The following is a 56863-nucleotide window of genomic DNA, read 5'->3' as shown; positions in this document are numbered from 1 at the left end:
AAACATATGGGTTATATGCAGAGCCTCCAGTAGAAACAGGCCGGCAACCAGCTCCATTAATACGATCGTCACGCTGTACACCTGAGCTGCACTGTACGTACCGATGGTTCCACCGGCACTGGGCAGTTGCGATAACGGAGTGGATATCAGGTGATAATTCAGAAATGCCCCCGCGGCCAGGCAGGCAAGGATAACAACGGATTTAATCAGACCATTAAACGACGATACCTGCAGCATCCGCTCTGCCTTTTCTGAGCCGGATTGAATCTCGCGGTAACGGGTCATGGACTGGTCGATCTCGTTGGCCTTGATGGTCAGGTTTTTCAGCAGGCCACCAACCCGCTCTACGGTATTATTCAGCTTGCGCCAATGCGGCATCATGGCATGCAGCAATTTATGGCGGGTTGAAACACCACTGCGGTAGGTTTCGAGCGTTTTCTTTTGCTGCGCTTCCAGGCTGGTGCACAGCTCGGACAACACCTTGGCAATGTTGGCGTTACCCTTTTGCGCCTCTTTCAGGTTAACAATGGCATCGATCGCCTCTATCCAGTCCGGGGAAACGGGCGGTGTTTCCGCAGATTTATGATAGTCCTCTTCCAGCCCGGTAATCAGCTGCGAAATATTCTGCTGCAGCGCCGGGTAGCTGGATAAGTCATTTGCCACGATCTCGTTAACATGGTGGAAGTCGCGCTCAAGCTTACGCTCTATTTGTTGCTGGCCAAGCTCCAGCAGAGTCTCGCGGTTACGCTGCCTGACACTGCCGATCACCCGGCTGAGCGCCCTGGACTGCAGCCTCAATACAGAAATGAGCAGACGGGAAGCCTTGTACAGACTGGCGCGCATTGGATTGCGTGCAAAATACAGAAAGGCAATCAACAGCGCCGCCAGCAGCAACGCCGAAACTACAGGTCTTTCCGGTATGATTATCCAGGTCATTATTAGCCTCCCGAGCTATTACCAGCAACCGAGTCTGGTTCAGTACTTTGACGCATTCCAAGCAAAATTCTTAATATTTTCTGACACACAGATCAGGCGCAGCATTATGGCAACAGTTACGGCTGCAGACTGTTATGAAGTTCAAATATTGCCAAACCTTTGGTTGATTGTTAATCAGCCAGATCCGGAATTTGCTTCAGCAACGGAATAATATCGCTGGCCAGAACAATCCGCTGCCTTCTGGCCAGTTTCGCACCCAGGTGCGCGTGCCAGTTTACACCGGCAACGGCGGCCTGTTCGGGCAACAAACCCTGCGCGATCAGGGAACCAATAATCCCCGCCAGACAATCGCCCATCCCCGGGGTCGACATCTCCGGCGCACCGGCGTAACAGAACCGGATATCTTCCGTTGTGGCAACAATGGTTCCTGCTCCTTTAAGCACCACCGTTGTCTGATATTTAGAAGCCAGTTCCTGTGCACTGTCGAGCCGGTCTGCCTTGATATCTGCACTGGTGACACCCAGCAGTGCGGCAGCCTCGCTTTCATGCGGGGTCAAAACCCAGCCGGAGACCGGCACCGGTTGTGCCGCCAGCAATCTCAGCGCATCGGCATCCATGACCCCCTTTGCCTTTGGCAGCAGCACCTGCCAGAGCTGCATGGCCAGCGAACTCATGCCCATACCAGGGCCAATAACATAGGTTCCCTCGGGTGGCTCTTCCAGCAGTCGCTGTACATCGCGGGTCATCAGCTCCGGGGCTCTGGCCAAAGCCGCCGCATGACCCAACTCGTGACAATGCAGAAACACCCGGCCTGCTCCGGCATTCAGGGCACTGGTTGCAGTAATGATGGCGGCACCAGCCATGTTCTTAAGCCCGCCAACAACATGCAAGTTGCCGTGTTCCGCCTTATGGGTTGCGCCCTGGCGGGCCGGCAGGCAAGGCTCAAAGGCACGCGCGTAGCGCCAGCTGGAAGTACTCTGTATACCCAGTGAATCGAGTGTCAGCTCACCACACAGGGCAGGCCCGGCAGCCGTCAGCTGGCCCGGTTTATAGGCAATAAAGGTATGGGTTGCACAGGCATGAACCGCTACCGGCTGGCAAACACCGGTTTGAGCATGCAACCCGGAAGGAATATCCACCGCGTAGACCGGCAGGTTCAGTCGATTTATCCGCGTAACTGTAACCAGCGCCTTGCCGGACAATGGCCGGTTCAGGCCCACACCGAACAATGCATCCACCAGCAAGTCGGCTTCAGCTGACTCCAGGTGTTCATCCATCTGGCCACCGGCTGCCTGGTATTCCTGACAGGCCCGGAAGGCATCGATATTGTCGGGTGGCAAGCCCAATGGCGTGGCAACCGAAACCTTCACATCCTGCTCCAACAGCAGCTTGGCAATGTAGAAGCCATCGCCGCCATTGTTACCATTACCGGCGACGACGAGTACTCGCCGGCCAGCGAAATCTGCTTGGAAACGCGCCACAAAACTCTGTGATGCAGCGACCATTAACCCCCACGTGGAACCGTCATGGTCTGACGCCCATTCTCGTTCCAGTTGCTGTACATCCTGTACCGTACACACTATACCCATTGCCGATGTCCTTTTTTTGAGAGGGTTCAGTCAATATAGATCACCCCACAGGGGTCAACACGCCTTTAACTGACATGAGTTAAGTGATACTCAGAAATAATAGCTGCCAAACAAAAATGCCCTGCTTAGCAGGGCATTCATTGAACGGGGTAACGCTGTCAGCGAATCAGAAGTGGAAGGCAGCGCCCATGAAGAAACCACTCACGGTCACATCGGTTGCGTAATCTGAAACATCTTCACCAAACAGCTCGCCATCGATGGTCATGTTGAAAGAACGGTAGCCCGCTTCCAGGCCTAGCTGAGCCAGCATGTTGGTTGGCAGTGGTGCGTACCAGGTTGCCTTGATATTCCAGTCAGAAACACTGGAGTCACCAAATGGCAGCGCACTCAGTTCACCACTCAGCTTAATGTCAGTGGATGGAATCGTACCGGCGACACTGATGTAGCCCATTGGAATGATCAGCGGGATATCGCTGAACGGTGCATCGACGCTGGAATCTCCGCTGTCGCTTTCAAAATCGGCACTGAAGCCACCGATCATAGAACGGGCGTTGATACCCAGATCAATATCCACCATCGGTAATGGCAGGCCGTAGGTCAGTGCGATATCCAGGTGAGACAGATCCAGTTCCGAGGAAACGTCACCATTTACTTCGAAATCTTCGCCATATACCGTTTCTGAATAGGTGAAATTACTGTCCCCCTCCAGCACCATGCTTTCATACTTCACTTTCACATCCGGCAGGATCGGCCAGGAAACCTTCATCCAGCCATAAAAGCCGCTGTTGCCTTCCTGATTCAGGCCGTAGGGTTCGCTACTGCTGTTGTCACCCGTCAGATCAAATGTGCCATCCATCAGGGTGCTGTCATCGTTAATGCCATTTGTGCCCCAGCCAGCACCGGCATCAATGGAGATCATTGGTTTTGCACTTGCAAAAGGCACCGCCAATACCAGCGACGCGGCTAAAAGGTATTTATTCATCATTGTTTCCCAAATTGTGTTCTGGTCATTGTTTAATTTAATACTGAAAAATGAAAAGTCTAATTAAAATTCAACCTTTACCGGCGGGCCTGGGGTCAGAGGCCAGATAATACGGCTGGACCGGCGAGTGCAACGCCATTTAAATGACGGACTTAGCCGAGGCGAACTGAAGTCAAAATTCAGTCAACGTACTGCAGTCGAATCCAGTCACAGCCATCCTGCTGCGATAAAAAGACGACATTAAGGTCAAAATTTGTCAGTTCCGGCGCCAATATTTCGCGCACCAACTGCTCATCGTTGTTTTGCTCGCTGATATGGGAAATCAGCAGATGACGGAGTCTGGCGCGGTTCACGGTTTGCAGCATGGCAACGGCCTGGTGATTACTCAGGTGGCCGAAATTACCGCTGACCCGCCGCTTCAGGCTTGGCGGATAGGGGCCATTCTGCAGCATTTCGGGGTCGTAATTGAATTCCAGCAGCAATACATCACACTGATGGAACTCTTTGATGACATGATTGGTTATAGAGCCAATATCGGTGAGCAGCCCCACGCTGAAGCCGCCATGGCGCACCACAAATTGAGAGGGTTCAGCACAATCGTGAGGAACGGTCACCGCCTGAATATCCAGCGCCCCAATCGACAACCGTTGACCGGTATGAAACAGGTTTAACGTTGCCACAGGGCGCTTGATCGAGCGCGCCGTTCCATGAGTTAGCCATAGCGGAATACGATAGCGGTTAGCCAACATCGGCGCACCCTTCAGGTGATCACCATGTTCGTGGGTTACCAGTATGGCGCTCAGGCTCTCCGGTGCAATGCCCTTACTCTTAAGGCGCTGTTCAATGTCTTTCAGGCCGAAGCCGCAGTCGATCAGTATTCGGGTATCGGCGGCTTCAATGATTGTCGCATTTCCTTTGCTTCCACTGCCTAAAGAAGCAACTTTCATTAGCGGTCCGCAGGCCCTTTCTTGAAGTGAGCAAACAGATCCTGCAACAGATTTTCTGCGACCGGTGAAGATGGCACTTCATCGCCCTCGCCTTCAACAATCACCAGGGTGTCGTTTTCCTGAGGGATCAGAACCAGGCTCAGCTGTTCTTCGTAAATGCCCATAATCCGGTTGTATAGCCCCGGTTTACGGATTTTTTCCAGTTCAAAGCGATACTCGGAACGGTTCTTGTCGTCGAGTGCGACCTCGAGTTCCTGCAGGGCGGCATCGAGCAGCTCCCAGGTGGACGATGGTGTACGATTGAACCGCAGTGAGCTGTTGCCCAGGCTGTCTTTGAGCTCTGCAACGATTAACGCTGAACGCTCCCGGACTTCATTGGCCTCACCAACAAACGCCTCGTTCTGCGGTACTGTAAATTCCGTATACTCAACCGTCGACGGCGCATCTGCAGGAATCGGATACCAGTCAGTGGTTGAGGTTTGCGTTGGATCGTACTCAACGGAGATCGGCTTGGAGGAGCAGCCAAACAAAGGCAGGGCTGCGCATAAAACAACAGAAGTAACGAGTTTTAAATTCACTTAGATGATACCTGCTTCCGCCAGAGCGTTGGTGACTGCTTCATGATATTGAGCATCCAGTGGAACCAGAGGCAAGCGAATACCATCCGGAATCAACCCCATAAGGTTCAATGCCCACTTAACCGGAACCGGGTTAGACTCCAGGAACAGACTTTTATGCAGCGACTCCAGAGACATATTAATGCGCTCAGCGAGTTCGCGGTCACCGGCCAAAGCCGCCTTACACATACTGGCCATCGCTTTGGGGGAAACATTGGCTGTTACTGAAATATCGCCGTGACCACCGCAGAGCATAAACTCCAGCGCGGTAGCGTCATCGCCGGTATAAAGCGCGAAGCCTTCCGGTGCGTTTTCAACCAGGAATTTAGCGCGGTCAATGTCACCGGTCGCCTCTTTGATACCAATAATATTTGGCAGTTCGGCCAAACGCAGTACGGTTTCCGGCAGCATATCTACGGCCGTGCGGCCCGGTACATTATAAAGAATTTGAGGGATATCGACCGATTCCGCGATTTTCTTAAAGTGCTGATACAAGCCTTCCTGAGATGGCTTGTTGTAATAAGGGGTTACGATCAGTGCTGCATCTGCACCAACACGCTTGGCCGCGCTGGTCAGGTGAATCGCTTCGGAAGTTGAGTTACCACCGGTACCCGCAATCACCGGGATACGACCGGCACAGGTTTCTACAGTGAACTTAATGACCTTTTCGTGCTCATCCATATCCAGCGTTGCAGACTCGCCGGTTGTACCGACAATAACAATGGCTGCGGTATCGTTTACGATGTGGAATTCAATCAGGTTTTGCAGGCTCTCCCAGGCGATGGAGCCATCTGTATTCATGGGTGTAACAATAGCGACGATACTGCCGGTGATCATAATTATTCTCTCCTACACAATAGCGCAATGGTACTGAGCACCCATCTGCAGCACAAGCTGATTGACTGGCAAAAATCAAAATATGGACCATACTTCACTGTGCCTGACTAAAAATCATACAAACTACAGGGAGGGTTACATGGTTCACACCGGTGAGGCTGTACCTGACTTTATCGTACCCGCGACAAGTCATAAAAATGTTCAACTCAGAGCGTTGACAGGTTATCGGATCATTCTTTACTTCTACCCTAAAAACAACACGCCTGCCTGCACGATTGAAAACCAGAATTTTGCAGCCAATTACGAGCGGTTTCGCAAGGCCAACACCCTGGTGTTCGGTGTCAGCAGAGACTCGCTGGAAAGCCACGAGGCGTTTAAAAAATCTCAGGCTCTGCCATTTGAGCTGATTTCCGACAGCAACAGCAATCTATGCAAAATGTTCAACGTACTGCGTGAAAAAGAACTATTCGGTAAGCCTATCGTCAGCCTTAACCGCTGCACGTTTCTGATCAACGAGCAGGGCATTCTGTCGAAGGAATGGCGGGAAGTGGATGTTAAAAACCACGTTCAGGAAGTGATCAGCTATATTGAGCAGCGCTTAGAACTTGAAGACCAACAAACAGGCTGAAGACAATTCAGCCTGCTCGATCAAACGTGCAGTTAAGCACCTTCAGCGTTGATATGCTTAGGCCAGGCACCCACAACAGCCTTGACCAGCGTCGCCAGCGGTATGGCAAAAAAGATACCCCAAAAGCCCCAGACACCACCAAAAATAATGACAGCAACGATAATCGCCACCGGGTGTAAATTAACCGCTTCCGAGAACAGCAACGGCACCAGTACGTTGCCATCCAGTATCTGAATAATCAGGTAGGCCACCATGACCCCGTACATCTCCGAGGTAAAGCCCCACTGGAAGGCACCAATAGCAAACACCGGAATGGTCACCACCGTTGCACCAATGTAGGGGATCAACACCGAGAAGCCAACCAGAACCGCAAGCAGAGCAGCGTAGTTTAGGCCCAGCAACACAAAGGTGACAAAAGAGACACCACCGACGATCAGAATCTCGATGAACTTGCCGCGAATATAGTTGGCAATCTGCTGGTTCATTTCCAGTGCAATCCGGTTCATCAGCTGACGACGACTCGGCAGCATCGACTTGAAACTCTCCCAAAGGTATTCACGGTCTTTAAGAATAAAGAACACCATCAACGGAACCACCACAGCGTAAACCAGTACACCCAGCACACTCGGCAGCGTATTCAGCGAGAATGTCACTACATTCGGCACCCATCCGGTCAACTGATGACCGACCTGATTCAGGTCGAGACTGGAAACCCATTGCAGTACCAGCTCTTCTGAAACTATTTCGGGGTACTTTTCAGGCAGCTTGGCGATCTCCTGCTGAAAATGCCGCATCATCTGAGGAATATCACCCACCAGTGCAGTGATCTGTTTCACCAGAGCCGGAATAATAGTCACCAGCGCAATAAACAGAGTGCCAAAGAAGAACAGAAATACCAGAACGACCGCCAGGGTGTGCGGCACCTTAAATTTCTGCAGGCGATCAACAATGGGAGAAAGCAGATAAGAAAGAATAATTGCCGCAAAAAGAGGTGCTAAAACTGACCCGAACATGTAAAGCAGAATACATGTCAGCAGCGCCAGCAAAACAAGAATAATCGCTTCTTCGTCAGAAAAATATCTGGTGAAAAAGTCCTTAACGACCCCAAGGAATTTCAAACTGCGTCTCCTTTAATAACCCAAAAGCGGTATTCGCCTTCGCGCTCGCATTGCTGCTTTAGTTCATGATTGGTCATGGCTATAAAAGCCGGAATATCCCGCTGCGAACCGGCATCGGTCGACACCAGCTGAATACATTCACCGGCACGGATGGTATTCAGTGCCTGTTTCAGTTTTAGTAACGGCATTGGGCATCTCATGCCGGTTGTATCAATAGTAACTGAACCTGTTTCGTCAGAATTCATAATGGAGACACCCGTCTTTTCCTGCTGATCGTTGTTCATGAGTTGCAAAAATCAACAACGCGCCGGTAAGGCAACTTTCCACCGAACAAATCCAGAGCGGAACCGACCGTCACATCAATTTTACCGTTACCCGCCGCTTTCAGCTTCTGTAAATCTTCGAACGAGCGCACACCGCCGGCATAAACACAGGGAATGCTGACATTCTCGGCCAGCAAGGCAATGAGCGTTTCATCCATACCCTGCTGCAAGCCTTCAACATCGACCCCGTGGATCAGAAATTCCGAGCAGTAGTCGCTTAATTGCGCCAGCGAGTCGGCATCAACCGCAGTATCGGTAAAGGTTTGCCAGCGGTCAGTGACCACAAAGTACTGCCCCTGCTTTTGCCGGCAGCTGAGATCCAGAACCAGATTCTCTTTACCGACTTCAGAAACCAGTTTCTCCAGCCTGGAAAAGTCGACGCGGCCTTCACTGAACACATAAGAGGTGACAATGATCTTTGCGGCACCGGCTTGCATCCAACCGGATGCGTTTTCAGCAGTAATGCCACCACCTATCTGCAAACCACCGGGCCAGGCTGCCAGCGCTTCTTTCGCAGGCTGATCATTGTTGGCGCCCAGTTTAATGACATGCCCACCCAGCAGATTGTCTTCCCGGTACAGGTTGGCGTACCAGGATGAGGGCTTTGAAGAGACAAAATTAGTCGCGGGGTTCTGTCCGCTGTCGTTGAGCGAACCACCAACAATCTGCTTTACCTGACCATCGTGCAGGTCTATACAGGGTCTGAATTTCATAAGGTATGGTCTACTGCCTGTCTGTTGCACACAAAAATTAGCTGCGGCAATTAAATTGAGATGATTTAAACTAGCGCCAAGTTTAAGCAATCTGCTATCTACATGCGAAATATAATTAAGAATCTTTTTCTGGCAACACTGCTGATTCATGGCGCACCCGCCTTTGCCGACTTTGGCGACCGTCAGATCGACTGGACAGCGGTAGAAAGTGAAGACTTTCGCGATTACGCCGTTCGCGGCCTGAACGGAAAAAACGCCCTGTTAAACCAGTTCTGGCCGGAATATTGGGTAAAGCAGCGCTTTCTCGACCTGAACCTGCGAAGCCCGAAGCCGCTCGATACCGCCATCATCGTGAATATGAACAGCCTGAGTGTGAATGCCTTTGCCATGCCGGGTAATTTTATTGGCCTGCACCTGGGGCTTTGGGAATTCGCGGACACCGAAGATGAGTTTCTTTCCGTCCTTGCCCATGAAATGTCTCACCTGACACTCGACCATTTTCTGCGCCTGACTGACAACCAGTCTGACCAACGCTGGCTGGCCACGACCGGCATTATACTGGCCATTCTCTTTGCTCAGGAAAACGCAGACATTGCCAGTGCGGCCTGGCTCGGCTCCATGGCTGCTGCCAGTCAAAACAGCCGCAACTTCTCTCAGGCTATGGAGCTGGAGGCAGACCAGTACGGTCAGGAGCTGATGGAAGGAAGTGAATACGACCCTACCGCCGCAAGGTCATTCTTTCAGCGCCTGTCCAGCGCGTCTCTGGGCAGTCGATCTTATGAGTTCCTGCAAACCCACCCTTACGGCAGTACCCGGGCAGCACGTCTGGATAACCAGCAGCCGACAGAGCAATCCGGGCAAGCCAGTGAACCCACGGCCTTCGATGCTCTGCGGTATTTCATTCTGCAAAAGAAAGGCGTTCGCACAGCAAGCCCGTATGACGGATGGCAACCGGAAAGCCTGCAAACAGACCCTAACGTGCTGTTTGGCTGGTATGAGCATGAATACAGCCGCACCGAAGACACCACCGGGCACCTGAACAATCTGGACAACCTGATCACAGCGCATCGGGGCTTTTTACCGGCCTACCTCCGCAGGCTGGAACTGCTGGAAGAAACGGACGATACCGCACGGCTCTGCGACAGCTACTTTGAATTTCGCGACCTGATCAATTCAGACTATGTAACGCTGGATGTTATTTCGGTCATGAGAGAGGTTTCGCTGCACTGCCAACCGAATCAGCACCCGGAATGGTATGCGCAAGAACTCTGGCAATCCGGGCAGGAGCAAAGAGCGATTCAGTTTTTAAGAAGGGTTATTCAGGATGAAACGAGCAGCAATTTACTCGCCCGCAGGCGAGTAATGCTGACAGAAATGGAACGACGTTATCAGCGCTTCCGCTGACTGGTAAAGTCGAGCATACGGTTCAGCGGAACCACAGCCTTTTCAATAAGCTCCGGCGCAACCAAAACTTCGTTAGCCGGCGTAACCAATTCAGATTTAATACGCTCCAGATCATTCATTGCCATCCACGGGCAATGAGCACAACTCTTACACTGAGCACCCTGACCGCCGGTAGGCGCTTCAATGAACGATTTCTGAGGCGAACGCTGTTGCATCTTGTAGAAAATGCCACGATCGGTAGCAACGATAAACTGCGGGTTAGGCAGAGTTGCAGACGCTTCCAGCAGCTGCGTTGTAGAGCCAACGACATCGGCCAGTTCCACCACGGCATCCGGTGATTCCGGGTGCACAAGCACCGCAGCTTCCGGATACATCGCTTTCATATCCTTCAGACCCTTGGCACGGAATTCCTCATGCACTATACAGCTGCCGTTCCAGAGCAGCATATCGGCACCGGTTTGCTTCTGCACATAAGAACCTAAGTGTTGATCCGGAGCCCACAACAGCTTTTCGCCCTTGCGGTCCAGATACTCACACACATCTAAGGCAATACTTGAGGTCACAACCCAATCAGCACGGGCCTTCACGGCAGCCGATGTGTTGGCGTAGACAACAATGGTCCGGTCCGGGTGCTGATCACAGAAATCACTGAACTCTTTTGCCGGGCAGCCCAAATCCAGAGAACAGGTCGCTTCCAGCGTTGGCATCAGCACGCGCTTTTCCGGGCTGAGAATCTTTGCTGTTTCACCCATAAACTTCACACCGGCGACCAGAACAGTATCGGCCTCGGTATCACGGCCAAATCGCGCCATCTCTAAGGAATCACCAATAAAACCGCCAGACTTCTCTGCCAGCTCCTGCACCAGAGGGTCGCAATAGTAGTGAGCCACCAATACCGCATTCTGCTCTTTGAGCAGCGGAATAATCTCATCGTGATACTGAGCAACCTGCTCTCTGCTGAGCTCACTTGCTCGCTCTGCAATAGGGACTTCGAAATCGATCTTAAGGTCTGAAAGACTGGCTTTAGATATCATTTTGCGATGGAACCATTTTTAGCAATTAAACGGGGAATTTCGATACGACTGCAATTCTACAGTTATGTTGAACAAGCTTATAGGACAGATACAAAAAAGGAGAGCGAATGCTCTCCTTTTTTGCGTAAACTGGTGGGTTGTATAGGATTCGAACCTATGACCAATTGGTTAAAAGCCAACTGCTCTACCGACTGAGCTAACAACCCATATAGCCCTTAAAACAACTTAAGAAAGTTGGTGGGTCGTATAGGATTCGAACCTATGACCAATTGGTTAAAAGCCAACTGCTCTACCGACTGAGCTAACGACCCCCTAAGGAGGCGCATATAATAGGGAATTTTCTTTCAGTTGCAACCCCTATTTCAAAAAAAAACGCGCCAAGTTGTTGTTTTTCCAAAAGAAAACTCAGAAACCCGCCTGAATCACGCGATTGAACAGATTTCAGACAGCGTAACGGGTCGGGTCCTGAACGCCGAGTTGCTCAAAGCCCTTTTTACGCAGACGGCAAGAATCGCACTGACCACAGGCTTCACCGTTCTCATTCGCCTGGTAACAGGAGACCGTCAGTGAGTAATCCACACCCAGAGAAAGCCCCAGCTCTACCGTTTGGGCCTTAGTCAGGTTAATCAACGGCGTTTCAATTTTTACCGGACGCCCCTCAACACCGCGCTTGGTGGCCAGGTTAGCCATGGTTTCATAGGCCGCGATATACTCCGGCCGGCAATCCGGATAGCCGGAATAGTCAACCGCGCTGACACCAATAAAGATCGCATCCGCATCGACCACTTCGGCCCAGCCCAGCGCTATCGACAAAAACACTGTATTACGCGCAGGAACATAGGTTGCCGGAATGCCTTCACTCTCTTCTGTCGGCACGTCGATGGTGTCATCGGTTAAGGCTGAGCCACCTATGGTACGAAGGTTCATCGGCACAACTTTGTGTTCCGCAACATTCTCACGCCGTGCGATGTTTCGCGCAGCATCCAGCTCGGCATCGTGACGCTGGCCATAATCGAAGCTCAATGCATACACTTCATAGCCATCTTTTTTTGCTTTTGCCAGAACGGTAGACGAATCCAAACCGCCACTGAGCAATACAATCGCTTTCTTGGTCATAAATCACCACATAAAATTAGTGCCAAGCCGGAAGCGGCTCAGCGAGAGATTAGTTACTGTTGAGCCGCGCTTCTGAAAGCTTCGCACTCTGGGTGCTGGGGTAGTCTTTAATAACCCGCTCAAAATACGTCTTTGCCAGCTCTGGCTTAGAGCCCTGCTGCGCAATCACGCCGAGCTTATAAAGAGAATCCGACACTTTGGCATGATCAGGATAATCAGCCACCACCTTTTCAAAGGAGGTTCTGGCAGATTCAACCTGACGCTGTACCAGGTAAATTTCACCCGTCCAATACCAGGCATTGGGTGTTAAAGGGTGATCGGGGTGCTGTTGCGCAAACTCGGACAAGCGGGCAATCGATTCATCAAACTTACGTTCCTGCATCAGTGCAGTGGCCGCGTTGTATTGCGCCAGAATTTCTTCATCGGTCAGTGCAGTCTGAGCATCGTCAGTTACCGGCACCGCCTGAGTCGTTGCTGCGGTAGTTACCGCCTGCTGCTGAATAGACTGGATGCGATTGTCCAGATCGATATAACGCTCTTTCTGTTCCTGCTGTAAAACCTGAACCTGATAAGACAACTCTTCAATCAGACCACGCTGTTCAGCGACGGTCGATTCCAGCTGCTGCACCTGAAACATCAGCGTTTCAATCAGTTCGGTACTGGGACCATTGGTATTTTGGGTACGGTTAAGAGGCACCGCACTGCTCGAAGTGGCAACATGGTCGGCCTGAGACTGCACGACCGGCACTTCAGCTGAAGCAAATAAACTGCAAATCAAAAAAGTGCCGCCTAAACAGGCAGCACTTATGTTTACTCTTTTAGTCATAGACCCGTCTTATTAATAAACAAACTCTACGCGACGGTTCTGAGAGTATTCAGCTTCAGTTTTACCGATAGCCAGTGGCTTTTCTTCACCGTAGCTAACGACATCAATCTGAGAAGCGGAAACACCTTTCACCTGCAGGTATGCCGCAACTTGCTTAGCACGCAGTTCACCCAGAGCCAGGTTGTATTCGCGAGTACCACGCTCATCGGCATGACCTTCTAGAACAACTTTAGCGCCGGATTTAGCCAGGTATGCAGCGTGTGCATCTAACATATCGCGGTATTCAGCTTTAATGTCGAACTTATCGAACTCGAAGAAAACAAGAGTCATGTCCATCAGGTCACTCATCATGTCGTCCATCATGTCATCAGCATCAACTACATCTGCTTCAACCTGTTCAACTTCCAGTGCGATCGTTTCTTCAGTTTCCAGAACGGTCTCTAAAGAAGTATCAGTTTCAGTCATCGTTGTCGTTGCGGTAGCATCTTCGTCTTGAGTGTTACCACCACAAGCAACCAGAATTAAAGCAGAAGACAACGCAGCAGCTGTTAATAGTTTGGATTTAGCCATTTTCCGATCCCATATATCAGATATTTTTAGTTTAATTAGTTGGTTCGTTTCTTAACCCAGCTAGGGTTACCATCTTGAACTGCTTTTAGATTCAGTTCAAGTAGGGAGACCAAGCAGGCTCTATAACATCACCAAAATTCGAGGCCATCTGGTTAGTTACCTGACCATCAAGCGACACCCAGGCAAGAATTCCCTTATTACCCTGCTGAGTAGAATAGATCAGCATAGTGCCATTTGGAGCGATCGATGGCGATTCATCCAGATTTGTCTCTGTAAGAACCCTGATGTCTTTTGTTGCCATATCCATCGAGGCAACGTGGAACCGTCCTTCACGCAATTGGATAAACACCAGATATTTACCATCGGAGCTGTAACGCGCCCGTAAATTTTGCGAACCCTCAAAGGTTAGACGCTCTGAACGGCCCGTCGCAAGGCTATATTGGTAGATTTGTGGTCTACCTCCCTTTTCAGAAGTATAGACAATGTAATTTGAATCTGGCGAAAAACTAGGCTCCGTATCAATGTAGGTATTGCGTGTCAGACGCTTGGAACTGCCGGTCTGGAAATCGTATAAATAAATTTCCGGGCTGTTTTTTTCGCTGGAAACGTAAGCCAGATATCGACCATCTGCAGAGAACGATGGCGCGCTGGTGTAGCCCCTGGCATCAGAGATTGAACTGATCCGACCGGTACTGAGCTCCTGAATAAAGATCTTCCAGCGGTCACCCACCTTGTTCGCAAAGGCAACCTTTTTACCATCGTGAGACCAGGTCACTGAAATAATGGGTTCTGACGATTTATAAACCGTTCTTGCCCGTTGCCCGTCTGCATCGGCTACCTGCAGGCGATACTCAAAATTGTCTGCACCTTTCGCATCACGGGTAACAAAAGCGATCCGGGTTGAAAACACGCCGCGCACACCGGTAATGCGTTCATAGATCAGGTCTGACAGGGAGTGGCCAAAATCGCGAAGCTGAGATACACCAATCTCCTGACTGACCTTAAAGACCCGCTTACTTTTAACGACGTCAAACAGTGCCACTTCCGCCTTCACCCGATTTCCGGCTAACGGCTCCATATGGCCGATGACCACGTACTCCTGACTGAGCAGACGCCAGTCACGATAGTAAACGGCCTCTTCAGTGGAAGGCTGGCTGAGCATCTTCCCGGCATCCATAGGCTCAAAACGCCCGGTTCTGGTCAGGTTACTGACGATGATGTTATCAACACGCTCAGGCAGGGTTGAACTGCCGCCCCAGTAAAATGGCACAACAGCAATTTTTGTCTGGGAGTCATAACCCTTGGTGACCACAATATCCAAATCCGCCAATGCGAATGGCGAAATCAGGCTACAGGCAATTAAAAATACTTTTAATGTTGCGGTAATTCGCTTCATAAATTCATTAAATCCTCTGGTCTAAAGGTAATGTTCAAACGGCGAAAACCACCCTGTTCAAACGCCTCTGAATTCTCTGGCACACTAAACCTTCTTACCCGCTCTACGGCACGCAGAACGGAGTCATCAAACCGCTGATTGCCCGAAGTCCGGGTAATTGAAGCCTTCAGTAATTCACCTGTTGGCAGCAACTCCACCAGCACCACCGCCTCGATGCCCTGCAGGCTCATCAGCCTCAATTCTGGCGGACGCGACCACTGCTGCTCAATCTGTGCTCTGATCATAGACGCATGGCTGGAAACCGTTGCTTTTATCTGCGCCTGTCTGGCCTGGTTGGATTCGATAATCTCGATCTGCTCATTAATAGAGGCCTCTTCCGCCGCCAACCCTTCAAGCAGGTTACTGAACAGATCCTCCTCACTTTCCAGCGCTGGCTGCTTAACTTCCGGCTCTGGTTCTGCAACCTCCGGCTGTTTTACTTCCGGCACGGTTTCCGTAACAGGCTTTTGCACAGGCTTAGGCTGCTCTTTGACTACCGGCTCCGGTTTGGGTTCTTGCTTCACCACTGGCTTCGGTGTTTCCTTAACCACGGGCTTGGGCGTTTCCTTCACCACCGGTTTTGGCGCAGGGGTTGGCTGAGGCTTAACGACAGGTTTGGGAGCAACCTTGGGCTGCTCGATAGTGACAACACTGGCTACGATGTGGTCCGGAACCTCAAACTCTTTATGGCTACTCAGGGAAAAGTTCCAGGAGCCGAATATCAGTGTCACAACGACGGCATGAAGTGCCAGAGCACCCACTATCGGCCAGGAATACTGCTTGCCGAAAGTCGTTGTCGGTGCCGGCAACAGGCTATTCATCGGGCGCCTCGGTAATCAGCCCAACGGAATCCATACCCGCCGCCTGAAGGCTCGACATTACACCCATGACACGGCCATAAAGCACATTTTGATCGGCACGCAACAGCACCTGCAGGCCGGGATCGGAATCGAGAATACCGGTGACATAAGAGGTAATGCCGCTGTCTGCAACCTTGGCTGGCTCTTCATCACCACGTTCTATTAACGCCTGGCCATCCGCGGTCAGAGCAATAATCAAATGCTGGTTTTTCTCATCAATGGTCAACGGCGCAGAGTTCACTTTTGGAACATCAACCCTGACTCCCTGAACCAGCATAGGTGCCGTAACCATGAAAATAATAAGCAGCACCAGCATGACGTCGATATAGGGCACGACGTTCATATCTGATACCGGCTTTCGCCGAACCCGAACTTTCATTATTGAGCCTGCTTACGGTGTTGCGATTCCAGCAGGTGCGCCTGCCGGTGCAGAATGGCAGAAAACTCTTCGGTAAAGGTTTCCAGGCTGTTGAGCATTTTTTCTGAGCGCGCAGAAAAGCGGTTAAAGGCGACAACAGCAGGAATGGCAGCAAACAACCCCATTGCCGTTGCAATGAGTGCCTCGGCAATACCCGGCGCAACGGTAGCCAGCGAAACCTGAGTCACCGATGCCAGACCGAGGAAGGAATGCATAATCCCCCAAACGGTGCCGAACAAGCCGATGTACGGGCTGGTAGAACCCACAGTCGCCATAAAGGTTAAATGCGAATCCAGTCGTTCGGCCTCTTTGCTGACAGCAACACGCATGGCACGCTGACAACCGGCCATAATGCCCTCAGCATCGGTAATGTGCTGTTGCCGCAAGCGGGTAAATTCTTTAAAGCCCGCCCGGAACACAGCCTCACCAGCGCTGTTTTCTTCGGGGCTGGCATTGACCTGCCGATACAGCTGGGCCAGATCTATGCCGGACCAGAAGCGCTCCTCAAAGGCAGCGAATTTTCTAAAGGAGTCTCTCAAGACATTGCGACGCTCCCAGATAAATACCCATGTTGTGACAGATAAACCGACCAAAACCAGCATAACCAATTTCACCAGTATTGATGCATCTGCTATGAGTTGCCAATACGAAAGCTGCTCGCCCACTGAGTGTTTCCTTGTTTGAATAATTGAACGTAGGCTAAAGAAATAAACCGAATAATTCCAGTGACCTTTAATCGGGGCTCAGGAATTTTTCGCGGCATTTGCAGAAGGGCATGAAAGAAGCAGCGGAGCGGGTCCGCCGTTTTAACAGAATAGTGACCGAGGCCTCAGTTTCAGGCTTGCGGACGGTCAATGTCGAAATGCAGGTACGCCAGGTCTGTTGCTATTCGGCCACGCGGTGTACGAATGAGATAACCCTGCTGAATCAGGTAGGGCTCTACGACATCTTCCAGGGTATCGCGCACCTCGCTCAGTGCCGCGGCTATGTTCTCAATGCCGGCAGGGCCTCCGCTGAATTTTTCGATCAACGCAAGCAGTACCCGCCTATCGAGATGATCGAACCCGGCCTTATCAACATGCAGCATATTCAGTGCGCCATCAGCTACGGCCTGCGTGATACGGCCATCTGATTTTACCTCGGCGAAATCGCGCACCCGGCGCAACAGCCGGTTGGCAATCCGCGGAGTCCCGCGTGAACGCATGGCTATTTCATGTGCACCTTCTTTTTCTACCTCTATTTCGAGCTTACCGGCAGAGCGCAGCACAATGGTGGTTAAGTCCTGTACGGAATAGAACTCCAGCCGCTCAACAATACCGAAACGATCGCGCAGCGGAGAGGTCAGCTGGCCGGCACGGGTCGTCGCCCCAACCAGTGTAAAGGGAGGCAGATCGAGCTTAATACTGCGCGCGGCCGGGCCTTCGCCGATCATGATATCCAGCTGATAGTCTTCCATCGCCGGGTAGAGTATTTCTTCTATGTTTGGCGACAGACGATGAATTTCATCAATAAACAGTACATCACCCTGCTCCAGGTTTGTCAGCATAGCCGCCAGATCGCCGGCTTTTTCCAATACCGGGCCGGAGGTGGTCTTGATATTCACCCCCATTTCGTTGGCGATAATGTTAGCCAGGGTAGTTTTACCCAACCCCGGCGGGCCGAAGATCAGGGTATGATCCAGGGGCTCTTCACGCTTCTTGGCGGCACCGATGAAAATATCCATCTTTTCACGCACAGCCGGCTGGCCAATATAGTCCTGCAATAAGGCTGGCCGTATCGCCCGGTCATGCTGAGTTTCAACCGGAGATTGCGGTACAGGGCTGATGAAGCGGTCTGTTTCGATCATAGTGAGTCCTTACATTGCCTTCAGGGCAGCGCGGATAATTTCTTCAGAGCTCATACCATCGGTTGCAACCTTAGAGATCGATTTCGACGCTTGAGCCGGTTTATAGCCCAGTGCGATCAGGGCGCTTTCAGCATCCTGCAGATGATCAACCGAATCAGCTGCTGCGCTCAGCGCACCCAGAGGCTCCATCAACAGAGAGCCGGCACTGCCCAGGGCATTCAGCTTATCTTTCATTTCCACAATTAAACGCTCAGCAGTCTTCTTACCTACACCGGGAATCTTGGTCAACGATGCCGGATCCTGCTCCTGAATGGAATGAATAAAGCGTTCAGTTTCCATACCACTGAGGATAGCAAGTGCTAACTTAGGCCCCACACCACTGATTTTAATGAGCGTACGGAACAGGGTTCGCTCGTGGTCTGTGGCAAAGCCGTACAGAACATGGGCATCTTCACGCACGGCCAGATGCGTCTTTAAGGTAACTACGTCGCCAATTTTAGGCAGGGCAAAGGCGGTAGAGAGCGGAGCCTGAATTTCATAGCCAATGCCATGAACATCTATAAGCAGATCTGGCGCTTTATTTTCCAGCAGCACGCCCTGAATACGACCAATCATAATTTTTCATTCCTGTAAGAAGTACTGTGCATAAACACAGGTAAATGCAGCTGCCAGTGTATCGCGGCGAGACGAATGATCAATACAATTATGAAACCAAAGGCCACAGACAGTTCAGGAGCCAGGCCTGCCTGCTGAACAATATAGGTACTCAGCGAGCCAATCAGCGTGGCGGTCGCGTATATATCGCGCCGGAAAATCAAAGGTATTTCATTGGCCAGCAGGTCGCGGATAATGCCGCCAACGATGCCTGAGGACATGCCCATCATCACGACCACCAGGCAAGGTAAGTCCATATGAATGGCCGTTTGCGTGCCACTGACAGTAAAGGCCGCCAAACCGACAGCATCGGCATACAGCAACGCCTTAAAGGGAATATTAATAAATTTGGCCAGTACAAAGGTAATGACCGCCGAACCCAGCGCAACATAAGCCAGCGTAAGATCACGGATCCACGCCAGCGGTGCAATATCCAGCAACAGATCACGCAGAGTGCCGCCACCGAGTGCCGTGACGAAAGCCAGAACCAGCACACCGAACAGATCGAAACGCTTACGGCAGGCTTCAATCGCACCCGCCATGGCAAACACGGCGACACCAAACAGTTCAATCCAGTAAAGAATCAACATTACACCAACCGCCCTCTTCTGGAGTGGGACGCGCCGGTAATATTGACCAAGCCGGTGACGGTATAGGCGTGACAGGCCGCCACAGCCAGCGCATCGGCAGCATCTTCCTGAGGCACACCGGGCAATTTCAACAACGACTGCACCATGTAGCCCACCTGATCTTTATCGGCATTGCCGTTGCCGACAACCGCCTGCTTTACCTTTCTGGCGGCGTATTCAAAGACTTCCAGCTGCGCCTGAGTACCGGCCAGAATAGCAACCCCACGCGCCTGCCCCAGTTTAATGGCGGCATCCGGCCCACGGCCCATAAAGACTTCTTCAATTGCCATCTGTTGCGGGCAATACTGTTCAATAATTTCAGTCAGCGAGTCGTAGATCAGGTTGAGCCGAAGCGGCATGGAGGGCTCTTTATGCACACGGATCACGCCACTGGCAACGTACTCCAGCCGCGAGCCCACCTGATTGATGACTCCGAAACCGGTTTTTCGTGAGCCCGGGTCAATACCAAGAATCAGCGCCAATGCAGATTTCCTATTATTCGATAAAGTTTGCGTTGGTGTAGACGGCCTGAACGTCATCCAGATCTTCAAGCATATCGATCAAACGCTGAACTTTTTCGATAGATTCGCCTTCAATATCCACTTCGGTACTCGGCACCATAGTGACTTCACCTTCAGGCTCATAGCCGGCATCGAGCAGCGCCTGTTTAACGGTCATAAAATCTTCCGGTGCGGTGCGTACTTCAAAGCTGCCGTCGTCACTGGCGATGACATCCTCTGCTCCGGCTTCCAATGCAACCTCCATGAGCGCATCTTCATCGGCCTTTTCCAGCAACAACTGACCGACACTGGAGAACAGATAGGCCACCGAACCATCGGTACCCAGGTTACCACCAGTTTTAGTAAAGGCGTGGCGCACTTCACTGACGGTGCGGTTTTTATTGTCGGAAAGGCACTTCACATACACAGCAACCCCCTGAATGCCATAGCCTTCATAGGTCATGGCTTCAAAGTTTTCGCCATCTCCGGCTCCGGCCCCGCGGGCAATGGCCTTATCGATGGTGTCGCGTTTCATGTTGGCGCCGAGTGCCTTATCAATAACACTGCGCAGCGCCGGGTTGTCTTCCGGGTTGGGGCCACCAGATTTGGCTGCTACAACCAGCTCACGAATAATCTTGGTGAAAATTTTGCCGCGTTTGGCATCTTGCGCAGCCTTACGATGGCGGATATTCGCCCATTTACTATGACCAGCCATAGTCACCTCTTAACATGCTAAAAATTCAGATATTTCCGTTGATTGTAAAAAAACAAGGGAGCACTCAGCTCCCTTTATTCAATTACTTTAATGCTGACTCAGCTTTCAGACGAAGCCTTTCGGATGCGGATGTTCAGCTCTTTAAGCTGCTCTGCATCCACCTGGCCAGGTGCTTCGGTGAGCACACAGGCCGCTGTCTGAGTTTTCGGGAAGGCAATAACTTCACGAATAGACTCGGAGCCGGTCATCAGCATCACGATTCGGTCAAGGCCAAATGCCAAACCGCCGTGTGGAGGGCAACCGTACCGCAGCGCCGACAACAGGAAGCCAAACTTCTCTTCCTGTGACTCTTTATCGATCTTCAGTACATCGAAGACCGTATTCTGCATTTCTTCATCGTGGATACGGATGGAACCACCGCCCAGCTCGACACCGTTCAGAACCATATCGTAAGCTCGGGACAAGGCACCCAGCGGGTTCGCTTTCAGCTCTTCGATAGAGCATGAAGGCATAGTGAACGGGTGGTGCAACGCAGTGACGCGGGCATCGCCGGTATCTTCAAACATTGGGAAATCAACAACCCACAGTGGTGCCCACTCACAGGTGTAAAGATCCATGTCTTCACCGATCTTACAACGCAACGCACCCAGCGCATCGTTAACGATCTTGGCTTTATCGGCTCCAAAGAAGATAAGGTCGCCGTCTTCAGCTTCCAGTCGTTCAATCAACGCTTTGCGAACATCAACCGGCAGGAATTTAACGATTGGCGATTGCAGACCACAATCATCGCCATCTTCCAGCTTAGATTTATCATTTACCTTAATGTACGCCAGGCCTTTGGCGCCATAGATGCTGACAAACTTGGTGTAATCGTCGATCTGCTTACGGGTCAGGCTGTTGCCACCCGGTACTTTCAGAGCAGCAACACGACCGGCGGCATCTTTAGCCGGGCCAGAGAACACCTTGAATTCAACACCTTCCATCAGATCACTGACGGTCACCAGCTGCAGCGGAATACGCAGGTCCGGCTTGTCGCTGCCGTATTTCTCCATCGCTTCAGAGAATGGCATACGCGGGAAGTCAGCAAAATCGACATCCAGCACTTCTTTAAACAGCGAGCGGATCATGGTTTCAGTAATACCCATGATGCCATCTTCATCCATGAAAGAAGTCTCGATATCAATCTGGGTGAATTCCGGCTGGCGGTCGGCACGCAGGTCTTCATCACGGAAACACTTGGCAATCTGGTAGTAGCGGTCGAAACCGGAAACCATCAGCAGCTGCTTAAACAGCTGAGGAGACTGCGGCAACGAGAAGAACGAACCCGGGTGGGTACGAGAAGGCACCAGATAATCACGCGCACCTTCCGGCGTCGCACGGTTCAGAATAGGCGTTTCAATGTCGATAAAGCCCTGATCTTCCAGTGCACGGCGCACGCTGGAGGTGATTTTGGAGCGCAGAATCAGCTTTTGCTGCATTTCCGGGCGACGCAGATCCATATAGCGATACTTCAGGCGAACGTCTTCACCAACAGGCGAGTAATCGTCCAGCGGGAACGGAGGCGTCAGCGCTTTGTTCAGCACTTTAATTTCACGACCCAGCATCTCAACCTCACCGGTCGACATATTGGCGTTAACCGTACCTTCAGGACGGCCACGAACCAGGCCGGTAATCTCTACAACATACTCACTGCGCACACGATCGGCAGTGGCAAAGCTTTCTTCGGCATCAGGATCGAAAACCACCTGCATGATGCCCTCACGATCACGAACATCCAAAAAGATAACGCCGCCGTGATCACGACGACGATGAACCCAACCGCAGATGGTAACGGTCTGGTCAATGTTTGAACTGTTTAGTTCTCCACAATACAGGCTTCGCATGGTTTTTCCCGATCCAGATAATCAATTTGCAAAAAGGCGCGCATTATACAACGATTCAGCCAAGAATTAACCCACCGATCAAACTTCTGAATTTTCTGTTAGCATTCAGGTCAAACAACCAGCGATTCAACGAACATGCGATACCGCCTAATTACCTTAATTGCCAGCCTTTGTCTGATTTGCAGCATCAACCCTACACTGGCGAATGAGACCGACACTCAATTGACAGACACAACACTGGTACAGTCACTGAAAACCGCACTCAGCCAACCCAACGCCTTTGAGGATGAATATGTCGGGCAGGTTTGGTTAGCTGCTATGTCGACGCCGTTAAGCCGCTGGATAAAAGACCCGAACGAACGCATTGAGCTACTAACCCTGATTCATGCTGAAGCGTCCCGGGCTAACCTGGAGCCGGGGCTGATTCTGGCACTCATTCAGGTTGAAAGTGCATTTGACTGCTATGCGGTATCCTACGCGGGCGCAAGAGGCATTATGCAGGTTATGCCGTTCTGGAAGGATGAAATTGGAAGGGAAGAAGACAGCCTGCTGGAGTGCGCGACAAATCTGCGTTACGGCACCACCATTCTGGCGCACTATCTTGAGATCGAAAAAGGCAGCCTTATAAAAGCACTGGCCAGATACAACGGCAGCCGCGGCCAAACCTGGTACCCAAAACGGGTTCTAACCTATTGGCATCAGTACTGGCGGCTCGGCGAATAAATCAGCCGGTCATAAACCCGGTCGTTTGAACCTTGTCGCTCGGCTCTACATCTACCCCCAATACCTGAGCAAACACCGGCCCCTCGTGCAGCGACTGGATCATATCACTGATGGCTTGTTCCTCTCCACACACCAGAACCTCCACCCGGCCGTCAGGCAGATTCAGCGCATAGCCCTGCAAACCCAGTTCATAGGCGCGCTTTTTACAGAAAAAACGATAACCCACGCCCTGCACCTTGCCGTACACCCAAGCCTTGACGCACTGTTGCATAACACCCCCTTCTATTAGGATTGATCCTCAGCCAGTCTAATGAAGAAAACGGCTGCTAAATATCCTACAAAATTCAACAGAGCAATGAATTCAGGAAAACAACACCCGAACAACTGCGCCCCTGAACAACACCTACCCGCCCATGTGCATAAGTTCACAAATCTAACACCGCTCATAATGTGAACTGATTCTCAATAAACAAAGCTAAAACAGCACCAGATTTTCTATTGACTACAATATAGCCAGATAGTTGCACCTGGAGCCAGAGCATATGAGCATCGCGTCTCTTCGACTAACCATGCCAAAACAAAACCTTCATATAAGCCGTGACACCAACGCCTTATATAGAGATGTTCTTGTTAATCAGGTTTTAAACAGCGCCGATTTTGAAATGAACCTTGAAAAGGTCGTCACGAATCTGCACAACCTAAACCGCATGCCGATCAATGGCGATGCCCGGCTTAATTTAACCGCCAGCCTGATCAATCAGTACCTGCGCTATATTCCGAAGGTACGCTCGGGCGAGGTTAAACTGACCCCGGTTCAGCGCAAGGAAATCCCCGAGTTAAACCGGGAGTTTGCTTACGCCACCAAGCTGCTGTTGCGTGATGCGGTACCTCACTCTAAGGAAGAGGCCGCCAACTTTGTTTATTGGGCTATCAGCGCGATGGCCGAGCAACTGCAGGATTTCAGCGATCAGCACAGGCCGCAACCGGGTATCCTGTGGGCCGAACTTAACCGCCTCTACTACTATGCTGAAGTCCGCTTCTTAACCGATTTCCACAGCAATAAGCCGGATAACCGCGATATTGAAAGCCGTTATAAGCAGGCACTGCTGTTCCAGGCCTCGCAGCCGGAACACCTCAATGAATCAGAAAGACACCTGGTAGATGCCTACCTGCGTAAATGGGCATTCCGTGCACAGCTCAGCCAGCAGGAGAGCCGGGAACTGAACGCTCACTTCTTTTATATCGACCTGGAAGCTAAATCGGGCATTCAAACCTCCCGTCAGCTGCAAACCCCGGGCAACGACAGCAGCATCCGCGTTCTGAACCCACTGCCGATTATTGAGCAGGCCCGCCAGCACATGGGGCAATTGCGACGTGGCACCGCCGCTGAAAACATCGGCTTTAGCCGCAAAGCAGACAACATCGATGCCTTCATGACTCTGAAGAAGGCTCTGCTGGCCTGGAAACAATCCACTTCACGCAGATTTGAACGCGCACCGTGCGCCACTGAAGCCAAAACCGCGCTGGGCCTGCAGATGATCCACCAATATCTGAAAACACCGAGATCCGTGCTTTCTGATTTATCTGCAAGTGAAACCATTAACCAGAGCAAAACCGGTGCCTGCATTAAGATGGATCAAAGCTCACTGACCAAGCCCGTCTCGGTTGGCGATGTCATCATGCACCACCAGAATGACGAATCAAAAGGTAAGCTGGCCATTGTGCGCTGGCTGAAACAGGTCGGTGATTCCATCACCTTCGGCATCGAGTTCATTACCGGAAACCTGCAGCCGGTGACCGTACAGGTGAACGACAACGTCGCCGAAGCCTTGCTGGTCTCCACTTCCGATAACGATTCACTGATCACTCACCGGGGCTATTGCACCAGCAACACACCGGTGCAACTGAAAACCACCCGCCACGGCCTGTCTTTGGATGCCCGTGCCCAGTCGCTGATGCAACGCGGCCAGCATACAGATCAGATCCGCCTGAAACGTCAGCAAACTGCATAGTGCTAATTTACTAGCCGTCTCCTGAGTACAGTCTGAAGATAAAAAGCTATAGTTACTTAAACCCCTGCAACCGCAGGGGTTATTACGTTTCAGGAATCGATTTTACGACTAAAGTAGAATCGACTTTCCAGCTAGAACAATTGAAACAAAAATGTAAATAGCTGCGCCAAAAACTACTGACTTGAGTCATTTGCAATGGCCTGACACTGTCAGCATACTGGCGCCGATTTCAGTTAACCCTTAAAAAAATAACGATTGGAAACGGATAAATGAGCAACTCAACTCAAACCTCTGCTCCGACGGAAACGTACAACTACAACGTTGTTCGTCAGTTCTCAGTGATGACAGTAGTCTGGGGCGTAGTCGGCATGCTGGTGGGCGTCATTATCGCAGCGCAACTTGCCTTTCCGGAATTAAATTTCGGCCCCTATTTTCATTTTGGTCGCTTACGACCCCTGCACACTAACGCTGTCATTTTTGCCTTTGGCGGCTGTGCATTGTTTGCCACCTCCTACTACGTTGTTCAGCGCACCAGCCAGGCCAGGCTTGCGTTTGAGCCGCTGGTGAAGTTTACCTTCTGGGGTTGGCAGGCCGTCATCCTATTGGCCGTCATCACCTTGCCTCTGGGGTTAACAGCCGGTAAGGAATACGCCGAACTTATCTGGCCAATCGACATTCTGATTACACTGGTTTGGGTGTCTTATCTGGTGGTCTTCCTTGGTACGATTATGCGCCGTAAGATGCCGCACATTTATGTTGGCAACTGGTTCTATCTGGCCTTTATTATGACCGTTGCCGTGCTGCACGTGGTAAACAGTGCAGCAATGCCCACTAGCTTGACGCACGCCTACTCCGCATACGCCGGCACCATGGATGCAATGGTTCAGTGGTGGTACGGACACAACGCGGTTGGCTTCTTCCTGACAGCCGGCTTCCTCGGCATGATGTACTACTACGTACCGAAACAGGCTGAGCGCCCTATTTATTCTTACCGGTTGTCTATCGTTCACTTCTGGGCACTGATTGCCGTGTACATGTGGGCAGGCGGTCACCATCTGCATTACTCCGCACTGCCCGACTGGGCTCAAAACCTGGGCATGGTTATGTCACTTATCCTTCTGGCACCAAGCTGGGGCGGTATGATCAACGGCATGATGACCCTTTCCGGCGCCTGGCATAAATTACGCACCGACCCGATTCTCCGCTTCCTGGTGGTATCACTGTCGTTCTACGGCATGTCGACCTTTGAAGGCCCGATGATGTCGATCAAAACGGTCAATGCACTCTCGCACAATACCGACTGGACCATTGGCCACGTTCACGCCGGCGCACTCGGCTGGGTTGCCATGATCACCGTCGGTGCCATGTACCACACCATTCCAAAGGTATGGGGCAAGGCTCAGATGCACCGAATCGACTGGATCAACATTCACTTCTGGCTGGCAACCATCGGCACCGTACTTTATATCGCTTCCATGTGGGTTAACGGCATAACCCAGGGTCTGATGTGGCGCGCCATCAACAACGACGGAACACTGGCATACAGCTTTGTTCAGGGTGTTGAAGCGAGCTGGCCCGGATACGTGGTTCGCCTGATTGGCGGCATTATCTTCCTGGCAGGAATGGTCTTAATGGCAGTGAATGTCTGGATGACCATCCGCAAAGGCAGTGAAGAAAAACCATCCACTGCGCCATCTGTAGCCTGAGGGAGCGAAGAACTATCATGCAACACGAAAGAGTCGAAAAAAACGTCGGCCTGATGGCCATCCTCATTACTGTCGCTATCAGTTTTGGTGGGCTTGTCGAGATTGTTCCGCTGTTTTTTATCAAAGATACAACAGAGCCTGTCGCAGGCCTGGAACCCTGGACACCGGTACAGCTTGAAGGCCGGGATATCTACATCCGTGAAGGCTGCTACAACTGCCATACGCAAATGGTTCGCCCGTTACGAGCGGAAGTTGAGCGCTATGGGCCATTCTCTCAGGCCGGTGAATCTGTTTACAACTTCACCTTCCAGTGGGGCTCAAAACGTACCGGGCCGGATCTGGCACGTGTGGGTGGCCGCTACAGCGACGAATGGCATAAGGCTCACCTGTACGATCCTCGCTCGGTTGTGCCTGAATCCAACATGCCAGCATTCCCATGGCTGTTCACCAATGAAGTCAACAGTGAAAATACGCCTAACAAACTGAAGGCGCTGCAAACCCTCGGCGTTCCTTATACCGATGAAATGATCGCAACTGCTGCCGATCAAACACGCGGCGTGAAGGAAATTGACGCACTGGTTGCCTACCTTCAAAAACTTGGAACAGTTGTTACGGGGCGCTAGTTATGGATATCAATGATTTACGCGCATTAGCCACGGTTTTTACCACCGTTGCCTTTTTAGCGGTCTTTTTCTGGGCATACAGCAGCAAGAACAAATCCCGATTTGAAGAAGCTGCCAACCTGCCCTTTGCAGATGACGAGCCAGATAGAAAACAGCACCAAATGGGAGAACAAGAATGACAACATTTTGGAGCGCCTACATCTTTGTATTGACAGGCATCACCATTGCGGGCCTGGTTGGACTAATCCACTTCACCCGCAAAATGCCCGGTTCAACAGACGCTGAAGAAACCACCGGCCACACCTTTGATGGTATCGAGGAATATAACAACCCGATGCCGAAGTGGTGGCTGAACATGTTCTGGCTCACCATTATTTTCGGTATTGGCTACCTGATCTATTACCCGGTGGGTAACTGGGAAGGTATTGGCAAATGGACATCTGCCAAACAGCTGGCCGAAGAAACCGCCGCCCATAACGAAAAATATGGCGAAATCTTTGAGCGCTTCGCGTCCATACCTGTGGAAGAGCTGAAAGATAATGATCAGGCTATCCGTATGGGTCAGCAATTGTTCCAGAACAACTGCGCACTGTGCCATGGCCAGACCGCTCAGGGCTACTATGGTTTCCCGAACCTGACGGATGACGATTGGCTGTACGGGCATTCCGGTGCCGAAATCAAACAGACCATCGCTAACGGCCGTATGGGGCAGATGCCTGCCTGGGGTGAAACGCTCGGCACCAACGGTGTAAAAATTGTTACCGAATATGTGCTGAAGCTTTCCGGCAATAGCCACGATGAAGTAATGGCCGCTCAGGGCGAGGTTATTTTCAGCCAGATGTGTGCTGCCTGTCACTCTGCTGACGGCACCGGCATGGCTGCGCTGGGCGCACCTAACCTGACCGATAACATCTGGTTGTACGACATCCCTAATCAGGACCTGGCAACAGATATCGCCATCACCATCACCAACGGCCGCGCAGGCAACATGCCGGCATGGCAGGGTATTCTGGGCGAAGAGAAGGTCCATTTGCTGGCCGGCTATGTGTATAGCCTGAGTAATTAATCAATAACGGCTGCACAGGAGAGGGTCACCCTCTCCTGATTTCTTTATTATTCAAAAGTATCTGGCGCAGATACTTTTGAATAACTCATATGAGTAGTTTCCATGTCTAAAAATAAAACAACCGACTCATCTGTCATCGTCTCCGATCTCTATCAGTCAAAAGAAAAAATTTACGTCCGACGCATTAAGGGCTTCTACCGGAACCTGCGCTTTTTTGGCGGGCTGTTTTTGTTCGCCGCCTATTTCGGCACGCTCTGGCTGAACTGGGATGGCCAGCAGGCTGTACTGTTTGATCTGCCTAAAAGGCAATTCCATGTATTTGGCGTCACCTTCTGGCCACAGGATTTCATACTGCTGTCCTGGGCGCTCATCATATCTGCCTTTCTGTTGTTCTTTATTACGGTCTTTGCCGGACGAGTCTGGTGTGGCTATACCTGCCCGCAAAGCGTCTGGACCTGGATCTTTCTGTTCATCGAAGAAAAAACCGAAGGTAAGAGAAACGCGCGAATTAAGCTCGATAAACAAAAGCTGACCGGTTCGAAACTGTCGCGCAAGGTTATCAAGCATATCCTTTGGCTGCTGGTTGCTTTTGCCACTGCGTTCACCTTTGTCGGCTATTTTGTGCCTGCCCGTGAGCTAATTCCGGGCCTGTTCCAGTTCAGTGTCGGTGGCTGGGCCCTGTTCTGGATCGGCTTTTTTACCCTGGCAACCTATGGCAACGCCGGTTGGTTACGCGAACAGGTGTGCATCTACATGTGCCCTTATGCCCGCTTCCAGTCGGTCATGTTCGATCAGGACACGCTCATCGTCAGCTACGATGAAAAGCGCGGAGAAACCCGAGGAACACGCAAACGAGGCGCCGACCCTAAAGAACTCGGGCTGGGCGACTGCATCGATTGCGACCTTTGTGTGCAGGTGTGCCCGACCGGTATCGATATCCGCGATGGCCTGCAATACGAGTGCATTGGCTGTGCTGCCTGCGTCGATGCCTGCAACAGTGTGATGGATAAGATGGGCTACGACAGAGGCCTGGTTCGCTACACCACTGAAAACAGCCTGGAAGGTAAGAAGACCAAGATTATGCGCCCGCGCCTGATCGGCTATGCCGTCGCGATGGTGGTGATGATTGTGGCATTCACCCTGGTACTGCTGTCGCGGGTACCGATTGAACTGGATATTATCCGTGACCGCGGAGCACTGCACCAGATGACACCCAACGGCTTAATCCAGAACAGCTACCTGATTAAGGTCGCCAACATGACCGATGAAGATCAGCTGTTCAACATCAGCGTATCCGGCCTTGAAGGCCTGCAATTTAATTCGCCGCAACAGATTAGAGTGCCGGCATCGAGCTCTGCCTCACTGCCGACCCTGTTGTTGTTACCGCCTGAGCTGAACAAACTGCCCACCAATAAAATCGAATTTACGATTCAAAGTGAGCAGAATGAACGACTGGCTTCAACCGAAGAAAGCCGCTTTTTTGGCCCGGCAAATTTTTAGGAAACCTAAGTGAAAGAAGATAGCGCACCCTGGTATAAACAATTTTGGCTCTGGTTCATTTTAACGCCTCTGCTGATTGTCTTTGCCGCTGGCTTTTCCATGCTTTACATCGCCATAGCCACCGACGATGGCGTTGTCGTCGACAACTACTACAAAGATGGAAAGGCCATTGTTGTTCGCCACGAAGAAGATAACTACGCACGCAGCCTCGGTTTAAATGCAGTAATGAGGCAGCAGGGCTTAAACTTCACCCTCGAGCTAAAGGGCGAGCTAAGACCCCTGCCGGAACAGCTGCTGTTGCATGTCATCTTCCCGACCTCTAAAGCCTATGACGTAGACGTTGTCCTCTCGCACCAGGGGCTTGGGCGCTACATCGGTGAACTGCCAGAAGCAATTACCGGAAACTGGATGCTTCAGCTGCAGCCTTTCTCTGAAGAAAGCCTGTGGCGACTGCATACAAACAGTGTTAATTTCCCCGCTCAATCCGAGATTTTGTTACTGCCAAAACAAGAATGAGCCTGGAAAAATGTTTTCACTGCGGCCTGCCCAACCCGCCCAAACCTTACACGCTGGAAGTTGCCGGTAAAGAAGAATACTTCTGCTGTACCGGCTGCAGAAGCGCTGCTGAAACCATTATTTCATCTGGCCTGGGGGATTATTACCGCTTCCACCAGCCTGATCAGCAGCCGGTTGATGTTGATCTCAACGCAAAACAACAACAGGCGCTGAAGCTCTACGACCGCGACGACATCCAATCCGAGTTTGTGCTGGCTGTCAGTGATGAACTGAAAACGGCAACACTGATTATTGAAGGTGTCAGTTGCTCCGCCTGCACCTGGCTGATCGAAAAACGACTGTCTCAATTGCCCGGAATACAGCAGGCCATTATGAATGCCGGCACCCACCGGCTATCTGTCGGTTGGAACCCTAAGCTTCTTCAGTTATCCCAGATTTTTGAAAACCTGTTCTTAATTGGTTACCGGGCGGCACCTTTCCTGCCGGATCAGGAAGAGAAGATCCGCTTAAAGACCCAGCGCCAGTTTATTTTGCGTCTGGGGGTCGCCGGTATCGGTATGATGCAGGCCATGATGAATGCCGTAGCACTCTATTCCGGCGATATTCTTGAAACCCATGAAATCTGGCTGTGGTGGACCAGCCTGTTCCTGACACTGCCGGTGATATTTATCTCGGCCTGGCCGTTTTTCACATCGGCGTATCACGCCATCAGAGGGCGACAGCTTTCGATGGATGTCAGCGTATCAATCGCCATCATCAGCGCCTTCATTGCCAGCGTTATTGCGACTATAACCGGTGAGGGCGAGGTGTTTTACGAATCAGTCAACATGTTCACCTTCTTCCTGGTACTGAGCCGGTTTCTCGAGTTTCGCGCACGCACGCTGACCGGCGGTGGCAATGCCCTGAACGGTTTGCTGCCGCAAACCTGCACACGGTTAGCAGAGGGTAGCAGCTGTGAGATTCCGGTACGCGATCTCACCGAAGGCAACCTGATCAGGTTACTGCCGGGAGAAACCTGTCCGGTTGACGGCACCGTTGAGGACGGAGCAAGTAGCTTCGACGAGTCCAGCCTTACCGGTGAGTTCAAAGGCGTAGTCAAGCAGCCGGGCGATACCATTTATGCCGGCACGATTAACCAATCGCAGCCAATCACCCTGAAGGTTGCCAAGGTTGGTTCCGGCAATACCTTCAACCTGCTGCAGCAACTCACCGAGCGCGCCAGCACCGAAAAACCGCGCATCGCCGAATTGGCCGACAGAGGTTCACGCCAGTTTATCTGGTCAACCCTGATCATCACGCTGATCATTGGGATAGCCTGGCTGTTTATCGACTCCGACCGGGCATTCTGGGTGGTCATTAGCGTACTGGTGGTTACCTGCCCATGCGCGCTCAGCCTGGCAACTCCGACTGCGCTGGCGCAGGCCACCAGCCGCCTGAAAGCCGATGGTTTTGTTATCACCCGGGGCTATGTGCTGGAGCGACTGGCAGAGCTGAAGGAGATCGCGTTCGACAAAACCGGCACCCTGACCGAAGGTTCGTTTGCAGTCACCGCCATTCGGCTGTCCAACCCTAACCCGGATTCCGGCTTTAGCGAACAACAGGTGCGGAGTATTTGCAGCCAGCTGGAAAGGAACAGCGAACACGCTGTGGCGAAAGCCTTTACCGGAGACATGGCCAGTGAAGCCGACATGACTGTTAAACACATTGAATTCAGTGCCGGGCTCGGCGTTCAGGGCAACAGCGAACACGGCACCTGGCGCTTGGGCAGCAGTCGCTATACGGCGGTACCAGAAGATGAAGCCCACTCAGACACAACGGTTTTATTTCTCACCCTGAATAACCGGCTCGTCGCCTCTATTGAACTGCAGGACAGATTCAGAAGCACCACCGGCCCGCTGCTGAATGAGCTTTCCGGTGCGTCAGTCACCAGCCATGTGCTCACCGGTGACGCCAATCGCTTTCCGGCTGCCGAGCTGCAGGCACTCGGGCTTACTGGCCAGTATCAGGCCGGTTTAAGCGCCGAAGAAAAGCTTGAATGGGTGAAAAGCCGGCCTTACTACCCAATCGCCGTTGTTGGCGACGGCATCAACGATGCGCCGGTACTGGCCGGTGCGGCTGTTTCAATCGCCATGCTTAATGCAACCGACCTAACCAAATCTCAGGCCGATGTGCTGTTGCTGAATCACAATCTGCTAACAATCAGTAAAGCATTGCGGGCAGCACGGAAAACCAAGCGTATAATAAGGCAAAACCTGCTTTGGGCGCTGATCTACAACGCTATCGCATTGCCCGTAGCAGCAATGGGCCTGGTCAGCCCGTGGCAGGCCGCGATTGGTATGTCACTGAGTTCCCTGCTGGTTGTCGGTAATGCGCTCAGGCTTAGGAGGTACTGATGGATATTTTGATTCTTTTAATTCCCGTCACCATGCTGTTACTTACCGTCGGGGGTCTGTTTTTCTGGTGGACTGTGCGCAGCGGGCAGTACGATGATCTGGATAGCCCGGCACACAAAATTCTGTTCGACGATGATAAAGATATGATTCCAACTTCGGATAAAGATGACTGAACTGTTCTCGGCTTTTTTAATCGGGCTCGTGTCCTCCAGCCATTGCATGGGTATGTGTGGCGGGCTTGCAGTAGCCGCCGGTTTGAACTCTGCGAAGCCAATCATGATGCTGGCCTACAATCTTGGGCGAATTAGCACCTACGTTACGCTGGGGGTTATCTGCCAGTTCTTTACCGGTTGGATACCGCAAACGGTTTTTCCTTACCTGCAGCTGCTTTCGAGCCTGCTGCTGGTACTCAGCGCGCTCTATATCGTTAATGTCTCCAGGGCGCTGAGCCTGCTTGAAAAAGCAGGCACACCCATATGGCGTTCGTTGCAGCCGTTAATCCGCAAGGTTTTACCGGTTAAGACCATTTCTACGGCCTACTTTCTTGGCATACTGTGGGGCTTTATACCCTGTGGACTGGTTTACACCGCGCTTGTTTTCAGCCTGGCTCAGCAATCGCTGATTATTTCCGCCGGCATCATGTTATTTTTTGGTCTTGGCACCCTCCCGGCAATGATGGGCATCAGTCTGTTTGCTCAACATGTTCGACCGTGGCTAAATAACCCGAAAGCAAAAGCGGCCATCGCCGTCTGCTTGTTCTTATTTGCCTATTTAATTGCTTTCCAAGCAATCAGTTCAATGGAGCTGTAAACATGAACTACATATTTGGCTATGGCAGCCTGATTTGCGCTGACAGCCGCTCTCGCACTGGCGTTTCCAGCCGCGCCAACCCTATCGAAGTACAGGGCATTGCCCGGCACTGGTCACTGAATTCGCCAACCGGCGACTGTACCGTGGTCAGTGCCCATCTTGATGCCAACGCCGTCTGCAATGGTGTTTATTTCAGCGTCGATGAGCTAAATCTTGCCCTTTTTGACGAACGGGAAGCCGGTTACCAAAGGGTCATTGTTGACTGGAAAAATGTCATTCCTCTGTCCGATCAGCCCCTGCCAAAAGAGGGCGTACTATGGGCCTACGTTGGCCTGCAAACCAGCCAACCGAGCCTCGACAAGCCCATTCTGCAAAGCTATCTGGATGTCATTATGAATGGCTGCCTGGATATTCACCCGCATTTCGCCCAACGCTTCACCGAATTAACCGGCCAGTGGCAATACCTGCTGAACGATCGAGAGCGGCCGCTATATCCGCGCCCGTTAAAGTCAGACGAAAGACACCCCCATATTGACCAGGTCTTGAAATCTCACCTGCCTAACCTGTGGCAGCAGCGGTTTTCACGCCGCGAGCACTAGTGGCCGCCAGCCATACACAACTGGTTCAATTATTGCTGTTCAGAAACTATTCAGTAATGCCTGTCAAAATACAGTTAAGACGGTGCTAAGGGGGTACTGATGATGTTTACAATTCAACAGCTACATAATCAGGTTGTGCAGCCGGCGCTGAATTCAATGGGCGCGGAAAACAAAGAGCTCAGTGCTTTCCTTTCACTGCTGATGATGCCGGAGCTCTCACCTTCACAGGGGTTGTTTGGACCCTTTCAGATAACCTCCGAAACTCATCACGCGGTTTGGGATAATTACCTGGCACTGGACCCGGAGAAGGCGAGCTGCGTGCGCGGCCTTGCCAGCCAGCGCCGGTTTCTGGAAACACCCGATTTGGAGCTGAACCTGAACTGGGGCTACGCGGTCGCCATTTCTGCCTCGGTGCTGGAAATGAACACGGCCATAGCCGTTTCAGCACTGACTGAGCAACAGCTGGCGGAGATCTGGTTTCAACATTGCGTTAAAGGTAATCATGTTAATTTAGTTAAAAACTATTACCTGCAGCGAAAATCCGAACTTAACCACCGTACATTTGCTGCCTGAACAATAAAGTCATTTACTGCTCATTTCAGTCATGTTAAAAAACGCGACCAAATTTTCATCACTTTGCAAGACTCATGACACACTTTAATAGCGCGAAAGAAAAACTCGAATTTAACAAGCTGCAAAAACGCCTGCGCCGGGAAACCGGTCGCGCTATTGCCGACTACAACATGATTGAAGAAGGCGACAAGGTCATGGTGTGTTTATCCGGCGGTAAGGATTCTTTTACCATGCTGGATATTCTGATCAGCCTGCAGAGAAGCGCACCGGTTAATTTCGAGCTGGTGGCCGTTAACCTCGACCAAAAACAACCCGGATTCCCTGAAGAGATACTGCCTGCCTACCTCAAGGAGATTGGCGTACCGTTCCATATTTTAGAGCGCGATACCTACTCCATCGTCCAGGAAACCGTGCCCGAAGGTAAAACCACCTGCGGTATATGCTCCAGACTGCGCCGCAGCACTATTTACGCGTTTGCCGATAAAATCGGTGCAACCAAAGTAGCCCTGGGTCATCACCGCGATGACATCATTGAAACTCTGTTCCTGAATATGTTTCATGGAGCCAAGCTGAAAGCAATGCCGCCTAAACTACTCAGTGACAGCGGCACCAATGTCGTTATTCGCCCGCTGGCTTACTGCAAAGAGACCGATATCGAGCGCTACGCCGAGATCAAGCAGTTCCCGATCATTCCTTGCAACCTGTGCGGCTCACAGGAAAACCTGCAGCGACAGTCGATTAAGGCCATGTGTCGCGAATGGGAGAAGCAATTTCCGGGCAGAATTGAGAATATATTCCGCTCCATCGCCAATGTTTCACTTTCTCAGCTGGCAGACAGAAACAACTTCGATTTTGAATCACTCAGAGCCAGCAGCATCCCTATGATGCCTATAAATTCAGACAGCCAGTATGCCCCAATGAGCTCAACCACGGTCCAAACCTGGGAGCCGACAGAGAACATTGATAAAAAAGATGTTATTTGTGAGGTACATCAATAGATATTCTGTAGTATCATTGATAAACATCAAGTTTTCTAAGCTGGAGTCATTCGATGGGGTTATCGACCGCCTGCAAAAATTGCAGTTTGCATCCACTATGTTTACCACTGGCGTTGTCTATCGAAGATATGGATATTCTGGATGGGATCATTAAGCGAGGCCGGCCTATCCAAAAAGGCGAGCACCTGTTCTATCAGGGTGATGAGTTCCGGGCGATCTTCGCTGTCCGTACCGGAACCGTTAAAACCTACACGCTGACCAATGAAGGCGAAGAGCAAATCACCGGCTTCCATCTGGCCAGTGAACTGGTTGGCCTGGAAAGCTACGACACTATCACCTACCCGGCTTCGGCAAAGGTTCTGGAAACCACTAACGTCTGTGAAATCCCGGTCGATCGCCTGGATGACCTGGCTGGCAGAATGCCTGAGCTTCGCCGCCAACTGATGCGCCTGATGAGTAAAGAGCTGCGTGAAGAGCAACAGATGATGCTGCTGCTCAGCAAAAAAAGCGCTGAGGAACGCATTGCCTCTTTCCTGATTAACCTGGCTGCACGCTTCAAGCACCGCGGTTTTTCTGGCACATCCTTCCGGTTAACCATGTCTCGCGCCGATATCGCCAACTACCTTGGCCTGGCCGTTGAAACTGTATCCCGCGTTTTTACCCGCTTTCAAAAGCAGGGGCTGCTGGAGCACACTGGCAGCGCTAAAGATATCGTGATCAGCAACTTTGAAGCACTGACATCAATCGCCTCTCTGGCTGAATGTGAGCGTATTGAGCTGGGTATTGAGTAATACCGACTAAAGTAGGAAGCCGAACCGGAAGCTTGCTTTACTTCCGGTGATGCAAATCAATCTGCAACCCCTCTCCTCCCCTAAAATCATTACTCGTATATTAGATATGAGTAATGAATTATGTATATGGACACCATTGTCTTCGCCGGTTTCGGTACCGTTGGCTTAATGATCGCGTTCTTTGGCGGTGTTTATTACTTTCTGCGTAAAGACGCCCAAAAACACAAATAACCAGACGTTACTCCGACTGTCTTGAAAGCTGGTACTGTCGAATCAACCAGCCAGCAATGGTTGTGCCCGGCGGATAACTCGGAAGGTCATTGATGTTGAACCAGCGGGCATCTTCTATCTCGCCCGGTTGCGGCTGAATCTCACCTGCCAGGTACTCTGCGGTAAAACCAAGCATGAGCTGGTTGGGGAATGGCCAGGCCTGACTGTTCATATACTGAATATTACCGACATCGACACCGACTTCCTCCCGGACTTCACGGATAACGGCCTGCTCAGCCGACTCCCCGGTTTCAATAAAGCCAGCAACAGCCCCATACCAGCCTTTATCACGATGGCGGTAGCCCTGAGCCAACAGCATTTCATCACCGCGGGTGATAACCACAATAACGCAAGGGGAAATCCGTGGATAAAAACGCAGCCGACACTTACTGCAGCTGGTCGCAGGTTCGCCTTTTATGCGTTCAGTCGTCTGGCCACACTGGCCACAGAAGCGATGTTGTCGGTACCAGTCGAGCAAGTTACGGGCCCTGGCGCAAAGCATGAAGGCCGTTTCACTGACGTATGCCAGGTCACGCAAAGCCTTTAACACGGCCCCCTCAGGCTTTGCAGGCAAATTGGCCGTAAAATAAGGTTTACCATCCAGCAGGGCGACAAATTCCAGATCCTCAAACTCATCGTCAAGCTCGGCAAGCGACCAGGCTATATCATAGCCATTCATGAGCACCTGCCCCTGAAACCAGAGAATCAGCTTGCTGTCTTTGCCTAATTGGGGAGTATCCGTGGGGAAATCGACGCTATGGTTATTCAGTTCATATAACATTGAAAACTATTCAGTACCTGTCTGGATCACAGCGGCTTAACCAACCTTATCAGGTCTTCATCCCTGTGAATTTCAAAATCAAATTTACGCGCCAGCGCTAACATTGAGGTGTTTTCCGGCAACACATCGGCAATGATCGATCGTGCCCCCCTGCTGCGTGCATAAAGGATGGTTTTATCCATCAGCTTGGAAGCCAGCCCAAGCCCCTGAGTGCCCGGCAATACCATCACCGCAAATTCCATGCTGGCGGTATTTACATCAAACCACAACCGCATCTTACCAACAATGTGATCGTCTACCGAGGCAACAAACACCATCTCGCGGTTATAGTCAATTTGGCTCATTGCGGCTAATTCAAGGTGTTCAAACTTAAGCCGACTGTAAAAGAAGCGCAGTCGCAGTGAATCGGCATCGAAGCCGGCGAAAAACTCCTTCAGCAGCGGCTCATCCTCACCCCGTATCGGGCGTATTAGTATCGACCTGCCATCGACCGTCTTGTAGCTTTCCTCCAACTCTACCGGGTACGGATTCAGGGCCGCTCGCATTGGTTTACCCAAGGCAACCGCCACGCCCAGAACCAGGGGCAGTGAATCGTTCTGCAACAACAGGTTTACTTCAACGCCTGAAAGCTCCGGGTGATCAATCACCATTTGTGACAGGGCGATCAGGTGGCGAATCAACGATTTTACATCCTGATCCAGGTTTTCACTGCGCTCTGCCAGCACCTGGTAACCGTGGGTTCGCTCAATCAACTGCCTGGCTAATGCCGAGTTCAATGGTGCCAATGCCACTTCACGATCGGCCAGCATGTCGGCATGTGAACCGCCTTCACCAATGAATATCAGCGGCCCATAGGTTTGGTCCCGGGTTATACCCAGGCTGAACTGCAGTGCATCGACCTTTCTGCGCATCGGCTGTACAGCCCAGCCCAGCGTTTTTGAAGCAGGCAGGCGGCGTTCTTTTTCTGCGGCCAGCTCCACCTGGGCAGCTCGCAGAGTCGCTTCATCGGGTATTTCAATTCTGGCACCGCGCCAGCGGGCTGCCGGTATATTCTGATAAGCAAAGGGATAACTGTAGGTTTCGTGAATGATGCGCAGCGCCGCCGGAAAAAAGCGCGGAGATAACCTGGCAACACAGCGCTCAAAGTCAGTATCAAAGGTACTGTCGACCAGCCTGAAACCATAGGAGCGCAATAACTGACGCGCCTCGGGCCAGGTTAAGTAACTTCGTCCGGCACGGTCAGCCTGATCGATAACCCGCTCAGCCTCAATGCGGTCGGGTAAAAAGCCCAGCGCATCGGATGACGGTGTCTCCCTGAGCCGCTCCTGAGCCTCAGTATGCCGGGCCAGAGTGAGGTAGGCATCAACCGCGTCGGAAGGAAAATCAAAATTCAGCAGACCGCGGCCATCGTATGCCTTTCTGGCATCTTCTGTGGTTAAGCCACCCAGAAAACAGGTCAGAATCAGTCGCCGGCTGCGCTTGGTGTGATTCAGCAACTCCGGGTAAATATTGGCACTCAGCGAGCGCAGATTCGGGCTGTGCAAGATAAGGATGGCGCCCAGCTCCGGCTCTTTCTCGAGCGTTTTAATAAGCTCAACATACTGTTGCCCGGTTGCGCGTGGCGGCAAAATAGCCGGATTACCGCCGGTTTCTTTCTGGTACCAAGTTTTATCATTCAGCGCATCCGGCATTGAAATAGTGGCCATGCGGCCGCCGTGATTTTCCAGATACTGCTTGGCCAATAAGGCAGTACCCAGACCGTTACTGACAATCGCCAGGTTGCGGTGATGTAACGGCTTGGCACGGGATAGGATTTCCAGCCCGCTGAACAGGCTATCAATGGTATCAACCTGCAAGACACCGGCGCGGGAAAAGTACTCAGAATCCACCTTCTGAACATCAAGAATGCCGTTGGGGGGGCGTATCTGGCTGTGGGTTCGAATGGCCAGCACCTTCTTTGCCTTGGAGGCGGCCCGCAGAGCAGTCAGCAAGCGGTTGGAATCGCGCACCTGCTCCAGATGAATCAGGATCGCCTTAACCCTTCGGTCGGTGGCCAGAAAGTCGACCACATCCGAAATGCGTATATCAACGCTGGCGCCCAGGGTGAGGAAGTGCGAAAAGCCAATGCCTTTAGCACCCGCCCAATCCAACAGAGCCGTCCCCAACGCCGCGGAGTGGCCAATGTAGGCCACCGAGCCGGGCAATGCTTCAATATGCGAATAGGTGGCATTCAGATGGATTTCAGGAACCATCACGCCTAAACAATTCGGCCCCATTACGCGGATGCCGAGCTCAGACGCTATGCGCGCCACCTTTAAATGACTTTGTTCCCCTAAGCTCAATTGCCTTGCAAGACCGCCGGTAAGGATGATCGTCGCCTTAATGTTCAGCTTAGCCATCTGCCGCAACACTGAAACAATAGCGTTGGGCGGCACACAGATAATCGCCAGATCAACAGCCGAATGAATGTCCTTTAAATAACGGACACAGGGAAAGCCATAAACGCTGTCGTAGCCTTTCAGGTTTACGGCATGCACCTGGCCTTCAAAACAGGAATTCTTGAGATTTTGCAGCACTAGGCCACCCATACTCCCTTCGCGTTCAGAACCGCCGATAACAGCAATAGAATTAGGAGAAAAAAACGGGCTCAAATCAGGCATTTGCTTCAACCAAAGTAGCGATGCGTCCCTTCAACTCTAGACCTATACTGCGTTTGAATACAATGGACAGACTGAAAAATGGTCAAGACAGCGTTTATTTATCACGAGCACTGTGAACTACACGACATGGGTGACGATCATCCTGAGTCTCCGGCACGCACAAAGGCGATTCGCGACAGACTGGAGACCAACGGCCTGCTAAAAAAAATGAGCGTACTCAGGGCTGAGCAAGCCACCAGAGAACAGGTGCTCAGAGTTCATCATGAAACCTATGTAGAACAACTCGACCGCATCAGCCCTTCTCACGGACTCATCCAGGCCGACCCGGATACTATGATGGGGCCTTACACCTGGGAAGCCAGCTATCTGGCGGCCGGAGCTGCGGTACAGGCTGTAGATGGCATCATGACGGGGCAATTTGATCGTGCTTTCTGCGCTGTTCGGCCGCCCGGCCACCATGCAGAACCGGACGTGACCATGGGGTTTTGCTTTTTCAACAACGTGGCCGTTGCCGTTGAACATGCCCTGAAAACCCACGGCTTAACCAGAGTTGCCATCATTGATTTTGACGTACACCAGTGCAACGGCACCATCGAGGCATTTCAGGAGCGGCCGGAAGTGATGATCTGCACCAGCTTTCAGCACCCGTTCTACCCGAATAAACACTGGGCACTGGAACACCCGCACATCTTATTGACCCCGATGGTCGCGTTTTCGGACTGCCGGGATGTAAAAGAAGCCTGGGAGAATGAGTGGAAACCCGCGCTAATTAAGCATCAACCGGAGCTCATCTTTCTATCATCCGGCTTCGATGCCCATTCCAAAGACCCGATGAGCCAGACCAACTGGCAAACGGAAGACTATTACTGGATTACTGACGTTATCGCCGGGTTAGCCAATGAAATCTGCAACGCCAGAATCGTTTCTGTGCTGGAAGGCGGCTACAACCTGGAGATACTGGCAGACTGCGCTGAAGCCCATGTTCAGCGCCTGATTGAAGCCTGATTCGTCAGGGCCCGATAACAGGCCCTAGTGGCGCTTGCACCACTAGCTGTCAGGGTTCGAGCAAATCTCGATACTGAACCTCATGGTCGTGCTCTTCCAGGCTGATCCGCCCCAGTGCACCAGAGCGCAAATCTTTTAAGACAATTTCACTGACCTTATGCCAGTCGACTTCACGCCCGCGAATACACGCCCGCTTACGGGCAATCAGCTCCATGCACTCCATAGAGGTATTCGGAACTGAATCGAGTTTATAGCGAGCCATCAGGGCTTCCGGGTAGCGCTGAGCAAGGTAATCAACGGCAAACAGGGCGATATCTTCATACTCAACCGCCGTATCCCGAATTGCACCACTGGCCGCCAGGCGATAGCCGCCCAACTCACTTTCCGGAGAAGGCCACATAATTCCCGGGGTATCCATCAGGGTAAAATCATTGGCAATCTGAATACGCTGCTGGTTTCGGGTTACTGCCGGTTCATCGCCAACTCTGGCAATCTTTCTGCCGGCCAGGCCATTGATTAACGTCGACTTACCCACGTTAGGAATGCCTACCACAACGCTTCGGACCGGTTTCGCCAGGCCACCGCGATGCGGCGCTAAGTTGCGGCAATAGTCGGGAATTTTTGCCAGTTGCTTGCGATCGGACATGACAATCGGAACAACCTTGATGCCCTTTTCATGCGATAGAAACTCCACCCATTTCTGAGTAATTTCCGGGTCTGCCAGATCCGCTTTACTCAACAACCTTAGAACCGGCTTGTCTCTGCGCACTTTCGTCAGAATAGGATTCATACTGGAGTGCGGTATGCGCGCATCCAGCACCTCAATAACGACGTCTATCTTGGGGATGATTTCACTGATTTGTCGGCGAGCCTTCGCCATATGGCCAGGGAACCAGTTTATTTTTGCCATGGGACTTCAACGTAAAAAAAGAAGCAACTATAGCACGAAAAAGCCCAGCCTAATGCTGGGCATGAGCTCCGGGGCTGAATTCTGCGGCGGAGAGTAAAAGACACATTACGGCTTCAGAAGCGGTTAACTGCTCTTTCGGAACATTGCCACGTTTTCACCCACCAGACGGTGCTTTGAACATCGATTGTGAATGCCCGGCTGATAATCGGACGGGGTGTCTATCCGCTTCACAGGAATACCACACTCCTCACACTCAGCGGTGTCGTAGTGCAGCAGCCAGCTCTTGTAGTGTTCGAGGGTTACTGCGCATTTTTGCGCGGCAAACGCCAATGGCTTTTCAAGGTAGTCTTCCAACTGCCTTGCCGGCAAGCTGATATGACCTGCGCCCGCATGGTAGGCAACGAAAACCAGCTCCAGTTTTTCCATGCGATCAAACAATGCTTCCATTGCACTGTCGGAGGCGCCCAGTTCTTCCAGCTCCTGACGTAGCTTCTCGCCTTCGGCATTGGCCAACTGAAGACTTTGCGCAAGCTCTTCCAGCTTAAAGGCAGATCGCTTCAGTTGAGTCTTAAGTTCAATTTTTTCCGCTACCGCAGCGTCTTTATCGGTAACTAATTGCTCCAGCCTGGAATTACTTTCTTCAACCTGTTTTTGCGCGGACTGCATTTGCACCAGCAGACGCTTTTTCTCTTCTGTCAGAGCAGTCACCTGAGCTTTCAACTGAGCAGTTTCAGTTTGCTTCTGCTCGACGTCTTTCTTCAGCTCTATCATCGCTTCAGAGTTAGACAGATCAGCCTCGGTCACCTGCTTACGATGACCCTCCAGCTGCTCTACCAGCTGGGTATTCATTGCCAGCAAACGGGTGTGATCTTCGTTTATCTCATCCAACTCAACGGACTTGGCGCTCAACAAATCTTTCAGTTCGTTTACCTGAAGTGATCTATCGTCATCTTCACTTCGCTGATTACGGAGCAACTCCAGATACTCGTCTTTTAACTGGTCGTACTGCTCTTTCTGGATTTCAGCACGCTCACTTAACTGATAGTACTCTTTTTCTCGCTTGGCATTCTGAGCCTGCAACTTTTCCAACAGGACCTTATTCTGATTAGCCTGCTGTTCCAGCTCCTGAGCGTGGTAACGAACACTCTGCGCTTCGTTGCGCATTGCGCGTTTTACCTGATCAATCTCTTCGCGGTATTTTTCTTCAATACCCTGAAGCGTTTGCTTCTGCATCTGCACCAGCAAATCGATTTTGTTCTGATACTCTGCAGACTGAGCCGCCAGATCTTTTTCATGTTTGGCTTTCAGGCTTGCCTGACTTTCAGCGTGAGACGAGACATCCACCTTCTCTGAAACCACCGGCACATCAAGAACCGGTACGGCCTGTTCTCTTAATACGGGAGCAACCTGCAACGTGGGAATATCAGTCTCTGAGGCTATTAAGCCAAGCTTATTGCGCTGCACGGCTTCTTTCAGAAGCTGGAAATGATTGATGTCGCGCTGATTAGGCTCCCAGAGCTCTCTTTGATACCAGGAGACAGAGCATTGGCTTCTGCAGGCAAGACGAATTGGACCAGCGCCTAAGTCAGGCCCCGGGCCGGCATTTTCAGCCAAATGACGAAGCGGGATATTCCAGTCTTCATCGGCAAAGCCCCGCTCATTAAATTCAATCTGAAACATCACCAGACTGTGAATCTGCAGTGACTGATTTATTTTGACGTAGGCTGCATTAATTTCTTTATTGGCAAGCTCGGCAATTCCAACAACGCCATCCAATACAGCTTCAAACTCTGAATACCGCATTTCCTTGATAATGGACTTCTTACCAAAAAAACAAACCGCCTCGAACAGCTCTTTATTTTTCTTTGATGACATATGTTGCCCCAACCGCGCTTATTTCCGTATATTGCCTAGTAATGACATAAACCACTGCATAATCCGTAAATCATAGTGTGTAAACCGCTTTACAACTGTGAATTGATCAGCAGTTACATTCCTGAAAAGCAGAAAATACATAATATGTGACATGGTTTTAGATTATTTAGTTCCATCCATTGCCTATACAACCGAACCTAAACCACCCAGACCCTGCCCGCTAATCTAGCAAATTCAAATTAAGATAACTGTTTATTTTTGATTTCAGTGAAGACAGAAAACAGAACTGACCAGAAACGATAAAAGATAAGTTTTGCGCTACCTGAGCACAAACAAAAACGGGGTTTTACTGGCTTTACTATCAGAAACTGCGGCATTCAAGACTTAGAATGTTAAGCCATAAGGCTGCGCACATTTTTAATGCTTTAGGAAAGTATAGGAACAGGCGGATCGTGTATTTCGGGACGCATGGCTAAACTGCCATACTTAACGTCTCTTTATACTTGAGACAAAGTGGCGGAACGGACGAGACCGATGGTCCGGCATCCCGGCTCACGACCTAAGCTTTGCTTCGGGTCGCGCTGTTAAGTTGTCACACTCAACATTTCTTTATACTTGAGAGAAAGTGGCGGAACGGACGAGACTCGAACTCGCGACCCCCGGCGTGACAGGCCGGTATTCTAACCAACTGAACTACCGCTCCAGGTAGCGTACAAAGCTCTTCAGCTATAACTTGTTAAGTTGTCACACTCAACCTCCCTTTATACTTGGGAAAAGTGGCGGAACGGACGAGACTCGAACTCGCGACCCCCGGCGTGACAGGCCGGTATTCTAACCAACTGAACTACCGCTCCGCATTATGGTGGGTGTGAACGGGATCGAACCGCTGACCCTCGCCTTGTAAGGGCGATGCTCTCCCAGCTGAGCTACACACCCATAATGCTAGATTTTTCGTTTCTCAACGCCCTCTTTTACTTTGAGGAAAAAGTGGCGGAACGGACGAGACCGATGGTCCGGCATCCCGGCTCACGACCTAAGCTTTGCTTCGGGTCGCATTGTTAAGTTGTCACACTCAACGCCCCTTTATACTTGGGAAAAGTGGCGGAACGGACGAGACTCGAACTCGCGACCCCCGGCGTGACAGGCCGGTATTCTAACCAACTGAACTACCGCTCCGCATTATGGTGGGTGTGAACGGGATCGAACCGCTGACCCTCGCCTTGTAAGGGCGATGCTCTCCCAGCTGAGCTACACACCCATAATGCGATGTATTTTTATACCTACCGGTACCCTTCCAATGACAGCCTGAGCAGCTAATTATTGCTTGGCCGTTCCTGAAAAGTGACGCGCATTTTATCGATTTTCCCAATGAAGTCAAACATTTAGCTAAGATTCCATTAAAAAAAATTAGCGAACCAAAAAGAGCACCATATCCGGCCAAAATGTAATCAGCAAAACAACGGCAAGCAATACAAACATCATCGGCACGGTGGCCGCGTATAACTCGGTTATCGATTTCTTGAAACGATAGCTGGCGATAAACAGATTCATACCTACCGGCGGTGTAAAATAGCCTATCTGCATATTGGCAACGAAGATGATACCCAAATGAACCGGGTCGACGCCATACTCTATGGCAACGGGCAGGATAAGGGGCACAATAATAATAAGCGCGGCAAAGATATCCAGCAGAGCGCCCAGCGCCAGCAAGCCGACGTTCAGGCACAGCAGGAACGCCCAGCGGGAATCAATATTTGCCTGAATAAACTCAAACACCATCCCCGGCACTTCCAAGTCTACCAACAGATTAGTAAATGCCAGCGCAACACCCAGTATCAGCAGAATACCACCGACCATTTTCATGGCTTCGGCAGCAATGCCGGTCAGCTGGGACAGCTTTACATCACGATAAACGAACACCTCGATAATGAGCACATACAGCGCAGTAATAGCTGCGATGTCACTGATTACCAACCAGCCACTGATCAGTCCGACAGCAATGATCAATGGAATGGCTGCCTCCCACTTGGAGATCCACAGTTGTCTGGCTACTTCGCGCCAGTCAAATGGCGTCAACGGGATTTCCTCGTTTCGCTGATTCCACAACCCAAACGCCCATAGCGAGAGAATCATCAGGCTGGCAGGCACAATCCCGGCAACAAACAGATCCTTAATATCGACGTTGGCTACATCCATTTGCTGGGCGACAATGCCGTAGAGGATAAGCGGAATGGCCGGCGGCAGCAGCAGTCCCATACTGCCCGATGTGGTAATCAGGCCCATGGCAAATTTTTCAGAATAGCCGGCCGATTTCAGCGCCGGAACCAGCAAGGCCCCTAATGCGACGATGGTAACGCCCGAGCCACCCGTCAGCAGGGTAAAGAAGGAGCAGGCCAACAGAGATATAAGCACCATGCCACCCGGCAGCCAGCCTAGAGCGGCCTGTGTCAGGGCAACCATCCGGTCGGCTGTTTTGCTTTCGCTGAGCAGATAGCCTGCAAAGGTAAATAATGGCAGGGCGATCAACAGGGTATTTTCAGTAAGGCGGTATAGCTCAATGGGCAGCACCATTAAATCGATATCCACAGACCAAAAGCCGAACCCTGCCCCGCCCAGAATAATCACAAACAGTGGCGTGCCGACCAGCGCAGCGACAACGATTAATACAATCAGGACGGCGTTCATGAATCTGCACCCGGTTGATTCGTAGTAAAGACAGCGATGACAAAACGGAGAGCCATAACACCGAAGCCCAGCGGCATTATCAGTTCAAACGGCCAGGCCGGCAGCTCGGAAAACGTCGTTGTCTGATAAAGGTATTCTTCATATACAAATCTGACCGAGTGATAGGCCATAACAGCGCACAAAACTGCGGATATTGCAGAAGTAATGCGACCTAACACACCAAACCAGCCACGATCAGCGTAATGCCGCAAAATATCGATAGCGATATGCTCGCGCTCCCGGGTTGCCACCATCGCGCCCAACACGGCCAGCCAAAGCACCAACATCCGATTGAACGGGTCGATCCAGAAAAAACTCATTTCAAAGATATTCCGCAGAACAATCTGCAGGACTGCGAGCGAAATCATTGAGAGCAGAATAACAATCAGCAGAATGCGCTCAAAACTGGCCCAATAACGGGAGATGAATTTCAATTTGGATTTCGCCTATTGGTTAGTTACTGCACCGGGTTACTGCGGTAGCCATTTAAGGTCTCAACGATACGGGAATAGATGTCAGCATCAAACTCACCGGAGGCAATGAGTTTTTCAACGGCCTCTAAGGCATCCTGCTCGACGTCCGCTCTCATGGCGTCAGTCAGCGGTACAATCTCAACACCCAAATCTGAGAGCGCATTGAAAGCTTTGACGTTGTCGGCTCTTGCGAGCTCATCCAGCCGCTCGCTACTGCGTTTTAACTCCCGACTTAATACCTCGTAGTCCTGATCAGCAACACCCTTCAGCGAACGCTCAGAAAGCGCTATCACACCATAGATATACATAAACGGCGCATCGGTGAGAAAACCGGTACGGGAATACCACTGCAGCACAATGGCGCCAACGGGCGGTGCCACAATGGCATTGATCGCACCTGTCTGCAGGGCTGTCAACACGTCACCAATATTCAGGGTAATGGGGTTCATTTCGAAAGCTTTCGCAACCTGCTCAGAGAGCGAGTCGTTAGCCGGCAACCAGAGCTTCTGCTGCTTTAATTCCTCCATGCTGGATACCTGTACCGAGGTCATGGGGTATGCAAAACCACCCTCAATCAGGCCAAAGGTGTGCCAGCCGTTATCAATAAAGCCCTGATTCAGTTCCTGATCAAATTCAGCCCTGACGGCATCCACCTCATCAAAGTTCCTGAACAGCAAAGGCGCGTTCAGCACCTGAGCGTTCTTAAAGTCATACGAAAGCGCCGTGCTGTGAATATAGGCACCGCTGAGCTGGCCAATTCGAATCTTGCGGCGAACAGCGATAGCATCCCCCATCACGCCGCCCGGGTAAAACTTAAACTGAAGCCGCCCTTCTGTGGCCTCCTCAATCCGTTTACCCGCATCACGCAACTCGTTGAGTACAGCATTACCATCTGGATATTCCGTCGCGATCTTAAAGACCTTGGCTTGCGATAAAACAGGAAAGATCAGCAGAGCAACGACAACAAGACATTTAAATCGCATTCGAATTCCTAATTAAAAATAATCATTTGAGCTGGCCAGCAGTTCAACGGCCTGCTTCTGCGCGTAGATATTTTGCAGAGTATAGCCATCAACATAAGGGTCTAACTCAAGCACCTCGTTCAGCAGTTCATCATGAAGCTCCTGATCAAACACCAAACGGGCATAGTTTGCAGCGTAATAGACGTAAATGATCAGGTTTTGGCCCTGCGCAACCTCCAGTGCCTGCTCATAGTAATGCTTCGCGACATCCGGCTTGCCGCCTAGGCTGGGCGGTAAAATACTGTTCATCACCCCAAGATACAGCAATGCCGTGCCCTTCTCGTAAGTCGGGTCCAGTGACGCAACCTGTTTCAGTACGGTTTCAGCCTGACCCAGTTGGGCAACGACAAGCCAATCGTCTGAATTGCTCTGTATATAGCTGGCCCATGCAGTGCCCAGCGAATACAGGTAGGGAATATCTTTAGCATCCTGCCATTCCACAAGCGCCTCGGCCAGCTGATTTGCATCCATCGCGGTCAGGCCACAGGCATCATCGTCATGCAGGCAGAAAGCAGTCTGAGCATGGCCGAGCGCCTTTTTCGACAGTAACTTCTTGCGTTCGACATCTTCAGGGCCTACAAAAACGCCCCCGTAGGCACCATTTAATGAAGCGGCAGTCAGGTGAAGCGATTCACTGTTAGGGTAAGTCAGTGTTAATGCATCTACCATCAACAGATAACTGGGAAGACCATCCTGCACTGTGGATAAATCATCGCTGTTCACAATGGCATTGGAAAGGTTAGAGGGAAGCCGGGTTGTTGCGCAACCGGCAAAAAACACTATGGATAACGAAGCTAAAATGCGAAATTTCATCTACAGGCTGCCATGATCAGGATTTTCGCCGCATTATAGCCGAACCAGGTTAAAAAAAAGTAACAACGCTGGTCACGATCCAACACCTTAGCGGCATTGCAGCACCGCAAAACACCACAAATGTGAACTGACCAGCAAAAGCAGGCATAAAAAAGCGCTGACGGGGCTAGCCGACAGCGCTTATTAGTTCAGACATGTTTAACCAAAGTATGACAGCATAACACCGGCAGCCACCGCTGAACCGATCACACCGGCCACGTTCGGCCCCATTGCATGCATTAACAGAAAGTTGGAATGATTGGCTTCCAGGCCGACTTTATTTGAAACCCGGGCAGCCATCGGTACTGCAGATACCCCGGCAGAACCAATCAGCGGGTTAATCGGCACCTTAACAAACTTATTCATTAATTTAGCCATCAGCACACCGGTTGCCGTACCTACACAGAAAGCCACCAAACCAAGCGCCAAAATGCCCAGCGTTTCAATATTCAGGAATGAATCAGAACTCATTTTGGAGCCCACGGCCAGGCCAAGCATGATGGTAACGATATTCATCAAGGCGTTCTGCGCAGTGTCACTCAACCGATCAACCACGCCACTTTCTTTCATTAGGTTACCAAGGCAGAACATACCCAGAAGTGGTGCTGCCGACGGCAGAAACATAGCCACCAGAAACAGTACAACAATCGGGAAAACGATCTTTTCACGCTTAGAAACCGCACGCAGCTGGCTCATGGTAATTTCACGCTCAGCCTGCGTGGTTAACGCCTTCATAATTGGCGGCTGAATGATGGGCACCAGAGCCATATAGCTATAGGCTGCCACAGCGATAGCACCCAATAATTCCGGTGCCAGGCGGCTGGCCACAAAGATCGAGGTCGGACCATCCGCACCGCCAATAATGCCAATAGCGGCAGCATCGGCCAATGAGAAATCGACCCAGCCCATAGAGCTCATCCAAACCGCACCGATAACCGTTCCGAAAATACCAAACTGAGCGGCAGCCCCCAGCAACAGCGTTTTAGGGTTGGCGAGCAGCGGACCGAAGTCTGTCATGGCTCCAACACCCATGAAGATCAACAGCGGGAAGACACCCGACTTAATACCGATCTCAGAGATGTAATAGAGCAAGCCATGGGGGTCGCCCATACCGGCACCTGGGATATTAACCAGCAGCGTACCAAAGCCAATCGGCAACAGCAGCAACGGTTCGAACTTACGTGCAATCGCCAGGTATATGAGTACCAGGCCGACAAGCATCATAATGAATTGGCCCAACTCAAGATTGGCCAGGCCGGAATCCATTATCAACTGATGAAACTTATTCATGGTCTGGCGCTCCTTACAGGGTAAACAGGCAATCGCCAACAGCTACCGAATCACCTTCTTTAACAGCAACGCTGCTAACTGTGCCCGATTGTGTCGCACGAACTTCAGTTTCCATCTTCATGGCTTCCAGAATCACGACCACCTGACCTTCCTCGACAACATCACCAGGCGCTACCAGCACCTTGAATATGTTTCCTGCCAACGGTGCCGATATTTCTGCGCCACTGGCACTGGCCACCGGTGCTGCAGAAACTTCGCCCCCCTCTGAAACACTGGTGACGTATGACTTACCGTTTATGGTCACCGTTACATCACCGGACTCATTCACCTCAGCGACATAAGACTTGCCATTCAGGTCAACGGTATAAACACCGCTGCCGGATTTAGCTGCCGGCTTAACCTCTTCACCCGTTGGCGCAGGCTCAAAGGCACTGGCATCTCCGCGGTTCTGCAGGAATTTCAGACCAATCTGCGGGAACAGTGCATAGATCAGTACGTCGTCGGCGACATCATCAGACAGCTTAAAGCCTTTTTCTTTTGCCAGGCTGCCCACTTCTTCGGTTAATTTATCGAATTCATTCTCCAGCAAGTCTGCCGGACGACAGGTAACAGGCTCGCCACCATCGAGCACACGCGCCTGCAGCTCTTTGTTAAACTCGGAAGGTGCAGCACCGTACTCACCCTTAAGAATGGCCTGAGTCTCTTTGGAAATGGACTTGTAGCGCTCACCGGTCAGTACGTTGAGCACCGCCTGCGTGCCGACAATTTGAGAGGTAGGTGTAACCAGCGGGATATAACCTAAATCCTTACGCACCCGAGGAATCTCTTCCAGTACCTCATCGAACTTATCGGCGGCGCCCTGCTCTTTCAGCTGCCCCTCCATGTTGGTCAACATGCCACCCGGCACCTGAGCAATCAGAATGCGGGTATCGGTACCACGCAATTGGCCTTCGAATTTAGCGTACTTTTTACGAATTCTGCGGAAGTAGGTGGCAATCTCTTCAAGCAGGGTTAGATCGAGCCCGGAATCGCGGTCAGTCCCCTGCAGTGCGGCAACCAGTGCCTCTGTTGGTGAATGACCATAAGTCATCGACATGGAAGAGATTGCTGTATCAATATGATCCACACCGGCTTCAATGGCCTTCAACTGGGTCATTGATGACAGGCCGGATGTCGCATGAGTGTGGAAAGAAATCGGGATATCCAATGATGCCTTCATCTGGCTGATCAGCTCGTATGCATCATAAGGTGCCAGAATGCCAGACATATCCTTAATGGCGATCGAGTCTGCGCCCATGTCTTCAATTTCTTTGGCCAGAGACATCCACTTTTCAACCGTATGCACCGGACTGGTTGTGAACGAGATGGTTCCCTGAGCATGAGCCCCCTGCTTACGAACCGCGTGCATAGCGCGCTGCAGATTGCGCGGGTCATTCATTGCATCGAAGACACGGAACACATCAACGCCGTTCTTCACTGCCCGCTCAACAAACTTATCGACAACATCGTCTGCGTAGTGACGGTAACCTAAAAGATTTTGACCGCGCAGCAGCATTTGCTGACGGGTATTAGGCATAGCCTTTTTCAGTTCACGGATACGATCCCATGGGTCTTCACCCAGAAAACGAATACAGGCATCGAATGTCGCACCGCCCCAGGATTCCAGCGACCAGTAGCCAACCTGATCCAGTTTTTCGCAGATTGGCAGCATGTCGTCTATGCGCAGTCGGGTTGCAAACAGAGACTGATGTGCATCACGCAGTACAACATCAGTTATTTTTATCGGGTTCTTCGTTGTCATGGATTCCACCTTCAAGAATCTAAAGAATGCGCCGCAAAGCGCCAGCTTTAACGTTTATGAAACTGCCTGGCAGCCGCGGCTACAGCAGCCACTTCAGTCAATGCCTCAGCGTTCTCAGCCTGAGGCCGTGCAGCTTTTGCAGCCGGCTCAGGCACGGCTGGAGCAGGAAGCTGCTTGATTAAAAATGACATTAAATTGGTGCCGACCACCAATATCGCCAGAAATATGAAAACGGTACTCATACCCATAATCATGAGGTTTATACCGCCCGACATGAGCTCAGACATAAGGATTAGCCCCTGTTTAATTGAATTGGATTGTTCTTGTTATTCAGCGTTAGGCATTTAACTGCCCGATTTCACCAGTTAGATTACATTAAAGCATCGAAATGGCGCAATGACTCGCCATCTGGCAAAAGGTGCCAAACAATTATGCCAATCGGCTGATCTGACTCAAAAAGGCAAGCTAAACAAGACGTTTCGATAAACCCCTCGCCAATTGATTTTTCCTTTAATAACATGCGCCTCCACACTGATTTTGCACACCGCTAATGAAAATTTATCTGGCGCCTATGGAAGGCCTCGCCGACCATTTCCTGAGAAACATCATCGCCCACCGAGGCGGATATGACCTGGTTATTACCGAATTCGTCAGAGTTGTAGACCAGCTGCTGCCACCGTCTGTTTTTTACCGAATTGTTCCGGAGCTCAATCAGCATGCGCTAACAGGCGTCGATACACCGGTTCGTGTACAGCTACTGGGCAACCATGCGGATGCACTGGCAAGAAATGCGCTGCGCGCAATAGAACTTGGCTCCCACGGCATTGACCTGAATTTTGGTTGCCCGAGCAAAACGGTGAACAACAGCCTTGGCGGTGCCATTCTGCTCAATGAACCGGAAACACTGTACCGGATTGTGAAAGCCGTCAGGCAGGCAGTACCTGAAGAGCACGCTGTTTCGGCAAAAATGCGACTGGGCTACGAAGACAGTAGCCAGATGATTGAGTGCGCCAGCGCCCTGGCCTCTGCCGGTGCGGATGAAATTACCGTGCACGCCCGAACCAAGGTGCAGGGCTATGCCCCGCCGGCTCACTGGCACTTGGTGGAAGAAATCAGCAACAGGGTGAGCACGCCGCTGATCATCAATGGCGACATCTGGTGCGACGACACCGCCAGGCAGGCATTGAAGGCATCCGGCTGTCAGCACCTTATGATCGGCCGCGGGGCGGTCAGAAACCCCTGGCTGGCACAACAGATAAAAGGCACGCACAGTGGCAGCACCGACTGGACAGACTTGCACGCCATCATTATGGAGTTCTGGCAGGCGGTAACCGACCAAATGAGCCACCGCTACTGCTCGGGGCGATTAAAACAATGGCTGAAGCATTTGAAGGAGTCCAATCCACGCGCAGCAGATCTGTATCTGGAACTGAGGCCATTAACAGACGTAGCTGAAATAACCGAACTGCTGACGGGCTACAGGAATTAAGGACAAAAAAACAAAGGAAATTATAAAAGAGAACAAGGGAATTGAAAACGAGAAGAAGTGGCGCGCCCGGTACGATTCGAACGTACGACCGCCTGGTTCGTAGCCAGGTACTCTATCCAGCTGAGCTACGGGCGCGCATCAGTGCATTTTAAACCTTCTCTACCCGCACTGTAAGTAGGAAGTTGGCGCGCCCGGTACGATTCGAACGTACGACCGCCTGGTTCGTAGCCAGGTACTCTATCCAGCTGAGCTACGGGCGCTTAAAACCAGTATTAAACTGGTCAATGGCGGAGAGAGAGGGATTCGAACCCTCGATGAGCTTTCGCCCATACGCCCTTAGCAGGGGCGCGCCTTCAGCCACTCGGCCATCTCTCCAAACAACGGCGCGCATCTTACCATGTTTTTTTCAAAAAAAAAGAAAAAACTCAATAAAATTAACACATTAGCGAATTTTACTGGTTAGAAAGTGCGGCCGGATATTGGAAGTTATTCCTCTGGCTGATCTGGCTGACCCATCTCGCGCTGAATGCGCTGATAGATTTCTTCACGGTGCACTGCAACATCTTTTGGCGCATTGACACCAATACGAACCTGATTACCTTTAACTCCGAGTACCGTGACAGTAACTTCATCACCAATCATTAATGTTTCACCGACCCGGCGGGTTAAAATCAGCATTAAAGTTTCTCCTGCTTTACTCTTGGGGCTGTCCTAATCATTCAGTCACCAATCGACTGAATGCCCTACATACCCCAAGTATTGTCAATAATTATAAAAAAGAAAGTCGAATTCACCTAGTGGTGGTCAAAGAACAACAGTCCATTGTTATTGCTGGCTGAAAACCAGAAATGACGCTCCCTCGAAACTTCAATGATGCCCAATAACTTGTAGCTTACTCGGCTGCGATATCAGCGGCGTCTAAATCAAAAGCGGTATGCAGCGCACGAACAGCCAACTCCAGATACTTTTCTTCTATGACCACTGAAATTTTAATCTCTGACGTAGAGATCATTAAAATATTGATGTTTTCCGCGGCCAGGCAGTCAAACATCTTTGAGGCAACACCCGCATGTGAACGCATACCCACACCGACGATAGAGACCTTAGCGATGGAATTATCACCGGTAACGGTTTGTGCCCCGAGATCTTCAGCGACAGATTCGAGAACCTGAATCACGCGCTTATAGTCGTTTCTGTGCACGGTGAAGGTAAAATCCGTTGTTTTATCTTCGGCAACGTTCTGCACAATCATATCGACTTCAATATTGGCCGCACTTACCGGCCCCAGAATCCGGCTTGCCGCACCAGGGATATCAGGAACGCCAACCAAGGTCAGCTTGGCCTCATCCCGATTAAATGCAATTCCTGAGATTACTGGTTGTTCCATTTTCTGATCACCCTCAAAAGTAATTAATGTGCCGTCACCCTCAACAAAACTGGACAACACACGCAGCGGCACATGATATTTGCCTGCAAATTCAACCGAACGTATCTGAAGCACCTTAGAACCAAGGCTTGCCATCTCCAACATTTCTTCAAATGTGATCTGATCAAGCTTTTTGGCTTTTTCCACAACCCGCGGGTCAGTGGTGTAAACGCCATCGACATCGGTGTAAATCTGGCACTCATCGGCCTTCAGAGCAGCGGCAACAGCCACGGCGGACGTATCAGAACCACCACGCCCCAGCGTAGTGGTATTACCCTGCGCATCCACACCCTGAAAACCGGCAACAACAACGATCCTGCCTTTTTTCAGGTCTTCCTGAATGTTATTGACATCAATATCTTTAATACGGGCTTTGGTATGCGCACTGTCGGTTAAAATCTTAATCTGGTCACCGGTGTACGACTTTGCCTCGCAACCCAGCTCCTGCAGCGCCATCGACACCAATGCTATAGTGACCTGCTCACCGGTCGATACCAATACATCCAATTCACGAGGACTCGGATCGGATGATATTTCTGAAGACAGCGAAAGCAGACGGTTAGTTTCGCCACTCATGGCAGAAACCACAGCAACGACATCATGACCTTCATCACGGTAAGATTTTATTTTCTTAGCGACAGCCTGTATCCGCTCGATAGTGCCTACAGAAGTGCCGCCGAATTTTTGCACATATAACGCCATGAAATTTTAAGCCCTTAAGCAAGTGTCTCTTTCACAAAGGCAACAGCATAGTCCAATGCCTCTGCCAGTTTTTGCACATCGCCGCCACCGGCCATGGCCATATCTGGCTTACCGCCGCCTTTGGCGCCCATTTTCGCACCAACCTCTTTCACCAGATCACCGGCCTTGATCACCGAAATCTGATCTTTGGTCACACCGGCAGCGAGCTGCACCTTGTCATCATTCACTGCTGCGAGAACAACAATAGCGCTACCCAGCTTGTCTTTCATCTGATCCATGGTCGTGCGCAGGGATTTGGCATCGACACCGTCCAGGCGCGCAGCCAGGACTTTTACACCATTAATCTCCATGGCCGATGAGGTCAGGTCACTGGCCGCGGAACTTGCCAGCTTGGCCTTGAGCTGTTCAATCTGTTTTTCCAGCTCTTTGGTGTGTGCCAGGGTCTGGGTTACCTTTTCCGCAACCTGGTCTGCCGAACATTTGAGCATTGACTGAACGTTAAATACAGACTGATCCTGAGCGTGAATATCCGCAATAGCGTATGGGCCGACAACCGCTTCAATACGACGTACACCCGCTGCAATACCGCTTTCAGACTGAATGCGGAACACGCCGATATCGCCGGTTGCTGAAACGTGAGTCCCCCCGCATAGCTCTTTGGAGAAACCGTCGGTTCCCATCGATAGTACACGA

Annotated in this window: 58 protein-coding genes and 10 tRNA genes (2 of these 68 cut by a window edge); 20 read left to right on the top strand and 48 right to left on the bottom strand. The window is 51.2% G+C overall.

The features are described 5' to 3' along the window. From BCF53_RS10930 to dapA, 6 genes are all read right to left on the bottom strand, one after another. Positions 1-936, bottom strand: the 5' portion of a protein-coding gene (locus tag BCF53_RS10930) for a hypothetical protein (protein ID WP_132701766.1). 522 nt of this gene lie to the left of the window's left edge; 936 of the gene's 1458 nt are visible here — the first part of the coding sequence; its start codon is at positions 934-936; its stop codon lies beyond the left edge, outside the window. Positions 937-1106: 170 nt separating this feature from the next. Next, positions 1107-2525: an NAD(P)H-hydrate dehydratase gene (locus tag BCF53_RS10925; RefSeq protein ID WP_132701765.1), complete on the bottom strand. Its 1419-nt coding sequence runs from the start codon at positions 2523-2525 to the stop codon at positions 1107-1109. 166 nt (positions 2526-2691) lie between these two features. Further along, complete coding sequence (locus tag BCF53_RS10920) at positions 2692-3507, bottom strand: TIGR04219 family outer membrane beta-barrel protein (protein WP_165901888.1); 816 nt, start codon at positions 3505-3507, stop codon at positions 2692-2694. 179 nt (positions 3508-3686) lie between these two features. Beyond that, positions 3687-4454, bottom strand: a complete 768-nt coding sequence (locus tag BCF53_RS10915; protein ID WP_132701763.1) for an MBL fold metallo-hydrolase — start codon at positions 4452-4454, stop codon at positions 3687-3689. Next, entirely contained in the window at positions 4454-5032 is a 579-nt protein-coding gene (locus tag BCF53_RS10910) for a hypothetical protein (protein ID WP_132701762.1), read from the bottom strand. The genes BCF53_RS10915 and BCF53_RS10910 overlap by 1 nt, the downstream gene beginning before the upstream one ends. Further along, positions 5033-5908 carry a 4-hydroxy-tetrahydrodipicolinate synthase gene (dapA, locus tag BCF53_RS10905; RefSeq protein WP_132701761.1) on the bottom strand — a complete coding sequence of 292 codons (876 nt, stop codon included), beginning with the start codon at positions 5906-5908 and terminating at the stop codon, positions 5033-5035. A gap of 139 nt (positions 5909-6047) precedes the next feature. Here dapA and BCF53_RS10900 point away from each other — a divergent pair, with 139 nt between their 5' ends. Next, entirely contained in the window at positions 6048-6536 is a 489-nt protein-coding gene (locus BCF53_RS10900; protein ID WP_132701760.1) for a peroxiredoxin, read from the top strand. Between the two features lie 32 nt (positions 6537-6568). Here the strand turns inward: BCF53_RS10900 and BCF53_RS10895 are convergent, their stop codons facing one another. From BCF53_RS10895 to hisA, 3 genes are read right to left on the bottom strand one after another with little or no spacing between them, the layout of a single operon-like run. Then, on the bottom strand, positions 6569-7654 hold the full coding sequence (locus BCF53_RS10895; RefSeq protein WP_132701759.1) for an AI-2E family transporter: 1086 nt from the start codon (positions 7652-7654) through the stop codon (positions 6569-6571). After that, positions 7651-7899, bottom strand: coding sequence for a sulfurtransferase TusA family protein (locus BCF53_RS10890; protein WP_132701758.1), 249 nt, complete (start codon positions 7897-7899; stop codon positions 7651-7653). The genes BCF53_RS10895 and BCF53_RS10890 overlap by 4 nt, the downstream gene beginning before the upstream one ends. 35 nt (positions 7900-7934) lie before the next feature. Next, positions 7935-8690 carry a phosphoribosylformimino-5-aminoimidazole carboxamide ribotide isomerase gene (gene hisA, locus BCF53_RS10885; protein ID WP_132701757.1) on the bottom strand — a complete coding sequence of 252 codons (756 nt, stop codon included), beginning with the start codon at positions 8688-8690 and terminating at the stop codon, positions 7935-7937. A 102-nt stretch (positions 8691-8792) separates the two neighbouring features. On the opposite strand from hisA, the gene BCF53_RS10880 reads away from it, so the two are divergent. Next, on the top strand, positions 8793-10094 hold the full coding sequence (locus BCF53_RS10880) for a M48 family metallopeptidase (protein ID WP_132701756.1): 1302 nt from the start codon (positions 8793-8795) through the stop codon (positions 10092-10094). Here BCF53_RS10880 and nadA read toward each other — a convergent pair. The 16 genes from nadA to aspS form a co-directional block, all read right to left on the bottom strand. Further along, positions 10079-11128, bottom strand: coding sequence for a quinolinate synthase NadA (gene nadA / locus BCF53_RS10875; RefSeq protein ID WP_132701755.1), 1050 nt, complete (start codon positions 11126-11128; stop codon positions 10079-10081). The genes BCF53_RS10880 and nadA overlap by 16 nt on opposite strands. A gap of 130 nt (positions 11129-11258) precedes the next feature. Further along, positions 11259-11334: transfer RNA gene (locus BCF53_RS10870), tRNA-Lys, on the bottom strand. Between the two features lie 29 nt (positions 11335-11363). Continuing rightward, positions 11364-11439, bottom strand: a tRNA-Lys gene (locus tag BCF53_RS10865). Between the two features lie 130 nt (positions 11440-11569). Beyond that, on the bottom strand, positions 11570-12244 hold the full coding sequence (queC, locus tag BCF53_RS10860) for a 7-cyano-7-deazaguanine synthase QueC (protein ID WP_132701754.1): 675 nt from the start codon (positions 12242-12244) through the stop codon (positions 11570-11572). Between the two features lie 49 nt (positions 12245-12293). Next, positions 12294-13022 carry a tol-pal system protein YbgF gene (gene ybgF, locus BCF53_RS10855; RefSeq protein WP_165901887.1) on the bottom strand — a complete coding sequence of 243 codons (729 nt, stop codon included), beginning with the start codon at positions 13020-13022 and terminating at the stop codon, positions 12294-12296. A 60-nt stretch (positions 13023-13082) separates the two neighbouring features. Next, complete coding sequence (gene pal, locus BCF53_RS10850; RefSeq protein ID WP_243645819.1) at positions 13083-13640, bottom strand: peptidoglycan-associated lipoprotein Pal; 558 nt, start codon at positions 13638-13640, stop codon at positions 13083-13085. A 91-nt stretch (positions 13641-13731) separates the two neighbouring features. Continuing rightward, positions 13732-15036 carry a Tol-Pal system beta propeller repeat protein TolB gene (tolB, locus tag BCF53_RS10845; protein WP_132701752.1) on the bottom strand — a complete coding sequence of 435 codons (1305 nt, stop codon included), beginning with the start codon at positions 15034-15036 and terminating at the stop codon, positions 13732-13734. Then, on the bottom strand, positions 15033-15896 hold the full coding sequence (gene tolA / locus BCF53_RS10840) for a cell envelope integrity protein TolA (RefSeq protein ID WP_132701751.1): 864 nt from the start codon (positions 15894-15896) through the stop codon (positions 15033-15035). Before tolA ends, tolB begins: the two co-directional genes overlap by 4 nt. Next, a complete protein-coding gene (gene tolR / locus BCF53_RS10835; protein ID WP_207902709.1) occupies positions 15889-16314 on the bottom strand; it encodes a protein TolR in 426 nt (141 codons plus the stop codon). Before tolR ends, tolA begins: the two co-directional genes overlap by 8 nt. Then, the gene (gene tolQ / locus BCF53_RS10830; RefSeq protein WP_207902708.1) at positions 16314-17018 is read right to left on the bottom strand and encodes a protein TolQ; all 705 of its coding nucleotides are present in this window, start codon (positions 17016-17018) and stop codon (positions 16314-16316) included. The genes tolR and tolQ overlap by 1 nt, the downstream gene beginning before the upstream one ends. Positions 17019-17188: 170 nt before the next feature. After that, the gene (gene ruvB / locus BCF53_RS10825) at positions 17189-18199 is read right to left on the bottom strand and encodes a Holliday junction branch migration DNA helicase RuvB (RefSeq protein ID WP_132701748.1); all 1011 of its coding nucleotides are present in this window, start codon (positions 18197-18199) and stop codon (positions 17189-17191) included. Between the two features lie 9 nt (positions 18200-18208). Further along, positions 18209-18814, bottom strand: coding sequence for a Holliday junction branch migration protein RuvA (ruvA, locus tag BCF53_RS10820; protein WP_132701747.1), 606 nt, complete (start codon positions 18812-18814; stop codon positions 18209-18211). After that, entirely contained in the window at positions 18811-19443 is a 633-nt protein-coding gene (locus BCF53_RS10815; RefSeq protein WP_132701746.1) for a trimeric intracellular cation channel family protein, read from the bottom strand. Before BCF53_RS10815 ends, ruvA begins: the two co-directional genes overlap by 4 nt. Beyond that, positions 19443-19964: a crossover junction endodeoxyribonuclease RuvC gene (ruvC, locus tag BCF53_RS10810; protein WP_243645817.1), complete on the bottom strand. Its 522-nt coding sequence runs from the start codon at positions 19962-19964 to the stop codon at positions 19443-19445. The genes BCF53_RS10815 and ruvC overlap by 1 nt, the downstream gene beginning before the upstream one ends. A gap of 13 nt (positions 19965-19977) precedes the next feature. Further along, positions 19978-20697, bottom strand: coding sequence for a YebC/PmpR family DNA-binding transcriptional regulator (locus BCF53_RS10805; RefSeq protein ID WP_132701744.1), 720 nt, complete (start codon positions 20695-20697; stop codon positions 19978-19980). Between the two features lie 98 nt (positions 20698-20795). Then, positions 20796-22580 carry an aspartate--tRNA ligase gene (aspS, locus tag BCF53_RS10800; protein WP_132701743.1) on the bottom strand — a complete coding sequence of 595 codons (1785 nt, stop codon included), beginning with the start codon at positions 22578-22580 and terminating at the stop codon, positions 20796-20798. Positions 22581-22715: 135 nt separating this feature from the next. On the opposite strand from aspS, the gene BCF53_RS10795 reads away from it, so the two are divergent. Continuing rightward, positions 22716-23303, top strand: a complete 588-nt coding sequence (locus BCF53_RS10795) for a lytic transglycosylase domain-containing protein (protein ID WP_132701742.1) — start codon at positions 22716-22718, stop codon at positions 23301-23303. A gap of 1 nt (position 23304) precedes the next feature. Here the strand turns inward: BCF53_RS10795 and BCF53_RS10790 are convergent, their stop codons facing one another. Further along, on the bottom strand, positions 23305-23574 hold the full coding sequence (locus tag BCF53_RS10790; protein ID WP_132701741.1) for an acylphosphatase: 270 nt from the start codon (positions 23572-23574) through the stop codon (positions 23305-23307). A gap of 391 nt (positions 23575-23965) precedes the next feature. Here BCF53_RS10790 and BCF53_RS10785 point away from each other — a divergent pair, with 391 nt between their 5' ends. From BCF53_RS10785 to ccoM, 15 genes are all read left to right on the top strand, one after another. After that, entirely contained in the window at positions 23966-25315 is a 1350-nt protein-coding gene (locus tag BCF53_RS10785; protein WP_132701740.1) for a hypothetical protein, read from the top strand. Between the two features lie 269 nt (positions 25316-25584). Beyond that, positions 25585-27021, top strand: coding sequence for a cytochrome-c oxidase, cbb3-type subunit I (gene ccoN / locus BCF53_RS10780; protein ID WP_132701739.1), 1437 nt, complete (start codon positions 25585-25587; stop codon positions 27019-27021). Positions 27022-27038: 17 nt separating this feature from the next. Beyond that, positions 27039-27644, top strand: a complete 606-nt coding sequence (gene ccoO / locus BCF53_RS10775) for a cytochrome-c oxidase, cbb3-type subunit II (protein ID WP_132701738.1) — start codon at positions 27039-27041, stop codon at positions 27642-27644. Between the two features lie 2 nt (positions 27645-27646). Beyond that, complete coding sequence (locus BCF53_RS10770; protein ID WP_132701737.1) at positions 27647-27823, top strand: cbb3-type cytochrome oxidase subunit 3; 177 nt, start codon at positions 27647-27649, stop codon at positions 27821-27823. Further along, complete coding sequence (ccoP, locus tag BCF53_RS10765; RefSeq protein ID WP_132701736.1) at positions 27820-28710, top strand: cytochrome-c oxidase, cbb3-type subunit III; 891 nt, start codon at positions 27820-27822, stop codon at positions 28708-28710. Before BCF53_RS10770 ends, ccoP begins: the two co-directional genes overlap by 4 nt. A gap of 102 nt (positions 28711-28812) precedes the next feature. Beyond that, positions 28813-30210: a cytochrome c oxidase accessory protein CcoG gene (gene ccoG / locus BCF53_RS10760; protein WP_132701735.1), complete on the top strand. Its 1398-nt coding sequence runs from the start codon at positions 28813-28815 to the stop codon at positions 30208-30210. Between the two features lie 9 nt (positions 30211-30219). Beyond that, on the top strand, positions 30220-30726 hold the full coding sequence (locus BCF53_RS10755) for a FixH family protein (RefSeq protein WP_132701734.1): 507 nt from the start codon (positions 30220-30222) through the stop codon (positions 30724-30726). Next, entirely contained in the window at positions 30723-33119 is a 2397-nt protein-coding gene (locus BCF53_RS10750) for a heavy metal translocating P-type ATPase (protein ID WP_132701733.1), read from the top strand. Before BCF53_RS10755 ends, BCF53_RS10750 begins: the two co-directional genes overlap by 4 nt. Continuing rightward, positions 33119-33292, top strand: coding sequence for a cbb3-type cytochrome oxidase assembly protein CcoS (gene ccoS, locus BCF53_RS10745; protein WP_132701732.1), 174 nt, complete (start codon positions 33119-33121; stop codon positions 33290-33292). The genes BCF53_RS10750 and ccoS overlap by 1 nt, the downstream gene beginning before the upstream one ends. Then, the gene (locus BCF53_RS10740; protein ID WP_132701731.1) at positions 33285-33929 is read left to right on the top strand and encodes a sulfite exporter TauE/SafE family protein; all 645 of its coding nucleotides are present in this window, start codon (positions 33285-33287) and stop codon (positions 33927-33929) included. Before ccoS ends, BCF53_RS10740 begins: the two co-directional genes overlap by 8 nt. A 2-nt stretch (positions 33930-33931) precedes the next feature. Then, positions 33932-34528 carry a gamma-glutamylcyclotransferase family protein gene (locus tag BCF53_RS10735; protein WP_132701730.1) on the top strand — a complete coding sequence of 199 codons (597 nt, stop codon included), beginning with the start codon at positions 33932-33934 and terminating at the stop codon, positions 34526-34528. 99 nt (positions 34529-34627) lie between these two features. Beyond that, a complete protein-coding gene (locus BCF53_RS10730) occupies positions 34628-35101 on the top strand; it encodes a hypothetical protein (protein WP_132701729.1) in 474 nt (157 codons plus the stop codon). A 74-nt stretch (positions 35102-35175) separates the two neighbouring features. Continuing rightward, the gene (ttcA, locus tag BCF53_RS10725) at positions 35176-36099 is read left to right on the top strand and encodes a tRNA 2-thiocytidine(32) synthetase TtcA (protein WP_132701728.1); all 924 of its coding nucleotides are present in this window, start codon (positions 35176-35178) and stop codon (positions 36097-36099) included. Positions 36100-36152: 53 nt separating this feature from the next. Continuing rightward, on the top strand, positions 36153-36890 hold the full coding sequence (fnr, locus tag BCF53_RS10720; protein ID WP_132701727.1) for a fumarate/nitrate reduction transcriptional regulator Fnr: 738 nt from the start codon (positions 36153-36155) through the stop codon (positions 36888-36890). A 126-nt stretch (positions 36891-37016) separates the two neighbouring features. Then, positions 37017-37121, top strand: a complete 105-nt coding sequence (gene ccoM, locus BCF53_RS19570) for a cytochrome c oxidase subunit CcoM (RefSeq protein WP_279389136.1) — start codon at positions 37017-37019, stop codon at positions 37119-37121. Between the two features lie 7 nt (positions 37122-37128). Here ccoM and nudC read toward each other — a convergent pair whose 3' ends face one another. Both nudC and BCF53_RS10710 read right to left on the bottom strand, forming a co-directional pair. After that, positions 37129-37941 carry an NAD(+) diphosphatase gene (nudC, locus tag BCF53_RS10715; RefSeq protein ID WP_132701726.1) on the bottom strand — a complete coding sequence of 271 codons (813 nt, stop codon included), beginning with the start codon at positions 37939-37941 and terminating at the stop codon, positions 37129-37131. A 26-nt stretch (positions 37942-37967) separates the two neighbouring features. Further along, the gene (locus tag BCF53_RS10710) at positions 37968-40601 is read right to left on the bottom strand and encodes a bifunctional acetate--CoA ligase family protein/GNAT family N-acetyltransferase (protein WP_132701725.1); all 2634 of its coding nucleotides are present in this window, start codon (positions 40599-40601) and stop codon (positions 37968-37970) included. 78 nt (positions 40602-40679) lie between these two features. Between BCF53_RS10710 and BCF53_RS10705 the strand changes: the two genes are divergently transcribed. Continuing rightward, positions 40680-41606 carry a histone deacetylase family protein gene (locus BCF53_RS10705; protein ID WP_132701724.1) on the top strand — a complete coding sequence of 309 codons (927 nt, stop codon included), beginning with the start codon at positions 40680-40682 and terminating at the stop codon, positions 41604-41606. 49 nt (positions 41607-41655) lie between these two features. Here BCF53_RS10705 and ylqF read toward each other — a convergent pair whose 3' ends face one another. From ylqF to BCF53_RS19615, 14 genes are all read right to left on the bottom strand, one after another. Continuing rightward, a complete protein-coding gene (gene ylqF, locus BCF53_RS10700) occupies positions 41656-42516 on the bottom strand; it encodes a ribosome biogenesis GTPase YlqF (protein WP_132701723.1) in 861 nt (286 codons plus the stop codon). Positions 42517-42639: 123 nt separating this feature from the next. Continuing rightward, positions 42640-44391: a coiled-coil domain-containing protein gene (locus BCF53_RS10695; protein ID WP_132701722.1), complete on the bottom strand. Its 1752-nt coding sequence runs from the start codon at positions 44389-44391 to the stop codon at positions 42640-42642. A gap of 626 nt (positions 44392-45017) precedes the next feature. Then, positions 45018-45094: transfer RNA gene (locus tag BCF53_RS10690), tRNA-Asp, on the bottom strand. 74 nt (positions 45095-45168) lie between these two features. After that, positions 45169-45245: transfer RNA gene (locus BCF53_RS10685), tRNA-Asp, on the bottom strand. A 6-nt stretch (positions 45246-45251) separates the two neighbouring features. After that, positions 45252-45327: transfer RNA gene (locus tag BCF53_RS10680), tRNA-Val, on the bottom strand. Between the two features lie 163 nt (positions 45328-45490). After that, positions 45491-45567, bottom strand: a tRNA-Asp gene (locus tag BCF53_RS10675). Positions 45568-45573: 6 nt separating this feature from the next. Continuing rightward, a tRNA-Val gene (locus tag BCF53_RS10670) sits at positions 45574-45649 on the bottom strand. 149 nt (positions 45650-45798) lie between these two features. Then, positions 45799-47076, bottom strand: coding sequence for a TRAP transporter large permease (locus tag BCF53_RS10665; protein ID WP_132701721.1), 1278 nt, complete (start codon positions 47074-47076; stop codon positions 45799-45801). Then, entirely contained in the window at positions 47073-47549 is a 477-nt protein-coding gene (locus BCF53_RS10660) for a TRAP transporter small permease (protein ID WP_243645816.1), read from the bottom strand. Before BCF53_RS10660 ends, BCF53_RS10665 begins: the two co-directional genes overlap by 4 nt. A gap of 23 nt (positions 47550-47572) precedes the next feature. Beyond that, positions 47573-48571 (bottom strand): TRAP transporter substrate-binding protein DctP, encoded by a 999-nt coding sequence (dctP, locus tag BCF53_RS10655; RefSeq protein ID WP_132701720.1) that lies wholly within the window; start codon positions 48569-48571, stop codon positions 47573-47575. A 12-nt stretch (positions 48572-48583) separates the two neighbouring features. Beyond that, positions 48584-49423, bottom strand: coding sequence for a TRAP transporter TatT component family protein (locus tag BCF53_RS10650; protein WP_132701719.1), 840 nt, complete (start codon positions 49421-49423; stop codon positions 48584-48586). Between the two features lie 198 nt (positions 49424-49621). Further along, positions 49622-50752 (bottom strand): sodium ion-translocating decarboxylase subunit beta, encoded by a 1131-nt coding sequence (locus tag BCF53_RS10645; protein ID WP_132701718.1) that lies wholly within the window; start codon positions 50750-50752, stop codon positions 49622-49624. Between the two features lie 13 nt (positions 50753-50765). Then, entirely contained in the window at positions 50766-52553 is a 1788-nt protein-coding gene (gene oadA, locus BCF53_RS10640; RefSeq protein ID WP_132701717.1) for a sodium-extruding oxaloacetate decarboxylase subunit alpha, read from the bottom strand. Positions 52554-52600: 47 nt separating this feature from the next. After that, a complete protein-coding gene (locus tag BCF53_RS19615; protein WP_424511405.1) occupies positions 52601-52795 on the bottom strand; it encodes an OadG family transporter subunit in 195 nt (64 codons plus the stop codon). 308 nt (positions 52796-53103) lie between these two features. Here BCF53_RS19615 and BCF53_RS10630 point away from each other — a divergent pair, with 308 nt between their 5' ends. Continuing rightward, positions 53104-54042, top strand: coding sequence for a tRNA dihydrouridine synthase (locus tag BCF53_RS10630; RefSeq protein WP_132701715.1), 939 nt, complete (start codon positions 53104-53106; stop codon positions 54040-54042). Positions 54043-54100: 58 nt separating this feature from the next. On the opposite strand, the gene BCF53_RS10625 is transcribed toward BCF53_RS10630, so the two are convergent. The 6 genes from BCF53_RS10625 to alaS all read right to left on the bottom strand — a co-directional run. Beyond that, positions 54101-54177, bottom strand: a tRNA-Arg gene (locus BCF53_RS10625). 48 nt (positions 54178-54225) lie between these two features. Next, a tRNA-Arg gene (locus tag BCF53_RS10620) sits at positions 54226-54302 on the bottom strand. A gap of 25 nt (positions 54303-54327) precedes the next feature. Next, positions 54328-54417 (bottom strand) — tRNA-Ser (locus tag BCF53_RS10615). A gap of 111 nt (positions 54418-54528) precedes the next feature. After that, complete coding sequence (gene csrA, locus BCF53_RS10610) at positions 54529-54720, bottom strand: carbon storage regulator CsrA (protein WP_132701714.1); 192 nt, start codon at positions 54718-54720, stop codon at positions 54529-54531. A 214-nt stretch (positions 54721-54934) separates the two neighbouring features. Further along, on the bottom strand, positions 54935-56170 hold the full coding sequence (locus BCF53_RS10605; protein WP_132701713.1) for an aspartate kinase: 1236 nt from the start codon (positions 56168-56170) through the stop codon (positions 54935-54937). 14 nt (positions 56171-56184) lie between these two features. Further along, positions 56185-56863, bottom strand: the 3' end of a protein-coding gene (gene alaS, locus BCF53_RS10600; protein WP_132701712.1) for an alanine--tRNA ligase. The gene runs 1925 nt beyond the window's last position; 679 of the gene's 2604 nt are visible here — the last part of the coding sequence; its start codon lies beyond the right edge, outside the window; it ends in the stop codon at positions 56185-56187.

The sequence above is a fragment of the Reinekea marinisedimentorum genome, from assembly GCF_004341165.1.
GTDB classification, from domain to species: Bacteria; Pseudomonadota; Gammaproteobacteria; order Pseudomonadales; family Natronospirillaceae; genus Reinekea; species Reinekea marinisedimentorum.
This window is presented reverse-complemented; position numbering and strand designations above follow the sequence as displayed.

What these genes read in the sequence shown, in the direction of transcription:
- BCF53_RS10645 (WP_132701718.1), bottom strand. Translation starts at nt 50,752, where the DNA reads ATGAATAAGTTTCATCAGTTGATAATGGATTCCGGCCTGGCCAATCTT.
- ccoG (WP_132701735.1), top strand. Translation starts at nt 28,813, where the DNA reads ATGTCTAAAAATAAAACAACCGACTCATCTGTCATCGTCTCCGATCTC.
- pal (WP_243645819.1), bottom strand. Translation starts at nt 13,640, where the DNA reads ATGGCTAAATCCAAACTATTAACAGCTGCTGCGTTGTCTTCTGCTTTA.
- BCF53_RS10750 (WP_132701733.1), top strand. Translation starts at nt 30,723, where the DNA reads ATGAGCCTGGAAAAATGTTTTCACTGCGGCCTGCCCAACCCGCCCAAA.
- BCF53_RS10890 (WP_132701758.1), bottom strand. Translation starts at nt 7,899, where the DNA reads ATGAATTCTGACGAAACAGGTTCAGTTACTATTGATACAACCGGCATG.
- aspS (WP_132701743.1), bottom strand. Translation starts at nt 22,580, where the DNA reads ATGCGAAGCCTGTATTGTGGAGAACTAAACAGTTCAAACATTGACCAG.
- csrA (WP_132701714.1), bottom strand. Translation starts at nt 54,720, where the DNA reads ATGCTGATTTTAACCCGCCGGGTCGGTGAAACATTAATGATTGGTGAT.
- BCF53_RS10815 (WP_132701746.1), bottom strand. Translation starts at nt 19,443, where the DNA reads ATGTTGATTCTTTACTGGATTGAACTGTTTGGTGTCGCCGTGTTTGCC.
- nadA (WP_132701755.1), bottom strand. Translation starts at nt 11,128, where the DNA reads ATGATATCTAAAGCCAGTCTTTCAGACCTTAAGATCGATTTCGAAGTC.
- BCF53_RS10915 (WP_132701763.1), bottom strand. Translation starts at nt 4,454, where the DNA reads ATGAAAGTTGCTTCTTTAGGCAGTGGAAGCAAAGGAAATGCGACAATC.
- BCF53_RS10665 (WP_132701721.1), bottom strand. Translation starts at nt 47,076, where the DNA reads ATGAACGCCGTCCTGATTGTATTAATCGTTGTCGCTGCGCTGGTCGGC.
- ccoM (WP_279389136.1), top strand. Translation starts at nt 37,017, where the DNA reads ATGGACACCATTGTCTTCGCCGGTTTCGGTACCGTTGGCTTAATGATC.
- BCF53_RS10650 (WP_132701719.1), bottom strand. Translation starts at nt 49,423, where the DNA reads ATGAAATTTCGCATTTTAGCTTCGTTATCCATAGTGTTTTTTGCCGGT.
- oadA (WP_132701717.1), bottom strand. Translation starts at nt 52,553, where the DNA reads ATGACAACGAAGAACCCGATAAAAATAACTGATGTTGTACTGCGTGAT.
- ccoP (WP_132701736.1), top strand. Translation starts at nt 27,820, where the DNA reads ATGACAACATTTTGGAGCGCCTACATCTTTGTATTGACAGGCATCACC.
- BCF53_RS10805 (WP_132701744.1), bottom strand. Translation starts at nt 20,697, where the DNA reads ATGGCTGGTCATAGTAAATGGGCGAATATCCGCCATCGTAAGGCTGCG.
- BCF53_RS10740 (WP_132701731.1), top strand. Translation starts at nt 33,285, where the DNA reads ATGACTGAACTGTTCTCGGCTTTTTTAATCGGGCTCGTGTCCTCCAGC.
- BCF53_RS10710 (WP_132701725.1), bottom strand. Translation starts at nt 40,601, where the DNA reads ATGCCTGATTTGAGCCCGTTTTTTTCTCCTAATTCTATTGCTGTTATC.
- dctP (WP_132701720.1), bottom strand. Translation starts at nt 48,571, where the DNA reads ATGCGATTTAAATGTCTTGTTGTCGTTGCTCTGCTGATCTTTCCTGTT.
- hisA (WP_132701757.1), bottom strand. Translation starts at nt 8,690, where the DNA reads ATGAAATTCAGACCCTGTATAGACCTGCACGATGGTCAGGTAAAGCAG.
- BCF53_RS10920 (WP_165901888.1), bottom strand. Translation starts at nt 3,507, where the DNA reads ATGAATAAATACCTTTTAGCCGCGTCGCTGGTATTGGCGGTGCCTTTT.
- ttcA (WP_132701728.1), top strand. Translation starts at nt 35,176, where the DNA reads ATGACACACTTTAATAGCGCGAAAGAAAAACTCGAATTTAACAAGCTG.
- BCF53_RS10630 (WP_132701715.1), top strand. Translation starts at nt 53,104, where the DNA reads ATGAAAATTTATCTGGCGCCTATGGAAGGCCTCGCCGACCATTTCCTG.
- BCF53_RS10785 (WP_132701740.1), top strand. Translation starts at nt 23,966, where the DNA reads ATGAACCTTGAAAAGGTCGTCACGAATCTGCACAACCTAAACCGCATG.
- queC (WP_132701754.1), bottom strand. Translation starts at nt 12,244, where the DNA reads ATGACCAAGAAAGCGATTGTATTGCTCAGTGGCGGTTTGGATTCGTCT.
- BCF53_RS10880 (WP_132701756.1), top strand. Translation starts at nt 8,793, where the DNA reads ATGCGAAATATAATTAAGAATCTTTTTCTGGCAACACTGCTGATTCAT.
- BCF53_RS10705 (WP_132701724.1), top strand. Translation starts at nt 40,680, where the DNA reads ATGGTCAAGACAGCGTTTATTTATCACGAGCACTGTGAACTACACGAC.
- fnr (WP_132701727.1), top strand. Translation starts at nt 36,153, where the DNA reads ATGGGGTTATCGACCGCCTGCAAAAATTGCAGTTTGCATCCACTATGT.
- BCF53_RS19615 (WP_424511405.1), bottom strand. Translation starts at nt 52,795, where the DNA reads ATGAGTACCGTTTTCATATTTCTGGCGATATTGGTGGTCGGCACCAAT.
- tolR (WP_207902709.1), bottom strand. Translation starts at nt 16,314, where the DNA reads ATGAAAGTTCGGGTTCGGCGAAAGCCGGTATCAGATATGAACGTCGTG.
- ccoO (WP_132701738.1), top strand. Translation starts at nt 27,039, where the DNA reads ATGCAACACGAAAGAGTCGAAAAAAACGTCGGCCTGATGGCCATCCTC.
- BCF53_RS10900 (WP_132701760.1), top strand. Translation starts at nt 6,048, where the DNA reads ATGGTTCACACCGGTGAGGCTGTACCTGACTTTATCGTACCCGCGACA.
- nudC (WP_132701726.1), bottom strand. Translation starts at nt 37,941, where the DNA reads ATGTTATATGAACTGAATAACCATAGCGTCGATTTCCCCACGGATACT.
- BCF53_RS10605 (WP_132701713.1), bottom strand. Translation starts at nt 56,170, where the DNA reads ATGGCGTTATATGTGCAAAAATTCGGCGGCACTTCTGTAGGCACTATC.
- ruvB (WP_132701748.1), bottom strand. Translation starts at nt 18,199, where the DNA reads ATGATCGAAACAGACCGCTTCATCAGCCCTGTACCGCAATCTCCGGTT.
- ccoS (WP_132701732.1), top strand. Translation starts at nt 33,119, where the DNA reads ATGGATATTTTGATTCTTTTAATTCCCGTCACCATGCTGTTACTTACC.
- BCF53_RS10770 (WP_132701737.1), top strand. Translation starts at nt 27,647, where the DNA reads ATGGATATCAATGATTTACGCGCATTAGCCACGGTTTTTACCACCGTT.
- BCF53_RS10790 (WP_132701741.1), bottom strand. Translation starts at nt 23,574, where the DNA reads ATGCAACAGTGCGTCAAGGCTTGGGTGTACGGCAAGGTGCAGGGCGTG.
- BCF53_RS10730 (WP_132701729.1), top strand. Translation starts at nt 34,628, where the DNA reads ATGATGTTTACAATTCAACAGCTACATAATCAGGTTGTGCAGCCGGCG.
- ylqF (WP_132701723.1), bottom strand. Translation starts at nt 42,516, where the DNA reads ATGGCAAAAATAAACTGGTTCCCTGGCCATATGGCGAAGGCTCGCCGA.
- BCF53_RS10735 (WP_132701730.1), top strand. Translation starts at nt 33,932, where the DNA reads ATGAACTACATATTTGGCTATGGCAGCCTGATTTGCGCTGACAGCCGC.
- tolB (WP_132701752.1), bottom strand. Translation starts at nt 15,036, where the DNA reads ATGAAGCGAATTACCGCAACATTAAAAGTATTTTTAATTGCCTGTAGC.
- tolA (WP_132701751.1), bottom strand. Translation starts at nt 15,896, where the DNA reads ATGAATAGCCTGTTGCCGGCACCGACAACGACTTTCGGCAAGCAGTAT.
- dapA (WP_132701761.1), bottom strand. Translation starts at nt 5,908, where the DNA reads ATGATCACCGGCAGTATCGTCGCTATTGTTACACCCATGAATACAGAT.
- ccoN (WP_132701739.1), top strand. Translation starts at nt 25,585, where the DNA reads ATGAGCAACTCAACTCAAACCTCTGCTCCGACGGAAACGTACAACTAC.
- BCF53_RS10795 (WP_132701742.1), top strand. Translation starts at nt 22,716, where the DNA reads ATGCGATACCGCCTAATTACCTTAATTGCCAGCCTTTGTCTGATTTGC.
- BCF53_RS10925 (WP_132701765.1), bottom strand. Translation starts at nt 2,525, where the DNA reads ATGGGTATAGTGTGTACGGTACAGGATGTACAGCAACTGGAACGAGAA.
- BCF53_RS10695 (WP_132701722.1), bottom strand. Translation starts at nt 44,391, where the DNA reads ATGTCATCAAAGAAAAATAAAGAGCTGTTCGAGGCGGTTTGTTTTTTT.
- ruvA (WP_132701747.1), bottom strand. Translation starts at nt 18,814, where the DNA reads ATGATTGGTCGTATTCAGGGCGTGCTGCTGGAAAATAAAGCGCCAGAT.